This window comes from Pseudomonas sp. SJZ074, from assembly GCF_007828215.1.
Classification (GTDB): domain Bacteria; phylum Pseudomonadota; class Gammaproteobacteria; order Pseudomonadales; family Pseudomonadaceae; genus Aquipseudomonas.
In genome coordinates, this window is the sequence record NZ_VIUE01000002.1 from 172,152 (window position 1) to 229,822 (window position 57,671).

A 57,671-nucleotide genomic window follows, 5' to 3' on the forward strand; every position below is an offset into this window, starting at 1 on the left:
AGAGGTCCGGACGCCCGAGTTGCTGATAGAGCATTCTCGCCGCGCCCGGGAGCCCGTTGCGCGCCTGCGCCAGGGCCTCACTGTAGCCGCGCTTGACGGCCTCGGGGATTTGAGGGGTGCTGCTGTGCCGCCACAACGCAACCAGACCGATCATCAGGACGATCCCAAGGCTGAACAGAAGATAGCGGCGAGACGAAGGCATGCAGGTAATCCATAACCGGGAAACTTGAAGTGTCGCAAGCTTCGGTCAGGTGGGGGGCTGAGTCAAACCTTGTGACAGCTATGCAGGGCCTGGGAGGACAGGTTGCTCTCGCGGGGATCTAGCGAAGCCCTTGTGGGAGCGAGCCTGCTCCGGGCTAAGAAATAAAAAGCCCCGCGTCCAAGGCGGAGGCGGGGCAAGGATCTGGTTGATTGCGGTCAACCAAAGGGGCTCTGTGCAAAGGCCGGTCAGTTGCTGGCGACGGTTTCCGGCTGCCAGCCACCGCCCAGGGCCTTGTAGATCGCGACGATGCCGCGGTACAGATCGACTTCGGCCTGGGCCTGGGTGTCTTCGGCGGCGAGGCGTTCGCGCTGGGCGTCGAGCAGCACGAGGAAGTCCACGGTGCCTTCGCGGTAGCGAATTTCCGCCAGGTCGGCAGCGGCACGGCTGGATTCGCTCTGGCGGATCAACGAGATCAGGCGTTGCTGGCGTTTGCCATAATCGCTGAAGGCGTTTTCCGATTCTTCCAGGGCCAGTAGCACCTGTTGCTCATAAGTCGCCAGGGCGCCATCGGCCTCGGCATTGGCACCGCGCAGGCGAGCCCGCACGCTGCCCAGATCGAACGCTGCCCAGGTAATGCTCGGGCCCAGTGCCCAGGCGTTGGCTGCCGAGGAACCGATCTGCGAACCACGTCCTGCGGTAAACCCAAGGAAGCCACTGAGGCTGACCCGTGGAAACAGGTCGGCCTTGGCCACGCCAATGCGTGCTGTGGCCGCGGCCAATTGACGTTCGGCGCTGAGAATGTCCGGTCGACGTTGCAACAGTTGTCCCGGATCACCGATTGGCAAGGCCTTGGCAATGGCCGGCAGGTCCTTGGGACTCAGATCCACGCTCAATTTGTCCGGACGTTCACCCAGCAGGGTGGCGATGCGGTTGCGCTGACGCACCTGTTCGGCCTGCAACTGCGGCACGCTGGCTTCTACCGAGGCCAGGCGTGCATCGGCACGGACCACGTCCAGCTGATCGCCTACGCCGGCATCGCGCAGGCTTTCGGTGATCTTGCGTGACGCCTGCTGATTCTGGAGATTCGCCAGGGCGATTTTTTCCCGCAGTTGGGCGCCGCGCAGTTGACCGTAGGCATCCACCAGCTCGGCAATCATGGTCACCTGCAGTTGGTAGAGATCGGCTTCGGCCGCCTGCTGATCGGCGTCGGTGGCTTCCAGGTTGCGCTGGATGCGCCCGAACAGATCCACTTCCCAGGCCATGTCCAAGCCCAGATCGTAGCGCTCGGTATTGACCCGATCGGTGGTCTGCCCCGGAATCTGGCCTTTGCCCAGGTTGCTGCTGGCGCGACTGGTGATGGTCGGCATCGCATCATTGGTGGCGTCGTCACGAATGGCCCGGGCCGCCCGCAGACGGGCGAAGGCGACGCGCAACTCACGGTTGCCTTCCAGGGAGCGGGTCACCAACGCGTTGAGGGTCGGATCATCGAACTGCTGCCACCAGACACCTTCGAAACGGGCCCGGTCGAAGTTCTTCTGGCCGGCGGCGCCGTCGGTGGCGGTAGTGATATTCGCCGCCTCGGTTTGCGGAGCCTTGTAGTCCGGCCCCACGGCGCAGGCACTCAGCGCCAGGACCAGCAAGCTCGGCGCGAACAGTTTCAAGCTCATTGTTGCCAGGCTCATTGTTGCGTCTCCAGTTTCAAAGCCCGGGCCGCCTTGCGGGCCTCGCTGCGCTCGACGAAGTTACGGATCAGTACATAGAACACAGGGGTGAGCAGCAGGCCGAAGAAGGTCACGCCCAACATCCCCGAGAACACCGCGACACCCATGGCGTGGCGCATTTCGGCGCCGGCACCGCTGGAGAACACCAGGGGCACCACGCCCATGATGAAGGCCACGGAGGTCATCAGGATCGGCCGCAGACGCAGGCGGCAGGCTTCCAGGACCGCAGCCAGCGGGTTCATGCCCTCAAGCTGTTTATCCTTGGCGAACTCGACGATCAGAATCGCGTTCTTACAGGCGAGCCCCACCAGTACGATCAGGCCGATCTGGGTGAAGATGTTGTTGTCGCCACCGGACAGGATCACCCCGGTAATGGCGGACAGCAGGGTCATCGGTACGATCAGGATCACCGCCAGCGGCAGGCTCCAGCTTTCGTACTGCGCCGCGAGCACCAGGAACGCCAGCAGAACGCAGAGCGGGAACACGAACAGCGCGGTGTTGCCCGACAGGATCTGCTGGTACGTCAGGTCGGTCCACTCGTAGGTCATGCCGTTGGGCAATTCGTCCTTGAGCAGTTTCTCAATGGCTTTCTCGGCCTGGCCGGAGCTGTAGCCTGGCGCGGCGGCACCGTTGATTTCAGCGGTGATGAAGCCGTTGTAGTGCATCACGCGGTCCGGTCCCGAGGAGTCGCTGACCTTGATGAAGGTCGCCAGCGGAATCATCTCGCCACGGTTGTTGCGCACCTTGAGCTGGCCGATCTGGTCCGATTCGAGACGGAATTGCTGCTCGGCCTGGACGTTGACCTGGTAGGTACGGCCGAAGCGGTTGAAGTCGTTGGCATACAGCGAACCCAGGTAGATCTGCAGGGTGTCGAAGATGTCACTGACGGCCACGCCGTGGGTCTTGGCTTTTTCCCGGTCGATGGCGGCATCGACCTGGGGCACGTTCACGGTATAGCTGGTGAACAGCCCGGCCAGTTCCGGCACGCTGCGGCTCTTGGTGATGATGTTCATGGTTTCCTTGTACAGCTCGTCGTAGCCCAGGTTACCCCGGTCTTCGATTTGCAGGCGGAAACCACCGATCGTGCCCAGGCCCTGTACCGGCGGCGGCGGGAAGATCGCCATGTAGGCTTCCTGGATGCCCGCGAACTGGCCGTTCAAGGCACCGGCGATGGCGCCGGCCGACTGGCTCGGGTCCTTGCGTTCGTCAAACGGTTTGAGGGTCACGAACACGATGCCGGCGTTCGGGCTGTTGGTGAAACCGTTGATCGACAGGCCCGGGAACGCCACCGCGCTCTGAACGCCTGGTTGCTTGAGCGCCACGTCGGACATGCGCTTGATCACGTCTTCGGTGCGGTCCAGGCTTGCGGCATCCGGCAGTTGGGCGAAGGCCACCAGGTATTGCTTGTCCTGGCCGGGCACGAAGCCGGTCGGGGTGTTGGAGAAGCCGAAGAACGTCAACACCATCAGGCCCGCGTAGACGAACAGGGCGATGCCGCTGCTGCGGATCACGCGGCCTACGGCGCCCACGTAGCTATGGCTGGCGCGGTCGAAGAAGCGGTTGAACGGACGGAACAGCCAACTGCCCAGCAGTGCGTCGAGGAACTTGGAGAAACGGTCCTTGGGCGCGTCATGGCTCTTGAGCAACACCGCGGCCAGGGCCGGCGACAGGGTCAGGGAGTTGAATGCCGAGATCACGGTGGATATGGCAATGGTCAACGCGAACTGCTTATAGAACTGTCCGGTCAAGCCGCTGATGAAGGCTGCCGGAACGAAGACCGCGCACAGCACCAGGGCGGTCGCGATGATCGGGCCCGTCACTTCACCCATGGCACGCTTGGTCGCTTCCACCGGGGTGAGGCCGAGGCCGATGTTCCGTTCGACGTTTTCCACCACGACGATGGCGTCGTCCACCACGATACCGATGGCTAACACCAACCCGAAGAGCGAAAGCGCGTTCAGTGAGAAGCCGAACAGGTGCATCACCGCGAACGTACCGATCAACGATACCGGCACGGCCACCAGTGGGATGATCGAGGCACGCCAGGTCTGCAGGAACAGGATCACCACCAGCACCACGAGGATCAGCGCTTCGAACAGGGTGTGGACCACCGCCTCGATGGAACCGCGCACGAAGATCGTCGGGTCATAGACGATGCTGTAGTCCATGCCCGCCGGGAAGTTCTTCTTCAGTTCGTCCATCTTGGCATGGACGTCGTTGGAGATCTGGATGGCGTTGGAACCTGGGCGCTGGAAGATCGGGATCGCCACCGCCGGCTGGTTGTCGAGCAACGAGCGCAGCGCGTACTGGCTGGAGCCCAGCTCAACCCGGGCAATGTCCTTCAGGCGGGTGATTTCACCATTGGCGCCGGAACGGATGATGATGTTCTCGAACTCTTCCTCATTCACCAGGCGACCCTGGGTATTGATCGAGAGCTGGAAAGCCTGGGCATTCGGCGCCGGCGGCGCACCCAGGGCACCGGCCGCGACCTGACGGTTCTGCTCGCGGATGGCGGTGACCACGTCGGTGGCGGTCAGGTTGCGCGAAGCGGTCTTGTTCGGATCGAGCCAGACCCGCAGGGAGTAATCGCCCATGCCGAACAGTTGCACATCACCCACGCCACCCAGGCGCGCCAGCTCATCCTTGATGTTGAGCAGGGCGTAGTTGGACAGGTAGAGCATGTCGTAGCGTTTGTCCGGCGAGGTCAGGTGCACGACCATGGTCAGGTCGGGCGACGCCTTGTCCACCGTGATGCCGATCCGGGTCACTTCTTCCGGGAGCTTGGGCTCGGTCCGGGTGACGCGGTTCTGCACCTGTACCTGGGCGTTGTCCAGGTCGGTGCCCAGGGCAAAGGTGATGGTCAGGGTGATCTTGCCGTCAGCGGTGGACTGCGAGGACATGTACAGCATGTTCTCGATGCCGGTGATGGCCTGTTCCAGGGGCGCGGCCACGGTTTCACCGATGACCTTGGGGTTGGCGCCCGGGAAGTTGGCCCGCACGACTACCGTCGGCGGCACGACTTCGGGGTATTCGCTGATCGGCAACTGGAACAGCGAGATGGCGCCGGCGATCAGGATCAGCAGCGAGAGCACCGCTGCGAAGATCGGCCGGGAAATGAAGAACTGGGAAAATTTCATCTTGAGTTCAGTTCCTTAACCGCGTGGGGTCGCAGCGGCCAGTTTGCCCGCCGCCGTGGACGTCGCCTTGGACGGCGCGACCTGGGGCAGGTTGCTGGCTTCGAGCGCTTTGCGTTGTTGAGCCAGGGCCGCGAGGGTTTGTTCGCTGGCCATCGGCACGACTTCAGGCGTGACCGGTGCCCCTGGGCGAGCCCGTTGCAGCCCCTTGACGATGATGGTGTCGTCCTTGCTCAGGCCGCTACGCACGATGCGCAGGCCTTCGATCTTCGGCCCCAGCTCGACGGGGCGATATGCAGGCTTGTTGTCGGCGTCCATCACCAGCACGAACTTCTTGCCCAGGTCGGTGCCTACGGCTTCATCGTTGATCAGTACGGCGGAGTAGGTGCCGCTGCCCACCAGCTTCAGCCGGGCATACAGGCCGGGGGTGTAGGCGCCGTCCTTGTTGTCGAACACGGCGCGGCCGCGGATGGTGCCGGTCTGCGGGTTGACCTGGTTGTCGATGAAGTTCATCTGGCCCTGGTGCGGGTTGCCGTCCTCGTTGGACAGGCCCATGTAGACCGGCGTGGCCTGGCCGCGCTGGCCCTGGCGGGCGAGCTGGGTGTATTTGAGGAAAACACGCTCGTCGGCGTCGAAGTAGGCGTAGACCTTGTCGGTGGAAACCACGCTGGTGAGCGCGGTCACGTCGGCGGTCACGAGGTTGCCGGCGGTGATTTCCGCGCGGCTGACGCGACCATTGATAGGCGAAGTGACGCGGGTGAAGCTCAGGTTCAGTTTGGCCAGGTCCAGTTGCGCCTGGATCGCCGCCGCCGCGGCACGGGCCTCCTGGGCGGCGCTGGTACGCGAGTCTGCCAGTTCGGCGGAAATCGCATTGCTCTGGCGCAGGCGCTCGCCACGTTGGGCTTCGTTCTCGCTGCGGGTGGCCGTGGCGCGGGCCTGGGCCAACTGGGCTTCGAGACGACGCACTTCAGCCTGGAAGGGACGTGGGTCGATCTGGAACAGCAGGTCGCCTTTCTTGACCAGCGCACCTTCAGTGAAGGCCACTTCATCGATCTGCCCGGAAACCCGTGGACGAATCTCGACGGTTTCCGGCGCCTCGAGGCGTCCGGTGAATTCGTCCCATTCGTTGACTGGCTGTTCCAGTACCTTGGCCACGCTGACTTTGGCGGCCGGCATGGACGCTGCCGTGTCAGGTGTCTTGCCACAGGCGCTTATCACCAGCACCGCCAACAGTGCGAGGGGAAAACGTAGTTTTGAAAGTGAATGGTCCATGGATAGCATCCGCCAAGTGTATTGAGATGGGCGGATAATGCGTGGCGCAATGCAGGGGAACGAATCGAATGAAGCAAAGGTAACTATCATTCGGAATGATATAAGCGCAGCCCGCCTGCGGATCAAAGGCGGCGAGGGGGAGGCCCGGTGGGAGCCGGGCTTGCCCGCGAAGGCAGCGGTAGATTCAACATCGATGCAAGCTGAACCACCGCTTTCGCGAGCAAGCCCGCTCCCACACTGGATCGGGGTATATGCGCCTTCGCGTATACCACAGGCCTCGCGATGACGGCGGTGCATTCAATATTGATGCAAGCTGAACCAGCGCCATCGCGAGCAGCCCTTGGAGCAGGGTTTATTGCGGCAGGTAGCGGTCATGCACACGGTCGATGGTGCCGTCCTTGCGCAGCATTTCAACGGCCTCGCGCAAATCCTCCACCATTTTGGGAGAACATTGCTTCGAGCAAGCCAGGTAAAGGTCGGCATGGCTGTTGACCGGGCTCATGAGCAATTTGCGCTGGGACACTTTCGGCCAGATGTAGCGACTTTCCGGAACACCGTTGAACCAGGCATCGATGCGTCCCATCAGCAGCATCTGGGCAGGGTTGTCGCCAATGGTCAGACGATAGATCTGGTCATCCCTGAAACCCTCGGCCCGGAGGATATCTTCCTGGGCACTGCCCAGGCCAACGCCGATCTTGTGGTAGGTATCCCTGGCTTCGGCAAAATTGCGCACTTGCCGGTCGAGGCTGAAGAAAGCCCGCTCCATCGGCATGATGGAGGCGATCCAGGTGAAGTGATCCTCACGACTGGGGATGCGCGACAGGGGGGCGATAAGATGGTCTCGCTCCTCGCTGACATGTTTTTGCGCCCTGGTCCAGGGCAATACATGGATTTTCACCGCGTAACCCGCCTTGACCATGGCCTGCACGGCGATATCGCCGACGATGCCATTGCCCCTGGGGTCGTTGACGAAGGTCAACGGCGGGGCGTCCAGGATGTGCAGTTCAATTGGCCTGGGCTCGCCGTGCGCGCTCTGGACGAACAGCAGCGATAGCAATAGACAAAGCCGTGAAAGCACTTCGGAACGGACATTCAACACGCAGGTGATCCGGCTCATGATCGATACTTCAGGCATTGAAAAAAGTGCTGCATTCTACTGTGGCCGGCGGCGTGAAACAGCGCCTCGCAGGTTATACGAATCATTCGATGCGGCGTTCCCGAAAAGCAGACCCGCCATGATCGTTTCGCCGGAAGGTTCTGTTGCTGTTGCCTTGACCTTAAGGGTTTTCTTGAAGGTATAGATCATCTGAGCGCCGAAGGCCTTGCGTTTTGAATCCGGATTGGCGGACGGATGCCGTTGCCTTGGCGGATCAACTGCACGGTTGCAACTTCCCCTTCAGAACCACGCCCACCTGCCGATACAGCGCAGGCAGCTCAAACCGTGCGGGCGCTCAAGAGGTGTCTGCCGACGTTCCTCAAGGCGTTCATGCGCCAGCGTCTACTACGATTTTTGCAGGTCGGCCTCCAGATCGACCTCAGGTATGAACCATGTCAGCCCACCCCAGGACCGAGCTGGAAAGTGCTCTTGCCCTTTGCAAGGGTAGTTTTCTATCCGTTGGTTTTTTCAGTTTCTTCGTCAATTTGCTGATGTTGGTGCCGTCGTTCTACATGCTGCAGGTGTATGACCGCGCGGTAGGCAGCGCCAGCCTGTCGACGTTGTTGATGCTGACGCTGATCATGTTGCTGTTGATGACCACGATGGGCGGCCTGGAGTGGGTGCGTTCGCGGATAATGGTGCGAGTCAGTACGCGCCTGGACTCGTTGTTGGGGCGGCGTCTGTTCGATGCCAGTTTCAGGCAGGCACTCAATACCGGCGGCATGAACGCCTCGGGCCAGCCGTTGAGCGATCTGAGCGCCTTGCGTCAGTTCCTGACCGGCAATGGCCTGTTCGCCTTTTTCGATACGCCCTGGATTCCGATCTACCTGGGCATCATGTTCATGTTCCATCCCTGGTACGGTTGGATGGGAGTGTTGAGCGCGTTGTTGCTGGGGGCGTTGGCCTTCGTCAACGAAAAACTCACGCGCTCGCCGCTGCAGGCCGCCAACCGGCAACAGATGATGGCCACCGCTTTCGTAAGCAAGAGCCTGCGCAATGCCGAAGTGGTCGAGTCCATGGGCATGCTTGCAAGCCTGCGTGAGCATTGGAGCCGTCGGGTCCATGAGGTGCTGATCCTGCAAAGCCTGGCCAGCGACCGCGGTGCAACCATCGCGGCGCTATCCAGGACATTCCGCCAGATCGTCCAATCCCTGGTGTTGGGCCTGGGTGCCTATCTGACGATAACCCACCGGATTTCGCCCGGGCAGATGATCGCCGGCTCCATTTTGCTGGGGCGCGCGTTGGCGCCTATCGACCAGTTGATCGGCGTGTGGAAAGGTTTTCTCGGCGCGCGCGCTCAATATGCCCGGCTCCATGAGTTGCTGATCAAGGTTGCCGCGGAGCCTGAACGCATGCAGTTGCCGGCGCCAGAGGGGGCGATTCATGTCGAAGGGTTGTCGGTCGGCGCCCCCGATACGCACAAACCGATCATCCGTGGCCTGGACTTCCAGGTCTCCGCGGGGGAGGTGGTGGGCATCATCGGCCCCAGCGGGGCCGGGAAATCAACCCTGGCCCGGGCATTGCTGGGAATCTGGCCACGCCAGGCTGGTACCGTGCGCCTGGATGCTGCGGACATCAGCCAATGGCGCCGTGAAGCGCTGGGCCAGTACATCGGTTACCTGCCCCAGGACATCGAGTTGTTCGAGGGCACCATCAGCCAGAATATCTCGCGTTTCGGCCCTGCGGACGCGCCTGCGGTGGTTGCCGCCGCGCGCATGGCCGGCGTGCATGAGCTGGTGCTGCAATTACCCGAGGGCTACGACACCGTGATCGGTGCCAATGGCGCAGGCTTATCCGGCGGCCAGCGTCAACGTATTGGCCTGGCCCGTGCCTTGTACGGCGAACCGCGCCTGGTGGTCCTTGACGAACCCAACTCCAACCTGGATGACGCCGGAGAAAAAATGCTCGCCGAGGCCCTGCGCAAACTCAGGCAGAGTCGGGCCACGGTGTTTGTCATCACTCATCGCTCCGGGGTGCTGGCGCAGGTAGACAAACTGTTGGTGCTCAATCAAGGCGAGCTGAGCCTGTTCGGCCCGCGGGACAACGTCCTGGCGCGATTGCAGGGCGTTGCGCCTGCAGTCCAGCCGGCCACCGCGATTCAATCGTAAGTAGCGGATTACCTCTTTTCATGCAGAACAGTCAGCCTTCATTCGCCCTCATGCCCGCGCTGCCGATCGATGATGGACCGGCACGGCGTATCGGCTACCTCCTGCTGTTGGTGACTTTCGGCCTGTTCGGCGGCTGGGCCAGCCTGGCACCGCTCGACAGTGCCGCGCTGGCGCCGGGCGTGGTCACGGTCAAAACCTACCGCAAGACGGTACAACATCTTGAGGGGGGCATCGTCCGCGAGCTGCGCGTTCATGACGGCGACCGGGTGAGCGCCGGCGATCTATTGCTGGTGCTCGACAACACCCAGGCGCGCTCGGAAATGGAAGCCATGCGCAGCCAGTTGATCGCCGCGCTCGAGTTGCAGGCCCGACTGGAGGCTGAGCGGGACGCACTGCCCGCGCCGGCAGCCGTGCCGACCCTGGATCCTGCTGATCCGCGAGTACGCGAGGCCCGCGACAGCGAGGCCCGGATCTTTCAGGCTCGACGGAATTCGCTGCAAGGCGAAGTCGGCCTGCAGGAAAAGACCATCGGACAAATCGAAGAGCAGATTCGCGGGTTCAAGACCATCGTCGCCAGCAAGCAGATGCTGGCGGCCTCCTACGAGGCTGAAATTGTCGATTTACGAGCGCTGCTTGCCGAAGGTTACGTGGACAAGCAGCGTTTGCGTGAACAGGAGCGCAGCCTCTCCCGGCTGCAGACCGAAATAGCCGAAACCCGGTCCCAGATCGCCCAGGCGCGGATCAATGCCGACGAGGCGACACTGAAGATACTGCAGTTGAAAAAGACCTTCGCCAGCGAAGTCGCCGGCTTGTTGGGGGATGCCCGGACCAAGGTGTATGAACTGCGCGAGCGGCTGGCGACCCTGCAGGATCGTGACCAGCGCACTGACATCCTCGCACCCGAATCGGGCATGATCATGGGCATGACCGTCCATACCCTGGGCGCGGTTGTCAGCCCTGGCACGGCGCTGCTGGACATCGTCCCGGCCAACGAAGAGCTGATCGTGGAAGCCCAGGTTTCACCGATGGACATCGATCGCATCGCAGTGGGCAAGTTGGCGAACATTCGTTTCAGTGCGTTCAAGAACAGCACTACGCCGGTGGTCGAAGGGCAACTGGTGCAGGTATCCGCTGATCGCCTGATCAACAAGGATACGGGCGCGCCGTACTACCTGGCACGGCTGGCCTTGACCGACAAGGGACGCCAGGCGCTGGGGGGGCTGGTCCTTGTGCCGGGGATGCCGGTCGAAGTGCTGATCAATACCGGTGAGCGGACGCTGTTGCAATACTTGATACAGCCAGCGAGCAATGCGTTCGCCCGTTCGTTGATCGAGGACTGATATGAAGTCCCTGATCGCGCTCTATCTGCTCGTCGTGCCGCTTGGCGCCGTTGCCGAAGACACTTACATGGACCTGTGGCAGCTCCATCAGGAAGCCCAGGGTGCCGATCCGCGTATTCTGCGGGCGCAAGCCCGGATCCATAGCGGGGAGGGTAACGAGCGCGCGGCCCTTGGTCAGCTGCTGCCGCAGCTCAACGCCAGCGGCAGCGTCAATCGCGGTCGGCGTGACGACGACCTGAGCCGTATCCAATACAACGGCAAGCGCATGGCCGTGGCACTCAGTCAGGTGATCTACGACCCGCAGGTCTGGCGCAGTTACCAGAAGTACGTGGAACTGGCCCGGCAGACCGAATACGAATCCGACGACACCCAGGTGCAGTCCAGCATCGACCTGTCCGAGCGCTACTTCGCTGTGCTCGCGGCGGAGGACGAACTGTCCCTGGTGCGCAGCGAGCTGGACGCCACCGAGCGCAACCTCAAGCGCGTCAATGCGCTGTATGCGCGACAAATGGCGATGGTGACCGATACCCTTGACCTGGAGGCGCGAGTGGATGCGCTCAAGGCGGATGAGATCGAGGCCGGCAACAAGGTCCAGATCAGCCGGGAAGCCATTTCCGAATTGGTGGGGCGTGATGTCCAGGAGCCCTTCAAGCGTATTGGCGACAACCCGGCATTCAGTCTGCCGGCACAAGCTCCGGACTATTGGGTGCAGGCGGCCCTCGACAGCAACCCGGCACTGCATGCTCGCGAGCACGGTATCCGCGCCGCCGAGGCGGCTATCGGTGAAGCCAAGGCCGGTCATCTGCCCCGTGTGGGCTTGAACCTGACGGCGCAACGTAGCGATATCGGTTATGAAGGGGCGGTGACGCCGCGTTCGGACAACCTCGTCGCCTCACTTGATTTGCAGGTGCCTCTCTACAGTGGTGGATCCACCAGCGCCCGGGTATCGACATCCGAAAGCGACAAGGAAGTCGCCCTGCAAGAGCTTGAAGCCTTGCGGCGCCAGGTGGTCAAGGAAACCCGCACCGCCTATCTCGGGATGTCGGCCGAACTCAGTCGGATCAAGGCCACACGCCATGCACTGGAATCGGCTGAAAAATCGCGGATGGCTACGGAAAAGGCTTTCGGGTATGGCGTAAAGAATGCTGTGGATGTCCTGGACAGCATCAAGGAAGAGTTTCGAGCACGGCGTGATTTCTATCAAGCCCAGTACCGCTTCGTCACCAGTTTGCTTGTACTGCATCGCTGGAGCGGAAGGTTGGGGGACGGGGACATTCGCAAGGCCAACGAATGGCTGGTTGCGCCAAAAAAATAGCGTCAGAAATTGCAAATTTGGTGGCAAGGTGATATCAATGCTGCCATTTCCAGACACCATGCCCCCTTGCAGCGGCCGAACCCAGGAAGGGCCGTCGATTTGCACACAGGAAGCTTTGCATGCCTAGTCCATTTAGTTATTCATCTGTTTCATCGGCAACGCTGACGGGCAACGCGCAAATCGACAGCTTGATCTATGGCACTTACTGGACAGGTACCAGCAACGGTACGTCCCTGACATACAGTTTCATAACCAGCGACTCTGTGTTCGCTTCGTCCTATAGTTACGAAAGGGAGTACATCGGCAAGTATGTCCTGAGCTCGACGCAGAAAACCGCCATTGCCAGTGCACTCGATCAATGGAGCTCAGTCGCCAACATCAAGTTCACGGAGGTCAGCGAGACCTCCGCAAATGTCGGTGACTTGCGATTTGGCGGCTATTTCTGGATGGATTCCGACACCGCAGCCTGGGGGTACTTCCCCGGGCGAAGCCCCGTCGCCGGCGATGTCTGGATCGGGCGGGCGACCAATGATCCGACTCCCGATCAAGGGAGCTACGACTACCTGACTTTCATGCATGAGATCGGTCATGCACTGGGTTTGAAGCATCCGTTCTCCCAGGGGCTGACAAACAAGACGGTGCTTGCTGCCCAGTACGATGATGTTCGTTACACGATCATGAGTTACGACAACGCGTACTCCTACGAGCCGACCACGCCCATGTTGCTGGACATTGCCGCCATCCAGCGACTCTATGGTGCCAACACCCAGTGGCAAACCGGTAATAACACCTATAGTTGGGCGGCGGATCAAAAGGTCTTTGAAACTATCTGGGATGCAGGTGGCACCGACACAATCGATGCCAGCAATCAGGCGGCAGCGGTGCGCATCAACCTGAACGAAGGTCAGTTCAGCAAGATCGGCAAGACGTTCCTTGATTCCAACTTCCGCGACTTCAACGAAGGCTTGGCAATAGCCTACGGTGCAAAAATCGAAAACGCAGTCGGTTCAGCCTTTGACGATACGTTGATCGGTAATTCACTGGGCAACGTCCTGAGCGGACTTGCCGGCAAGGACACCATGGTTGGCGGGGCAGGTAACGACGTTTACGTGGTCGATAACCTCGGGGATATAGTCAGCGAAACCAGTACCCTGGCCAGCGAGATCGACACGGTGCGCTCTTCGGTGAGCTGGACCTTAGGCGCCAATCTGGAAAATCTTGTCCTGACCGGAACTGACCACCTCAATGGTACTGGCAATGTCCTGAACAATGTGTTGACCGGCAATGACGGTAACAACGTTCTGAACGGTGGAGTCGGGCTGGATACGCTGGTCGGTGGTGAGGGGAATGATACCTATGTCGTCGACAACCTTGGCGATAAGGTCACCGAGCTTGCCGACGCAGGTCGAGACCTGGTTCGTACTTCAGTAAGTTATACCTTGTCCGCCAATGTCGAGGACGGTCAGTTGCTTGGCACTGCAGCGCTCATCCTTGTTGGCAATGCCCTGGACAACAGCTTGACTGGCAACGCCGCCGCCAACGTGCTCAACGGCCAGGGCGGTGCGGATACCATGATGGGCGGGGCCGGCAACGATACCTATGTGGTCGACAACGTCGGGGACACGATCACCGAGGCAGGTGCGTCGCTCACGGAAATCGACAGCGTCCTGTCGTCCATCAGCTACACCCTGGGCAGCAATCTCGAAATCCTCACGCTCAGCGGAACAGGCAGTATCGACGGTACCGGCAATGCCCTGAACAATCGCCTCACCGGTAACGCCGGCGCCAACGTCCTGGACGGCGGCCTCGGTATCGACACCCTCAGCGGCGGAACCGGTAACGATACCTACGTGGTCGACAACCTCAAGGATGTGGTCAGCGAAACCAGCACCCTGGCAAGTGAAATCGATACCGTGCGCTCCTCGGTCAGTTGGACCCTGGGTGCCAACCTGGAAAACCTCACGCTGACAGGTGTTGCCGCAATCAACGGCACCGGCAACGCCCTGGCTAACGTGCTCACCGGTAACGCCGGCAACAACGTGCTGAATGGTGGCGCCGGGCGGGACACGCTGATCGGTGGGGCGGGGGATGACACCTACCTGATCGACAACCTCGGTGACACGATCACCGAGCTCGCCGACGAAGGCCGCGATCTGGTCCGCACGTCGGTCAGTCATACCCTGTCGACCAACGTCGAGGATGGTCAGTTGCTCGGCATCGCTGCCATCAACCTGGTCGGTAACGCCGCGGACAACACACTGTTCGGCAACAGCGCCGCCAACGTGTTGAATGGCCTGGACGGTGCGGACATCCTGGACGGTGGTGCGGGTGCCGATACCTTGATCGGTGGTACCGGCAACGACACATATATCGTCGATAACCTGAAGGACGTCGTCAGCGAAACCAGTACCCTGGACAGCGAAATCGACACCGTGCGTTCTTCGGTGAGTTGGGCCCTGGGCGCCAACCTGGAGAACCTCACGCTGACCGGTGTTGCCGCGATCAACGGTACCGGCAACGCCCTGGACAACGTGCTGATCGGCAATGCCGCCGCCAACATCCTCAACGGCCTGGGCGGTGCGGATAGCATGATGGGCGGGGCCGGCAACGATACCTATGTGGTCGACAACGTCGGGGACACGATCACCGAGGCAGGTACGTCGCTCACGGAAATCGACAGCGTCCTGTCGTCCATCAGCTACATCTTGGGCAGCAATCTCGAAATTCTCACGCTCAGCGGAACAGGCAGTATCGACGGTACCGGCAATGCCCTGAACAATCGCCTCACCGGTAACGCCGGCGCCAACGTCCTGGACGGCGGCCTCGGTATCGACACCCTGATCGGCGGGGCCGGCAACGATACCTACCTGGTCGATAACCTCAAGGATGTGGTCAGCGAAACCAGCACCCTGGCAAGTGAAATCGATACCGTGCGCTCCTCGGTCAGTTGGACCCTGGGTGCCAACCTGGAAAACCTCACGCTGACCGGTGTTGCCGCAATCAACGGCACCGGCAACGCCCTGGCTAACGTGCTCTCCGGTAACGCCGGCAACAACGTGCTGAATGGCGGCGCCGGGCGGGACACGCTGATCGGTGGGGCGGGGGATGACACCTACCTGATCGACAACCTCGGTGACACGATCACCGAACTCGCCGACGAAGGCCGTGATCTGGTCCGCACGTCGGTCAGTCATACCCTGTCGACCAACGTCGAGGATGGTCAGCTGCTCGGCGTTGCCGCCATCAACCTGGTCGGTAACGCCGCGGACAACACGCTGTTCGGCAACAGCGCCGCCAACGTGTTGAATGGCCTGGACGGTGCGGACATCCTGGACGGTGGTGCGGGTGCCGATACCTTGATCGGTGGTACCGGCAACGACACATATATCGTCGATAACCTGAAGGACATCATCAGCGAAACCAGTACCCTGGACAGCGAAATCGATACCGTGCGTTCGTCGGTGAGCTGGACGCTGGGCGCCAATCTGGAAAACCTCACCTTGACTGGCACCGCCCTCATCAACGGTACCGGTAACACCCTGGACAACGTGCTGACCGGCAATGCCGCCAACAATACGCTGAACGGTGGAGCAGGCAACGATCAACTTGACGGCGGCGCGGGCAATGACCTGCTGATCGGTGGCATTGGTATCGACACCCTGACCGGTGGTGCCGGAGCCGACCGATTTGTGTTCAGCGCGCTGAATGAGCTGGGTATCGGCGGCGCTCGCGATGTCATTCTGGACTTCAGCAGACTCCAGGGCGATAAGCTCGATCTGTCGAAGCTGGATGCCAATATCCTCGTGGCGGGGATCAACAAATTCACTTTCATCGATTCGGCTGATTTCAGCGGTGTGGGGCAATTGCGCTTCGTCGATCATGTGCTTTCCGGCAATATCGACGGCAATACGGCAGCGGACTTCGAAATCCAACTGGTGGGTGTCAACACCTTCAGTGCCAGCGATCTGGTCGCCTGACCGATCGGCCTATGAGTCATTGTGGCGAGGGGAGAGATCCCTTCTCCACAAAAATAATTCCAGCCAGCCTGTCGATTTCTCCCATTGTCATTCGATTATCCATGGAACCGCTGCAATGGCGGCTTAACTCAGTATCAGGAGATAAGACCATGCGATTTTTGGTGATCGTCAAAGCCAGCCCGGAATCCGAAGCCGGGGAAATGCCCAGTGAAGCGTTGCTGGCGGCCATGGGCGCCTACAATGAAGAATTGGCCAAGGCCGGGGTGATGCTCGCGGCTGAAGGTTTGCACCCCAGTTCCAAGGGCGTGCGCGTACAGTTTTCCGGCAAGAACCGCACCGTCGTCGACGGCCCCTTCGCTGAAACCAAGGAGTTGATCGCCGGCTTCTGGATCTTCCAGGTCCAGTCGCTGCAAGAGGCCATCGACTGGGTCAAGCGTTGTCCGAACCCGATGATCAGCGACAGCGAGATCGAAATCCGCCAGATCTTCGAAATGGAGGATTTCGGCGAAACCTTTACCTGCGATCTACGCGAGCAGGAAGACCGTATCCGGGCGCAAATGCCCAATCAATCGTGAAACCTGACGACAGGAGATCCGACCATGAGAATCATTCCCTACCTGACCTTCAACGGTAACTGCAAGGAAGCCTTCGCGCTGTACAAGGACGTGCTGGGCGGCGAGCAGTTTTCCATGACCTTTGCCGAAGCGCCTGAAGAAACGGGCATGCCCAAGGACAACAACCTGATCCTGCATACCTGTCTGACCTGTGGGCGATTTCAGCCTGATGGCCTCCGATTGCCCGCCGGGCCAGCCATACCGTAAGCCGCAAGGTGTATCGGTGTCCCTCAATGTCGACAGCGTGGCCGAGGCCGAGCGGCTGTTCAATGGGTTGAGCGCCGGTGGCAGCGTGCACATGCCATTGGCAAAGACTTTCTGGGCGGAACGCTTCGCCATGTTCGAAGACCGTTTCGGGATTGCCTGGATGGTCAACTGCGAAGGTGCGAAGTAGGGCGGGGCGAACGGGGTGTCGATCTATATCGACGCCCTGATCACCAGCGGGCAATCCACTGGCTGGGTGCCCGTGACCTCCAGCGTTTCGATCAGGTGCCGGGCGGCCTGACGACCAATCTCGTAGTACGGTAGCTGCACCGTGGTCAGGGGGGGGATGAACAGCTCGGCGATACCGATCATGTTGTCATAGCCGAGCACGGCTACATCGTCGGGAATCTTCAGGCCACGGCCCAACAGCAACTGATAGGCACAAAAGGCAATGCGGTCGTTGCCACAGATCAGGATGTCGAATTCGGGGCGACCGTCGAGGATATGCCGGTCAAGGATGGCGGCCGTTTCATCATAGGCATCGTGATCGGACAGATCGTATTGCAACAGTGCTTGCGGGGGCAGCCCGAATGCCTGGCAGGCACGCTGCAGGCCGGCCTGTCGCAGGCCCCAGGCAACGCTGCGCTTTGGCAGGTTGATGCACAGGGGGCGCCGATAGCCCTGGCTCAAGGCGTGATGCATGGCGCGGTGCTGGCCGCTCTCGTCATCCGGTACATAACTGACCAGGCGACTGTCATCCTCCAGGCAGTTGGCGAGCACCAACGGTTTGCTTTTCAGGCGCTCGGGAATGCTCACCTGGCGCAACCCCATGGCACTGAAGATCAACCCGTCGGGCCGGTGCGAGAGCATCAGGTCGATGTCCTGGTCGGTGGGCGGGTTGTTCAACAGGTTGAGGATGAAGACGTTCCAGCCTGCTTGCTGCGCGGTCTGTTCGATGGACAGCAGCAGCTCCACTGCGAACGGAGTGGTCGCAGTGTCCAGGGCGAACACGCCGATGGTCCTTGCCTGTAGATTGTCGCCGCGCATTCTGCGCGCCGACAGGCTCGGTACGAATTGCAGCTCATCAATGGCGCGACGCACCCGCTGGAGAGTTTCCGCGCTCAGTTTTTCCGGATTGTTGAGCGCTCTGGAAACCGTCATCAGGGACACGCCGGCCAGCTGTGCAACGTCTTTCACTGAAGTCATGCGAGGTGGGGCCCGTCAGGTTGACGGGCAATCATGACACAGGGGCCGGGCTTCCCGCGACTTCGACGATGGCGTTCATAGCCAACCTGAGCCCAGGGACCATGCCCTGGAAATAGAGACGTGCCCGCCGGCCCCGCTGGCCAGTAACTTCAGCCCCAGGCTGTCGGGGCGGGGATAGAGGCGGCTGCTGAGGCTGAAGCGTCCGTTCAGGTCAAACACTTCAATGGACGAGCGATCAAGAAACACGCGCAACTCCAATTGCTCCAGCGCAGGGTCTATCGGCACGCTGCGCTGACCGTCGACCGGCATCCCCGAACGGCTGCGATCCAGCACCAGGCGCTGCAATGCCCCGTCGTAGTAGAGCAGGGTCTGTTCAGTGCTTTCGTCATCATTGCTGCAGCGCAAGGCGACGCCCAGGTGCCCGTCCGTGCAGCCAGACAGGTCCAGGTGCAGTTGGAGTTCGAGCCGGTCGCCGCTGATGTGCGGCACCCCTTGCATGCCGGACCCGGCCCACGGTGGCGTGCCTGGCAGCGGCAACTGGCGCAAGGCAGTCAGCTCTCGCGCCGGGAACACACGCAGGCGGTCGGCATGCAACTCAAGCTCGCGGGGCAGGCCGAGCATGCCACACCAGTGATGCGCCTGGCTCGGCATCGGGCTCTCCCACATGTCGAGCCACGCCCACACCAGGCGTCGTCCGTCGGCGGCCTCCAGCGTCTGCGCGGCGTAGAAGTCATGACCATTATCCAGTTCGATAAAGGGCCCGCCGGTGAAGTGCCAGTCGCTGTCGAGCCGGCCTACCCGGTAACCGGTCTGATACTTGTTGAGCCGTTCGTAACCCTGCGGATGCATGCCTTGGGGGGAATACAGCAGCACATCGCGCCCGCCCAGTCGAAATAGATCCGGGCACTCCCACATATAGCCATCGCCTTCCTCGCCCCCGTCGACATAATCGAGGAACTCCCAGGTGTGCAGATCAGCTGAACGGTACAGCGGCAGCAGCGGCCGGTCGCCCTGGCGTGCGCCGGCAATCAGGTACCAATGGTCATCCTGCTTCCAGACCTTGGGATCGCGAAAGTGCATGATCGTGGCCTCGGGTGGGCGTTCGATCACCGCGCCGTGCTTGACGAAGTGAATGCCGTCGGTGCTGGTGGCCAGGCACTGGACCTGTCGGATCAAGCGTTCGTCCCCCACAGCTCCCAGCCAGGTATGCCCGGTGTACACCAGCGCCAGGGTATCCCCGCACACCACCGCACTGCCGGAAAAGCACCCGTCGCGGTCGAAGTCGTCGCCCGGTGCCAGGGCAATGGGCAAGTGCTGCCAATGGACCAGGTCAGCGCTCTTGGCATGGCCCCAATGCATGGGACCCCATTTTGCTTCGAAGGGGTGGTGTTGATAGAACACATGGTATTCGCCCCGGAAGTACACCACGCCGTTAGGGTCATTCATCCAGCCCGCCACAGGGGCAAGATGATAGGCGGGTCGATAATCCTGGATGACGCGGGACATGCCATCGCTCAGCGCCTGCTGTGCATGTTCGAGGGCCGGGGACAGGGTTGCAGGGGGCATAGGTGCGTTCATGGTATTCAAAGGCAAGGTCATAGGGCGCCTGCGGAGACCGGGCGCCGTGGCACGCCATCGGGCAGGGTTTCAAAGGCGTGGCGCTTCAAGGCCACCCCGTCGGTATCGAACAGGTGCAGATTGTCGGTTTCCAGGCGCAGTTTGACCCGGTCGCCGACCTGCCAGCCTGCGTTCACCTCGCAACGACAGATCAGCGGCTCGTCCTGGCCGGTATCGACGTGCACATAGGTTTCGCTACCGAGGTATTCGACCCCGGTCACGACCACGCCAGCGGATCCTGGCGCGGCTTCCAGCGTCACGTGTTCCGGGCGGATCCCCAGGCTCAGTTGGGTGTCGGCCGCGAGGCCTGCGCTGTCGAAGGGCAGGGATGCCTTGCCCAACACGAAGCTTTCCACCAGGCTGGTTTCCCCTGGCTCATGCAGAAACGCCGCAAGAAAATTCATCCTGGGCGAGCCCAGGAAACCGGCGACAAAGCGGCTGGCCGGGCGCTCGTAGAGTTCACGGGGCGAACCGACCTGTTCGATACGCCCAGCGTTGAGCACGACAATCTTGTCGGCCAGGGTCATCGCTTCGACCTGATCGTGGGTGACGTAGATTACGGTCGAACCCAGCCGGGCGTGCAATCGGGCGATTTCGTTGCGCATCTGTACCCGCAGGGAGGCATCCAGGTTGGACAGCGGTTCATCGAACAACAGGATGTCCGGTTCCCTCGCCATGGCCCTGCCCATGGCCACCCGCTGACGCTGCCCGCCCGACAACTCCTTTGGCTTGCGTTGCAGGAGCTTGTCCAATTGCAGGATCTGCGCGGTTTTCAACACTCGCTCACGCAGGCTGGTCTTGTCGGTCTTGGCCAGTTTGAGCCCGAAACTGATGTTGTCGTAGACGGTCATGTGCGGGTACAGCGCATACGATTGGAACACCATGCCGACGCCACGCTCCCGTGGCTCCAGGTCGTTGACCCGACGGCCGTCGATCAGCAGATCGCCGTCACAGATCGAGTCCAACCCGGCGATCAGGCGCAGCAAGGTCGATTTTCCGCAGCCGGAAGGGCCGACGAACACCACGAACTCACCTGCCGCGATGTCCAGGCTGACGTCGCGCAGAATGCGCGCGCCGCCCAATTGTTTGTTCACGTTATGCAGTTTCAATTTGCTCACGATGGGGTTCCTTGTCTTTATGGGGCTTCAGCCCTTCAACGCGCCGGCAGTGAGGCCGGAAACGATCCGGCGTTGGAAGATCAGCACCAGGATGACCAACGGGACAGTGACCAGCACCGACGCCGCCATCAACAACCCCCAGGGCAGTTCATGGGAGCTGCCGCCGGAAATCAGCGCGATGGCGACCGGGACCGTGCGTTGGGTGTCGGTCAGGGTGAACGTCAGGGCGAACAGGAATTCGTTCCAGGCCGCAATGAAGGCCAGCAGGCCGGTGGTGACCAGCGCCGGCCAGAGCAGCGGCAGCAGCACGCGGGTCAGTGTGACCCACGGCGAAGCGCCGTCCATGATTGCCGCTTCTTCCAATTCGTGGGGTAGCTGTCCCATGAACGTCGTCAGTATCCAGACGGTGAAGGGCAAGGTGAAAATCGTGTAGCTCAGGATCAGCGCCCAGGAGGTGTTGTAGAGGCCTAGGGCCCGTATCACCTCGAACAGCCCGGACAATACGGCGACCTGAGGAAACATCGACACGCCGAGGACCAGCATCAGCACCGTGCCGCGACCACGAAACTTCACCCTGCCCAATGCGTAGGCAGCTGTCAGGCTGAGGAACAGCGCCAGCGCGACCACGCACAGCGAAACCACCAGCGAGTTCCCGATCGCCCGCAGAAATGAGGCTTGCTGGAGCACGGCGGCATAGTTGGAGAAGTCGGGGTTGTCGATCCAGTAGCTCACCTGGAACAAGGCCGTAGACGACTTCAGCGACGTGACGATGGCGTAGTAGAAAGGGAAGACCGCATACAGCAGCAGGATTGCGATCAGGCACCAGAACCCCAGGCGCAACAGGGCTTTCTTCAGCAGTCGCCGGTTCATGAGCGAACCTCCATCTGGCGACGTCCGAGGTACAGATAGACGATAGCGATCACCGCGACCACCAGGAACAGCAGGCTTGAGGCGGCACTGCCGTAACCGACGTCCTGGAATTCCACCAGGTGCTGACGGGCGTAGACCGACATGCTCATGGTGCTCGAAGAATTCGAGGTCAGCACATAGATGACATCGAATACCCGCAAGGCGTCGAGAATGCGGAAGATCGCTGCCACCAGCAGCGCCGGCAGCAGCAATGGCAGGGTGACCCGCCAGAACACTTTCAGGGGGTGGATGCCGTCGACTCGGGCGGCTTCGTAGCAATCGCCCGGCAACATCTGCAAGGCCGCCAGCATCAATAGCGTGACGAAAGGGACTGTCTTCCAGACGTCGACGATGATCACCGCCCACATCGACAGCTGCGCGTCTGCGGTCCAGGCCAGAGGCGCATCGATCAACCCAAGACCCAGCATCAGGTGATTGATGATGCCGAACTGGTCGTTGAGCATCCATGACCAGATCTTCGCCGAGACAATGGTCGGAATCGCCCAGGGAATCAGAATCAACGCCCGCACCAGGGCACGCCCAGTGAAGTTGATGTTCAGCAACAGCGCCACCAGCAGCCCCAGGACCATTTCCAACCCCACCGACACCACGGTGAAGTGCAGGGTGTTGCGCACCGCGTTCCACCATTGCGGATCCACCAGCACGCCGGACCAGCCGGAGCCGCTGTAGAACAGATAGTTGCTCAAGCCGACAAAGGTGCCACCGCTGGTGTCCGCGAGGCTGGCATCGGTCAGGCTGAACCAGAATGTACGCAACAGCGGCCAGGCGGCCACCAGGGTCAGGCACAGCAGCATCGGCGCCAGGAACAGCCAGGCGGCGCGCACTCGACGACGTTGTACCGGCGTTTCCCGGGCGGGCAAGTGCTCGACGCAGGGCGCGTGGGCAGAAGAGACAGACATGGTGTTTTCCTTCCTTGTGGCTTACCAGTTCCGGCGTTTGATACGCGTAAGTTCGCTTTCCAGGTCGGCCAGCGCCTGATCGACCGGCAACTCTCCAGCCAATACTCCGTGGACCTGGTCGAAGAATGCATTGGAGACTCGTGGATAGCGGGCGGCAGTGATGGCGGCGGGACGCATGACCCCATCGTTCAGGATGCTGTGCAACTGGTTGTAATAGGGCATGGCCGCGAGCAGTTCAGGGTCTTGGTAGAGCGACTCGATAACCGGGTTGTAGGCGCCCACCAGCGCACGATGCTTCTGTTGCTGGGCGCTGGTCAGGTAGCTCACCAGCTCCGCGGCCAGCTTGGGCCTGGCACTGTAGCGCGATACCGCCAGGCCCCAGCCGCCGAGGGTGGAGGCGTGGCTGCCGGTCGCGCCGCCACGGGGCAGGGGGGCGACCCCGACCTTGTCCTTCACCGCACTGTCCGGACTTTGCACCAGGGCCCAGGCATACGGCCAGTTGCGCATGAACAGCGCATTACCCGATTGGAATACTCCACGACCTTCCTCTTCGGTGTAATTGAGCACGCCACGGGGGGATATATCGCCCACCCAGCTTTTCGCCAGGGTCAATGCAGCCCTTGCAGCCTGGTTGTTGACCACGATATCGCCTTGCGGGTTGACCAGGCCGCCGTCCGGTTGACTGCTGATCCATTCCAGCGCGTTGCAGGTCAGGCCCTCATAGGCGCGGCCCTGGAAGACATAACCCCATGCGTTGGCGTTCCCGGCGTGGCGCTCTGCCTGCTGCACATCCCTGGCGATAACCGTCATTTCCTCCCAGGTCTGAGGGACCGGCTTGTTGTACTTATCGAGCAAGTCCTTGCGGTAATACAACAGTCCCGAATCGGTGAACCACGGCATCGTGACCAACCGCCCATTTACCGTGGCGTTATCCACCTGGGCCTGGAAGTAGCCTTGGGTCGCATCGGCGGGGAGTACCTCGCGCAGGTCCAGCAGATGATTGGCCAGCATCCCAGGCCAGACCATATCGATCTGGATGATGTCGATGTCGCCGGACTGCGCACTGAGGATCTGCTGGTAGAACGACAACCGCTCGGTTGCCGAGTTAGGCGTGGACACCACGTCGACGCTGTGACCGGTCTGTTTCGACCAGGCCTCGACGGCCTCCTTGCACAGTTGTAATTCCGCGCCCACCGCGCCGCAGGAGATCGTCAGATCGGCCGCGCTGGAAAGGCAGGGAAGCCCGGCAAAAGCGCTGAACAGCGCTGCTGGAAGGAGCGATTTGAGTCGTTTCATAAAGCCCTCTTTATTTTTGTTTTTATAAAAGTTAACGTTAACATCGCCAAATGTAGCAGCGTATTTGCGATGAGGCATCCTTTTTTTCGTGGAATGTGACAATTGGTTTCTCCATGAAAAAGAGTCGGTCGCGAGACAGAACAATAAAAACAAAACAGGGAAATCCACATGCAGAAAGCATCAAGCTGGCTCATTGCAGGCGTGCTCGGTACTTCGGCGGCCACGGTCCAGGCCGCGACGCTGGAAGAGCGCATGGCTGCCTTCGAAGCCCGCACCAGCGCAGCGGAAAAGCGCGCAGCCGCCGCCGAACAACAGGCCCAGACACTCGCCAGGGAACTGCAGCAACTCAAGCTCACTCACCCTGGCTTGCAACCGACGGCCGCCGTTGCGAGCACTCCCGTGGCGCCCACCCTGGACGCGCGGTTGGCAAAACTCGAAGCCAGTCAGCAAAACCTGGAAAAGGCCGGTAGCGGCGGGCACCTCTCTGACGGGTTCAGCTTCAAGGGCTACGCCCGTTCCGGATTGCTGATCAACGATGGGCTGGGGGGAGGGCGCGGCGGCCCTTATACGACTCCGGCCGGCTCCGTGGGGGGCGCGGTGGGGCGACTCGGCAACGAGGACGACACCTACATGCGCATCGACCTGTCGAAAGAGCTATATGCGCAGAATGGCACCCGTTCCAAATTCACCGTGTCCATTGCCGATGGCGTGGAAAGCTCCAATGACTGGACCGCCGAAGAAAGCAACCTGAACGTGCGCCAGGTGTTTACCGAGCTCGACCATCTTGCCGCGTTCAAGGGCAACCCGATGTTCGAAAACGCCACCCTGTGGGCTGGCAAGCGCTTCGACCGGGACAACTTCGATATCCACTGGCTCGATTCGGACGTCGTCTACCTGGCCGGTACCGGCGGTGGCATCTACGACGTGCAGATGAATAAGGACTGGCGCTCGAACTACTCGCTGATCGGGCGCAACTACGGGGACTTCAGTGAAGGTGGGGTCAATGCCGACGTGGAGAGCTATGTCCTGACCTCCAACCAGTTTTTTGCCAACGGACAATGGCAATGGATGTTCAACGGCATCGGCTCGAAGAAAAACGATTTCAGTACCCGCACCAATCAAGCCGGCCTGGCTCCGGCGGATTCCGGTTTGCACAGCATGATCGCTAATCATCAGCGCTCCTTTTTTGGCCGTGAAGGCTTCTTCAAGACGGCGCTGCTCTATGGGCAAGGCCTGGGGGCTGAGGTCAAGAATATTGGTGCGGACGGCGAACTGATCGACGAAGCCCGGGCCATGCGCCTGGCGCTCTACGGTGAAACCCCGATTGCGCCCGGCTGGCGCATCGGCCCGAGCCTGTTGGCCGAACAGAGCAAGGACCGTTACGTCAAGGGCGACGACTATCGGTGGATGACTCTGAACGTGCGACTGGCCAACGAGATCAACAGCAATTTCGAGATGGCCTATGAGATGAGCTGGCAGACCATGGACCTTGATCCCAAGGGCTACATGCAACGTAACGCGGTGGACGGCAACTTCTGGAAATTCACCGTTGCGCCGACCTTCAAGCCGGATTTGGGCGACCTGCTCACCCGTCCTGAATTGCGGGTGTTCGCGAGCGTCATGAACTGGTCTTCGGATCTCGACCGCTACAGCACTTCGGATTCGTTCGGCAAGACGGATTTCAATGCCGGTGGTGTCTGGCAGTACGGGATTCAGATGGAAACGTGGTTCTAGGGTTTTGTACGAAAAGTCGCCGAGCGGCGATCTCGTGGCGAGGGAGCTTGCTCCCGCTGGCCTGCGCAGCAAGCCCGAAACCCGGCGGTTCGTTGTGCCAGTCTGAGCGAACCATGGGGTATGGGGCCGCTATGCGGCCCAGCGGGAGCAAGCTCCCTCGCCACAGGGAATGGTGTGTTGCCTTGGGGGCTGCGCCATTCCTATACCATCGCCTCGGCAACCCCCTGATCCTCACCCAGGAACCCCCCGCTCTGATGCTGCCACAGCCGCGCATAGGTACCGTTTTTCGCCAGCAGTTCGGCGTGGGTGCCTTGTTCGATGATGCGCCCGTCATCCATGACAATCAGCCGATCCATCGCGGCGATCGTGGACAGGCGATGGGCAATGGCGATGACTGTCTTGCCCTGCATCATTTCATCGAGGCTTTCCTGGATGGCGATTTCGACTTCCGAATCCAGGGCGCTGGTGGCCTCGTCCAGCAACAGGATCGGCGCGTTCTTGAGCATCACCCGGGCGATGGCGATGCGTTGGCGCTGGCCGCCGGATAGCTTGATGCCGCGCTCACCCACCAGGGTGTCATAGCCGGTGTGGCCCTGGCGGTCGCTCAATTGGCTGATGAACCCGTCGGCCTGGGCATTGGCTGCGGCCCTGCGGATCTGTGCTTCGGCCGCATCCGGACGACCATAGGCGATGTTGTCGCGAATGGAGCGGTGGAGCAGGGACGTATCCTGGGTGACCATACCGATGGCGCTGCGCAGGCTGTCCTGGGTAACGCGGGCGATGTTTTGCCCGTCGATGCGGATTTCACCGCTGTCCACGTCGTAAAAACGCAGCAGCAGGTTGATCAGCGTGGATTTACCGGCACCGGAACGGCCCACCAGGCCGATCTTTTCGCCCGGGCGAATATTCAGGCTCAGTCCATCGAGTACCTGGCGTTCGCCGCTGTAGTTGAAGCTCACGTTGTCGAACGTCACCGCGCCACCGGAGGGCACCAGCACGCCGGCGTCCGGCGCGTCCTGCACCTTGGGGCCTCGGGTCAAGGTGCCCATGCCATCCTGCACGGTGCCGATGCTTTCGAACAACGAGGTCATCTGCCACATGATCCAATGGGACATGCCGTTGATACGCAACGCCATGGCCGTGATCGCCGCCACCGCCCCCGTGCCGACTTCGCCCTGGTGCCAAAGCCACAAGGCATAGCCGCCGGAGCCAAGGATCAGCGCCACCACCAGCGCCTGATTGACGATCTCGAACTGGCTGACCAGGCGCATCTGGCGAAAGCCGGTCTGCTTGAAGTCCTCCATCGCCGCGCGGGCGAAGTGTGCTTCGCGCTTGGAGTGCGAGAACAGCTTCACGGTGGTGATATTGGTGTAGGCATCGGAAATGCGTCCGGTCATCGACGACCGGGCATGGGCCTGTTCCTGGCCGACTTGCCCCAGGCGCGGCACGAAATACAGCATGGCCAGCCCGAACAGCACGATCCAGGCAATAAAAGGCAGCATCAGTTTCAAGGCGAAGCCGCCAGCCAGCGCGATGATCGCGATGAAGTACACGCCGATTCCGGGTGCGATTTCGATCACGGTGAACAAGACTTCGCGCACGGCCAACGCCGTCTGCATGACCTTGGTCGTGACCCGGCCGGAGAACTCATCGGAAAAGAAAGAGAGGCTTTGCCGCAGCATCAGCCGATGGAAATCCCAGCGTAGCCGCAACGGCAAATTGATCGCCAGGACCTGATGCTGGACCATGGTTCGCAGCGCCACCAGCCCGATGCTGGTCACCAGGACGATGCCGATACCCCACAGCACCCGGCTTTCCTGGCCCTGTGCATCACCGCCGGCCTGCCAGGTCGAGAGCAAGTCCACCACCTGCCCAAGAAAAGAAAACAGCCAGGCCTCGTAGATCGACACACTGGCACTGAGCAGCGCAAACAGCAGGATATAGCCCCGGGCGCCCCGCGTGCAGGCCCACAGGAACCGCGTCAGGCCAACCGGCGGCGGTGGTGCTTCATCGGGCGGGAAGGGGTCGAGTCTTCGTTCAAACACACGAAGCATTGTGCTCTCCGAAAGGGATGAATTGAGAAGATTCTACCTTGAGACCTTAGTTCAAAGCTTTTCATCAGGATGCGCAGGAGTCAGAGCGAAGGCTGTTCTATCCATTCAGAACCAGCGCCATGTCCGGGTATCTGTCGCACATGAAATCGACAAAGGCGCGAACCTTGGGCGCAGCCAGGCGCCGGGAGGTGTGCAAAACCCACAGCGCCGGCTCCGCCCCCGATACCGTGCCCCACTGAACCAACTCGCCACGCGCCAGTTGATTCCAGGCAATGGATTGTGGGATCAGTGCAGCGCCGCCACCGGCAATAGCAGCATCGCGGACCATCAGGAACGAAGAGAAACGCAGCGTCGGGATCGGTTCCAGGATCAACTGCCCTTCGTCGAGACTCCACCGGGTGGGCTGGAAAGTCGTCGTGACGATGCCAGGGACGGATCTGACCGCGCCGGGCGCCGGCTTGGGGATTCCAGGTGCGGCCACGACCACCAGTCGGTCCCTGGCGAAACATCGCCCGACCAGATTGCTGTCCGGGCTCGGGTTGATCCGGATCGCGACGTCGAATTGTTCTTCCACGAGATCCACCGCGCGATCCTCCGCCGTGACTTCAAGCTGGACTTCCGGGTAGGCCGCACAGAACTCGGCACCAATGCGGCCCATCGCGAGTTGGGAAAACAACACCGGGGCCGCCACCCGCAAGTACCCGCGGGGTGTCGAAACGCCCTCGCGTGCCGCCGTCATCGCTTCGCAGACTTCACTCAGCAGGCCTTCCGTTCGCGACATCAGCCCCTCGCCGGCTTCGGTCAGCTTCAGGCCGCGGGCACTGCGCTCGATCAGCCTGACGCCCAGTTGTTCTTCAAGCTCGCTGATACGCCGCGACAAGGTGGCCTTGGAAACGCCGCTCGCGCGGCTTGCCTTCCCCAGTCCCCCATGGGTTGCGACAAGGATGAAGTCGGACAGTGAGTTCAGGTTCATGGTGTTCCATATATGAAACGAGGTGTCTGGATTCTGTGATCTTTGTTTCCCGAGTGCAACGGAATACTTTCTCCTCGTCGTCATCTCAATGACCCATCCAGATACCTACTGCAGGAGATTCAAACATGAGCATTCTCGTTATTGGTGCCACCGGCACGGTTGGTTCACTCGTTACCCAAGGCCTTGCCGGCGCGGGCGCCGAAGTCAAGGCGCTGGTGCGCCAGGCAGGCAAGCGCGATTTCCCCGTCGGTGTCACTGAAGTCGTCGCCGACCTCTCCGACGTCGCGTCGATGCGTGTCGCGCTGTCCTCGGTGCGTACGCTGTTTCTGCTCAATGCGGTGACACCCGATGAGGTGACCCAAGCCCTCATCACGCTGAACCTCGCTCGGGAGGCGGGCATCGAACGCATCGTCTACCTGTCGGTGATTCACGCCGACAGGTTCACCAACGTTCCGCACTTCACCGGCAAGCATACGGTTGAACGAATGATCGAAAGCCTCGACATCCCCGCGACCATCCTGCGTCCGGCTTACTTCATGCAAAACGAACACATGGTCCTGCAGACGCTCCAGAACTACTCGGTCTACCCGATGCCGATCGGCTCGGCGGGCGTTTCGATGATCGACGCCCGTGACATCGCCGACGTGGCCGTTGCGGAGTTGCTGCGACGCGACAAGGCACCTTCTCCCCTGGATCGGGTAACGCTGGAGTTGGTCGGGCCTCAGGCACTCACCGGTGCCTCCGTGGCGAAGATCTGGAGCTCGGCCCTGGGGCGCGAGATCGCCTACGGCGGTGATGATGTAGCAGCCTTCGAAGGGCAACTGGCTGCATACGGCCCCAGCTGGTTGGCGTATGACATGCGCCTGATGATGGAGGGTATCCAGATGTTTGGCATGCAGGCGGCTGAAGGAAGCGTGGAGCGGCTCCAGACCCTCATCGGGCATCCGCTGCGTACTTATGAAGACTTCGTGCGCGAGGCGCTTGCCGGGGCATAGGGAGTCACAACGGGGGCAGGTGTTGCCCCCTTCGTGGCGTCAGGCTCTTGAAAAGTGATCTGCCACTGGAACCTCCCTCTTCAATTGGCCGTCGGGGCCACTACAGCCCTCTGCTCAGCGATTCAAATAGAGGTCTGTCTCTTTATGCCGTCCAGCGCAGAGGCTTCGTTAGAGCCGCTCAACCGAATTGACTTGCCGATTCAACTGCGCTTTCAGGCTTCCTCCTACGTGTTAACTGATAGGCAATTGCCAGCCATATGAACCACCCTGGCATGACCAACAGGGCAACGCGGGTGTCAGGTCTTAATGCCAGCAGGCAGAGAACGAAGCCCAGAAAAGCCATTGAGAACCATGCCATTGGGACGCCGCCTGGCATCTTGTAGGCAGATTTGGCATGAAGCTCAGGACGCTTTTTGCGGTAGGCAATGTAAGACGCGAGAATGGTCGACCAAGTGAAGATCACCAGAATCGCAGACACGGTGGACACAATGGTGAATGCCGTCATGACTTCCGGAACGATGAACAGCAAGAGCACACCCAGCAGCATCAATAGTGTAGTGAAGGCCAGGCTCAGCAGAGGCACGCTGTTGCCCGATAGACGCCGAAAAATACCCGGAGCGTTGTCCTGATTCGCCAACCCGAACAGCATGCGGCTCGATGAAAATACACCGCTGTTGGCCGATGAGGCCGCCGAGGTCAGGACCACGAAGTTGACGATACCGGCCGCTGCGGGGAACCCGGCGACGAGGAACAGTTCGACAAAAGGGCTTTTGACGGGGGAAACCTGTTGCCACGATGTCACGGCAATAATGCAGGTCAGCGCGAGGACGTAGAACAGGATGATCCGCAGCGGAATGGAGTTGATGGCTTTGGGCAGGGTCTTCTCCGGCGAGCGGGTTTCGGCGGCGGCGGTGCCGATCAGCTCGGTGCCGGCGAAGGAAAAGATCGCCATTTGAAATCCGGCGAAGAAGCCAAGCAAGCCGTTAGGGAAAGCCGCCTGTTTGTCCATCAGGTGACTCAGGGACGCGGTGACGCCACTGGGGGAAACGAAGGAGCTGGCAATCAGCACGGTGCTGACGCCGATCAGGGTCACGACGGCAATGATCTTGATGATCGCGAACCAGAACTCCACCTCACCGAACAGCCTGACCGTGAGCACGTTCAAGGCGAACAGTGTCGCCAGCATGCCGACGGCGGGTATCCACGCCGGCACATCGGGGAACCAGTACTGGAAGAATCCGCCGACCACGACAGCGTCGCCGATCACCGCGACGCTCCAGCTCAGCCAGTACGACCAACCGAGAAAGAACGCCGCGCGCGGGCCGAGGTAGGCGCCGGCGAAGTCGGCAAAGGTTTTGAAGTTGAGGTTGGACAGGAGCATTTCGCCCATGGCACGCATGACGAAAAACACGAACAGACCAATGATCATGTAGATGAGGATGATCGACGTCCCGGAGAGGGCGATAATCTTCCCGGAGCCCATGAACAGGCCGGTCCCGATGGCTCCGCCCATGGCCATTAACTGGATGTGACGATTGCTCAGCGTGCGCTGCAGCGCGGGCTGTTCGAGCAGCCCGGAAGGGATCGATTTCATTACAAAACCTCTTGATTTTATGTTTTTGAGTTTTGGCAGAAAGCAGGTGTCGAGCGTTCTTGTTAGAGAGGCAACGGCTAATCAAAACGATGCCTGGAGGGTGAATGGCCCCTCGCCAAGCGGCGAGGGCGGCCATTACGGATCAACTGACGGTGCGTAGACGCGAGGCTTTGGCCGGTGGCGGATCGAGCAGTTGGAAGAGGTTTTTGATGTTGGCCGGCGTCGGGACCAGATGGACGCGCTGGCCGATTTGCTGTGCCTGAGCCAGGTCGTTGAGATAGCGCAATGAAGAAAAGTCTTCCAAGGCAAAGCCCACCGAATCAAACACCGTCACCTGCACATCGTTTTCGCGTCCGGCCACTTCGCCCTGCACAATCCGGAAAAACTCGATCACCGGAGAATCGGCTTCCAGTTGCTGAATGTCGCCTTCAATGCGGGTCTGCGGCTCGAACTCGACGATGACTCGGGCGTTGCGCAGGATGTCGGCGTGCAGTTCGGTTTTACCCGGGCAATCACCACCGACCGCATTGATGTGCATGCCGGGCTCGATCATCTCGGGCGTCAGAATGGTTGCGTAGGCTTTGTCGGCGGTGACTGTGGTGACGATGTCCGCGCCCTTGACCGCGTCCTTCACCGAGCTGGCCAGAATCACTTCGATGTCCGGGAACGCCGCGAGGTTGTGTTTCAGTTTGAGGGACGCCTCTTGATCGATATCGAAAATGCGGATTTCGTTGATGCCCAACATTTCATGAAAGGCCAGCGCCTGGAATTCGCTTTGGGCACCGTTGCCGATCAGGGCCATCGAGGTCGCACCGGGGCGAACCAGCGATTGCGCGACCAACGCGGAGGTGGCTGCGGTGCGCACGGCGGTGGTCAGGGTGAGTTCGCTGAGCAGGGTGGGATAGCCACTCTGCACATCCGCCAGAAGCCCGAAGGCCATGACCGTCAGTAAATTCTGCTGGCCGTTGTTGGGGTGGCCGTTGACGTATTTGAACGAGTACTGCTGGCCATCGTCGGTCGGCATCAACTCGATCACGCCGTCCGTTGAGTGGTTGGCCGTGCGCGGTGATTTATCAAACTGCGCCCAGCGTGCGTAGTCGGCTTCGATGTAGCCCGCCATTTCGCAGATGGCGCGGCGGATACCGACTTGGGTGAACAGGCGTGCAGCATCATCGACATCTATAAAAAGCGTCATGTTCTTATTCTCCGATCCAGACATTGAAAGGCTGTAGAGCGTGGGGTGGCTCAGCTGCGTTTGCTCTCGAAACCGTGCAGTACGTTGACGGCATTGATGCCGATTTCATCGACCATGTAGCCGCCCTCCATCACGAACAGCGTCGGGCAGCCTACGCTCGCGATCAGCTCACCGATGCCAATGAAGTCGTCACTTTCCAGCAGGAAGTGACTGATGGGATCGTCCTTGAACGTGTCGACTCCCAAGGAAATCACCAGCACTTGCGGCGAGAACTGCTGGAGTTTTTTGCAGGCGTGGAGCAGGGCGTTGCGGTAGCCCTCCCAGGTGGTGTTTTTCGGCAGGGGATAGTTGAGGTTGTAACCCTCGCCGACACCCGCGCCGATTTCGTGGCTGTAACCCGAGAAATACGGGTAGGACACCGCCGGTTCACCGTGCAGCGACACGAACATGACGTCGCTGCGCTGATAAAAAATGTTCTGCGTGCCGTTGCCGTGATGGAAGTCGACGTCCAGCACCGCGACACGTTTGGCGCCCTGGGTGATGGCCTGTTGCGCGGCAATGGCGGCGTTGTTGAGGTAACAATAACCGCCCATGTATTCGCGCGCGGCATGATGGCCAGGCGGGCGGCACAGGGCGAAGGTACTGTCGTGGCCTTCATCGAGCAGGGCCAGGCCGGTGAGGGCGATATCGGCGCTGGTTTTCACGGCTTGCCAGGTCGTCGCGGTAATGGGTGAGCCGGCGTCCATGGCATAGAAGCCCAGCTTGCCGTCGATGAACGTTGGCACCTCTTCGCCGGCCAGATCGCGCACCGGCCATACCAGCGGCAAGGCGTCGTGAGTGCGACCGGTTGCGCACCATTCGCTCCAGGCATTTTCCAGAAAACTGACGTAGCGCTCGCTGTGCGCGTTGACGTAACACGAGCGGTCAAAAGCGCGCGGTTCGATGATCTGACCAAGGCCAACCTGTTTGACGCGGTTGTGCACCGTGTCGGCCCGACTCGGCTGTTCGAAAGACGGTTTGAGCACACCGTCTTTCAATTCGGTGCCGTGGTGCAACCGGTGGGAATCACTGAAAACTGTAAACATTCTGCGCATCCGTTAATGTGAGCCAGTGCAAATATTCTGTTCCGGCCGGGCTGCACTTTCTTTGCTTTGTTTTCGTGATTTGGTGGATTATTCGGGTGTTTTTACTCAGGAGTGATGTCATGCAGAAAAAAATATCCAAACGCATCAGTCTCGATGAAACCGATCTGGCCATTCTCGAGTTGTTGCAGGAGGACGCGAACATTTCCAATGCCGAACTCAGTGAGCGGCTGTCGTTGAGCCTTACTCCGTGCTGGCGGCGGCGCAAGCGAATGGAGGAGGCGGGTGTCATCAAGGGCTATCAAGCCAACCTTGATCGGCGAATGCTCGGGCTGGATATCATGGCATTCGTTCACATTCGCTTTTCCACCCATGCCGATCACGCTCCGGACGCCTTCGAGGCAGTGATTGCGCAATTGCCAGAGGTATTGGCCTGCCACAAGATCACCGGAGATGCCGACTACGTACTTCAAGTGTTGGCCGAGGATCTTGATAGCTATAGCGACTTTATCGAGCAAGTGCTGAGGCGCCAGGTCGGTATCGCGTCTATTCAGTCGAGTCTGGCTCTGCGCGAAGTCAAAGCGGGTAGCCGTATGGCCATACCCAAATTGAGCAAGGATTGAAGATCGGACGTTCTGGGCTGAACAAGGCGCTAAAACCTTCCCGCCACGTCTGTCGTCATAAGCATCTGCTGGAAGCGTTCCAGAAAGACCGACTCGGCGCGGGTCATCCTTTGTTCCCGATTCCAGAGCAAATAGACGTTCACATCGCTGACGCCCTCCCAGGGCGGCAGGCGCCAGATTTCATCGGTTTGCACATCAGCGGCGACAATATGCTCGGGCAGGCGGCCAATGCCATATCCGGCAGCGACCAAACGCAAGATTTCATCCAGGCTGGGTGAGGATGGTCTATGAAAAGGCAAAAATGATCAGATAAACAGCCTATCCGGCGACGTCTAAAGACTCTCAGGGTCGCCGAAAAACATCTGAATCCGAGACCGCAACCAGCGTTCCCCCGGGTCATTGTCCTGGGACCCACGCCAGGCCATGTGCAATTCAAAGCTGCGCACCGGGATCGGCGGATCTTCCGCGCGCACGCCGCCGGCGGCGGTCAGTGCATCGGCGGTGTAGTCGGGGACGGTGGCGACGATGTCGGTGCCGGCCAGCAGGGTGCTCAGGCCATTGAACTGCGGCACCGCCAGTACCACATGGCGCTTGCGACCGAGTTTTTCCAGCTCTTCATCGATGAAACCGCTCAGGTCGCCGGCGAAGGACACCAGGGCGTGGGGGCGAGCGCAGAATTCGTCCAGGGTCAGTTGCCCCGGTGCGGTGTCGGCCCGTAGCACCTTGGGCATGCTGCGGCGCAGGACCTTGCGCTTGGCGTTGGCCGGCAGGTCGTCGGTGTAGCTGACACCGATGGAGATTTCGCCGGACGCCAGCAGGCTCGGCATCAGGATGTAATTGACCCGGCGAACCACCAGCACGATGCCGGGGGCTTCGGCACGCAGGCGCTTGAGCAGCATCGGCAGCAGGGCGAATTCGGCGTCGTCCGACAGGCCGATGCGAAACACCGAGGTGCTGGTGGCCGGGTCGAATTCCGCCGCGCGGCTGACTGCCGTGGAAATCGAATCCAGGGCCGGGGAGAGCAGGGCGAAGATTTCGATCGCCCGGGCCGAGGGTTCCATGCTGCGACCGGTGCGCACGAACAGCGGGTCATCGAACAGGCTGCGCAGGCGCGACAATGCGGCGCTGATGGCCGGCTGGCCGAGGAACAGCTTCTCGGCGGCGCGGGTCACGCTGCGTTCATGCATCAGTGTTTCGAATACGATCAACAGGTTCAGGTCGACACGACGCAGGTCATTGCGATTCATCTGGGGTCCTGGCAGATTCGGCGAGCTTGACGTGAGCGGCCATATGCGAACAATGACCGGCATGAATCTTACGGGGAAAGGCTGGTACTCTGCACTGGCTAAATGAATTTTTGTAGGATTTGCCCTACTGGGCTGATTGATTTTCTTGCTGCGGAATCAATGACAGGCATGTCGACTATTAATAGCCACTGATGGTCTTGGCTACAAAGCCCGGATAGAGTTCATGGCATTAGAGGTTACTTTGACGAGGTTTGCGATGTCCCGCACGATCCGTTTTCACAAGTTTGGTGGTGCCGAGGTGCTCAAATGCGAAGAGCAGCCGGCGGCTCTTCCTGCGCCAGGAGAAGTGCAGGTCCGTGTCGAAGCGATCGGCATCAGTTGGCATGACACCCTGTGGCGCCAGAACCTGGCGCCGTCCCAGGCCCGTCTGCCTTCCGGCCTGGGCCATGAAATGGCCGGTGTGGTGACGGCGGTCGGCGACGGTGTCGACGATCTGGTCGTGGGCGACAAGGTCGCCAGCTTCCCCGCGCAAAGCGCGAACGATTATCCGGTGTACGGTGAGATCATTGTGCTGCCGCGCACCGCGCTGACCCGTTACCCGGATGTCTTGAGCCCTATCGAAGCCGCGGTTCACTACACGCCGCTGCTGGTCGCTTATTTCGCCTACGTTGACCTGGCACGGGTCAAGCCCGGGCAGTTCGCCCTGGTTACCGATGCCAGCCATTGCGCCGGCCCTTCCTTCGTACAGCTCGGCAAGGCGCTGGGTGTACGGGTGATCGCGGCCACCAAGACCGCTGACGAGCGCGAGTACCTGTTGTCCCTCGGGGCCGAGAAAGTCATCGTCACGGAAGAGCAGGACTTGCTGATGCAAATCAACAAGCTCACCGACAATCGTGGCGTCGACATGGTGTTCGACGGCCTGGGCGGGCCACAGATGTCGCTGCTCGGCGATGTCCTGGCTCCACGAGGCAGCCTGGTACTGTATGGCCTGCAAGGGGGGAACCAGACACCGTTCCCGGCCTGTGCGGCGTTCCAGAAGAACATTCAGTTCTTCGTGCATTGCATCGGCAATTTCACCGGTAAGCCGGAGTTGGGCATCATCCAGGACCAGGTGGCGCTGCAGCGGGCGCTGCGTGATATCAACCAACTGACTGCCGACCGCGTCTTGCTGCCACTCAAGACCCGGGTCTTTCCGTTCAATGAGTTTGTCGAGGCTCACCGTTACATGGACGAATGTCCTTGCCGTGAGCGCGTTGCCCTTCAGGTTGTCGATCCCGCCTGACGCCTGTCTTGCGCAAGAGTCATTGTCCTTGGCTCTTGCGCTGCCCTCGGTCTGACCGGGCCTTTCTTTCCCCCTGCTTCAGCATATGTGCGTGTCCGGCAGTCCGTTCACGACGACTCCGTTTACCCTGTCGGCAACTGAACTGGTTTTTGCCCTCAATCTGTATCTTCTAATCATTATTGAAGTCCTGATAATTGAATGCTGGTTTTCAGCTCAAGGAAGAAGTCATGACTCAATACATGTTTCCAGAAAAGCTTGATCCGTCAATGTCTGTTCCAGACGCTTCAGGCGTTAATGGAGGCAGGATCTTCTATCGGTTATCGGAAAGGCTGTATGAGACAAGCGGTCAATTAAAGTTCGGCAAGTTCTTTATTTTGCGTACTCATTGTCTGTGGGACGCTGTCGGAATTCTCCTAGGACGCATCGTGGAATGCGTAGAGCCCAATGATTTTGCGGCTTCCAGGCATCGACGAAAGGGGTGTGGGTCGATTCCCTGTGCATGTGTCAAATAATTACAACGAGCAAAGCTCGAGCGTATTGCTAATACTCTTCGCAGTAGTGAAATAAGAATTCCAGCCGAACACGTCGCGCGATCACGTGGGTGAGCGCGACACTGATATTTGAACTTTCAGGTAAATGGTTATGAGCGCAATTCATGAGCAGGCAATGATTCACGTGTATCAACAGATACTGCAACGGCTGTTGGGTTTTTATTCCCGCGCGGAGCGTACGGCGTTGCAGCTTTTGATCCAGCGTTTGATCGTCGCCGCTGGTGGCATTGAGCGGATCGGTGATTACCGCGTACTGACGGTCATGAACGGGAGTCGGGACAGTTTCTACGTGCTGACGGCCCTGAGGGCCGCGCAACTGAGCATCGCCGGCAGGAATCCCGTGACATTCGACCTGCGCGTCGCCACGCCGCGACTGAGTGAGACAACCCAGGCGACCCTGGAAAACATCCATCGTTGCTACAGCGCGCTGTTCGTCTACGACGACCCCCGGGTGGAGCTGCTGATGGCGGATGACCGCGAAGTGGTGCCGTTCAACCACCGGCAGCCATTGTCAGCGGCCGGGCATGAGTCCAACCGCATGGACATGCTGGTGCTGGGCCATCTTCGCTCGGTCGACAGCCCTTTGGAGGTCGGCGATGACGGCTACCTGGCCATGGCGGAGTTCTATCGTCACATGGCGCGTTGGGAGTCGGGAGTGGATTCCCTGGTCAGCAGTGATACGCCGCGCCAGCAGAGGCAGTTCATGGCGGGCCTGCGGCGTGCGACCCGCAAGATCGGCCTGGGTATCGAAACGACCACCACCTTCGACAATCTCTTTGCGCAGCTCGATACCCTGGGTGACGATCTCTATCGGCACTTCTATGGGCCGCAACGCCTCGGCACATGGAAGCCCGAGGGGCATTTCCAGGCATGCCGGCGAGTAGGGCACATCGGCATCGATGACCTGATCGTCGATCGCTGCGAAGAAATGAACTGGTTGCTGTTCAGTGAGTTCCTGCGCGTACGGACCGACGACCTTATTGCCTCGGCGCCGGAGAACGAATACCTCAGTCCGCTGCTGTCGGCTCATTTGCATGGCCTGCAGGCGGCTTGCCTGCAAGGGCGCAGCTACGAGGCGGGCTACGGGGACTATGTGCAGCGTGCCATCATGATCATGCACCGCAAACAACTGCCGGAACACGTTTGCGAGCGGGCCCGTGAGCTGTTCGGCCCGCCTTCGGCCATCGCGGAGCGCCGTGCCCAGGCCGCCGCCGAGGCGCAAACGAGCCTGGGGCTCAACGAGGCGCAACTGGTGTGCATGCTGTTTGCGCCCTTTGTCGAGAGGGGCGCGGGGCTGGAGCATTTCCTGCGTTGTTGCCACCCCGGCATGCTGGTGGCGATGCCGGACCTGCACAAGGCCATGCAGGGTGCGGCTGTCGCCGATCAGGTGGCACAATGGATGGTCGACGTCAGCGGCCTGTCGATCGATATGCTCGGTAGGCTCTATGGGGCGAGCGTTGCGCAGCCGGAATACGAAAATACCCCGGGAGTCGACTTGCAGCAGGCCGTCGACAGCACCGACGCAGAAGCGTCCGGGCACGGTAGCAATAACCTGCGCGAAGGCTCGAGCCGATATTGAGGGGGGCGGTTTGACGGTTTCACCCACCCTGTATCCGGCCGTTCCGCTGCGGCCGGTCGCGGCCTGTGCAACGGGGCTGAAGCCATGAAGGGCCCACGGGAAACGGATTTCGCCTATCAGGCTGTCTATCGCTACCTGACGGCCCTGATCAGCGAGTTGGGTAGCGAGGCCCGGGTTCGACTACCGTCGTTACGGCAACTGGCCGACCGGTTGAACGTGTCGATTTCTACTATTCAGTACGCCTATTCGCTGCTGGAAAAGGAAGGGCGGGTCTACTCGATTGCCAAGTCCGGCTATTACGCGCTGCCAGTACCCAGCGTGGTTGCCCTGGGCGGTGGTGACGACCTGCTCGAGACGCTCTACGTCAATGCCCGGCGTCCGGGAATGCTGGTGCTCAGCGCGGATGAGCCGGCGTCGATGCAGCCTCTGGACAGCCCGCTGTTGCTGCTCGAACGCGAGCTGCTGCGCCAGTATCCACGGGTTTCCCAGATGCCTTCGCAGCCCTGGGGCGAGCTGGAACTGCGCGCGGCCCTGGCGGCCCGTTACACCTCCTCACCGGCGCGCTGCTGGAAGGCCGATGACGTGTACATCGGTGCCGATCTGCGTGGCGTGCTGGAGATCCTGATCGCCGTGCTGGCGCTCAGGGGAGCCACGATATTGATCGAATCGCCTTGCGACTGGACGATCCTGCGCTTGCTGCAAGCGGCCGATGTCAAGGTGGTCGAGCTACCGTTGCTGGCGGACGGCGGCATCAGCCTCGAGCAACTGGAGCAACTTCTGCAACACGAATCCGTGCGCCTGGTGGTGCTGTCGTCGGTGTTGAGCATGCCGAGAGGGACGCTCATTCCCGAGGGCAACCGCCGCGCCGTGGCGGATCTGCTGGGGGCGCACGGCACCTGGGTGCTGGAGAACGACAGCTACACGGACCTGGTATTCGAAGCTGGAGTCGTGCCTTTTCGCGACCTGCTCGACCCGGACCGCCTGATCGTCTATTCCACTTTCGAGAAAACCATCGGCCCGGAAGCGCCCTATGGTTATGTGCTATCGCGTCAGTTGACCCTGCAGCTGCAGCGGCATTTCCTGCTACGGGCGTTTCGCCTGTCGCCCATTCGACAGAAGGCCATTGCCCGCTTGTACAGCAACGGTCGGATCGACCAGCATCTGCTGGTGTTGCGGCGGTTGCTGCGGGAAAGCGCGACTTCGACGACGCAATTGCTGCGGGAGCGGCTCGGGGAAAGCCTGCAATGGGTGGAAGCCCAGGGCGGCGCGACGATCTGGATTCGATCGTCACGCCGGGTGGACCTGCGACAGGTCTTCCAGCGCTTGCTGGCCCAGCGCATCGTCATCGCGCCTGGCGAACTGTTCAGTATCCAGGGGCTGTATACCCAGCATCTGCGCCTGACGCATGCCTTGAGCGGTGCATCCGACCTGGACATGGCGCTCTGGGCGCTGGCTGATGCGTTGAGGCTTGAGCAATCGTAAGAGGGCAATGGATCGAACCCATCGCGCCACGGTCGAACTGTCAGTAAACTGCATCCCATTTCCCAAGCCACTCCACCCAGAGGTTTTGCATGACAGTCAGTCCATTTGCGGGCAAGCCGGCACCGGCAGAGTTGTTGATCGATATCCCGCGACTGGTGACGGCCTATTACACCGGCCGGCCCGATGCCTCGGTTGCGACTCAGCGTGTGGCTTTCGGCACCTCCGGCCACCGTGGCAGCTCCTTCGATCTTGGGTTCAACGAATGGCACGTACTGGCTATCAGTCAGGCTATCTGCCTGTACCGTGAAGCCCACGGAATCGATGGACCTTTGTTCGTGGGTATCGACACCCATGCGCTCTCCACCCCGGCAGGGGCCAGTGCGTTGGAAGTGCTGGCCGCCAATGGCGTGACCGTGATGATCGCCGAAGGTGACGAGTACACCCCGACGCCGGCGGTTTCCCACGCGATCATCTGCTATAACCGCGGACGCACCACGGGCCTGGCGGATGGTATCGTCATCACGCCGTCCCATAACCCGCCGCAAAGTGGCGGCTATAAGTACAACCCTACCAACGGTGGTCCGGCCGACACCCATATCACCAAGTGGATCGAAGCCAAGGCCAACGAGCTGTTGGCCAACCAGCTGGCCGGCGTCAAGCGCATCAGCTACGAGCAGGCCCTGAAGGCCGAGACCACTCACCGTCACGACTACCTCAACACCTACGTGGCGGACCTGGTCAATGTCATCGATTTCGATGCCATCCGCGCCGCCGGGTTGCGTCTGGGCGTCGATCCGCTGGGCGGTGCAGGGGTGCGTTACTGGCCGGCCATCGCCGAACATTACCGCCTCGACCTGGACGTGGTGAATACCCAGGTGGATTCGACGTTCCGCTTCATGACGGTCGACTGGGACGGGCAGATCCGCATGGACCCTTCCTCCAGCCATGCCATGCAGGGGCTGATCGGCCTGAAGGAACGTTTCGACGTGGCTTTCGCCTGCGACCCGGATCATGACCGCCACGGCATCGTGACACCGTCTGGCGGCTTGCTGGCACCGAACAACTACCTGGCGGTGTCCATCGATTATCTGTTCCAGAACCGTCCGCAATGGCGCGCCGATGCCGGTGTCGGCAAGACGGTGGTGAGCAGCGGGCTGATCGACCGCGTGGCCAAGCGCCTGGGGCGTCGTCTTTATGAAGTGCCGGTCGGCTTCAAGTGGTTCGCCGATGGGTTGTTCGACGGTTCCCTGGGTTTTGGCGGTGAGGAAAGCGCCGGTGCTTCGTTCCTGCGCAAGGACGGCGGCGTATGGAGTACCGACAAGGACGGCCTGATCCCGGCGTTGCTGGCGGCTGAAATGACCGCCCGCAACGGTCGCGACCCAAGCCAGGCCTACCGCGCCTTGACGGAGGAATTGGGTGAGCCGTTCTCGATACGCGTCGATGCGAAGGCGACTCCGCAGCAGAAGGCGCTGCTGAGCAAGCTCTCACCGGATCAGGTCGCGTCTACCCAGTTGGCCGGTGAGGCGATCCAAAGCATCCTCAGCCACGCGCCAGGGAATGACCAGGCCATCGGCGGCCTGAAGGTAATGACCGAGAACGGCTGGTTCGCGGCGCGTCCATCGGGTACCGAGGACATCTACAAGATCTACGCCGAAAGCTTCATTGGCGACGAGCACCTCAAGCAATTGGTGAGCGAGGCGCAGACTCTGGTGGATGGTGCTATCAGCGGCAACTGATGCGTGTGTGGGAGTGAGCGTGCTGGGTCAGTTACCTCGATGGTGGATGTGCTGACGTCATTGCGAGCAGGCTCGCTCCCACAAGTTCTGCGGCATACATATAGAGGTCGGCCTGCCCCAATCCCATGTGGGAGCGAGCCTGCTCGCGATAGCGGCGGTTCGGACCAGTCATATCGATGCGACACCACTTTCACTTCATCGCCTAACCCTATGACTTACAAGCTTTTGGGTGGCGCTCTCCGGTAAATACAGACACCATAGGCCATGGTTCTGAACAGCGGAGTCCCAAAGCGTGCCGCAACACTCTCCCGATCTGCCTCCCGAATTGCTGCCCCTGGCGCAGATGCCGCTGCTCAAGCGCCTGGCTGCCCGTTTCTTTGGCCATGGCCTGACACGTCTGCGCGCCCAGCATCGGGCTTCCTGGCTGCATGGCCAGGCCGATGGTTTTCGCAGTGGCCATACCGCCGGTTTCGACTACGGGTTTAGAGAGGGTAAGGCCGAGGGCTTGGAAGAGGGGCGTCAGGTCTTGTTGATCCGCGACTTCCGCAGTACGGAACACCCGGCGCCCAAAGTGGATGACTTGTTGTTCGACGACTGGCGCCTGCCCCTGACCCCAGAACTCAAGAAGCGCGTAAAGGCCGATGTCGGCCGATTGCTGCCAGCCCATGCGCAGCCCAGTGCCGCGCAGTGGAAGATGATTTTCAGCGATACACCGTCTACCTCGGTGGTGGCGGGAGCGGGGGCAGGCAAGTCCACCACCCTGGTGTTGCGCATTGTGCTGTTGTCCCATTACCTGGGCTTCGAGCTGGACTCGATGACTGTGGTGACGTTCACCCGGGAGTCACGCAAGGACTTCATCCAGAAGCTGGTCGAGGTGTTTGCCTTGTGGAGCCGAGCGGTCAGCCTCAAGGAAGCGCGCGATCTGGTGCGAACCTTCCATTCGCGCATCTTGCCCATGGTGCGCAGCCTGCCGGGATTCGAAAGGCTCCAGGCTTTCGAAACCCTGAGCCATCGCACCGGGGCGGGTGATGATGATGCCGAAGGCAACCCCTTCGACTTGGGCATCAACGACGCTCAGCGCCAGCAGCTCAATGCCTGTTATCACCGTCTCTATCAACGCGACGAGCGCTTCCGGGAACTGATCAAGCCGTTGTCCCGACACGCTTTTCAGCTCAAGGAGCTGGAGCGTGACCACCCTGATGTGCAAAAGCGCGTGGCTGTGACCGAATTGGCCGCCCAGCGCGACGAAGAATTGTGCGATGCCATCGAGGATTTGTGGTTTCGCGCCGGCGCGTGGCCCATCAAGGGTGTCGAGCCCAAGCGTCAGACATTCGAGATCAACGGTTCGAAATTCCATTGTCATGGTTACATTCCATCCCTGGACGCCTGGGTGATGCTGGGGTTCGATTCCAGGGAAGATGCCCGGCTCAGTCGCCCAGGCGCGCGGTTGAGTCTGCGCGCAGAATGGGCGGTCAAGCGCACCCTGTTTCAAGCTTTCTGTCGCAAACCTTTGATATGGCTTGAAAACTATGAGTCTTCGAAGCGTCTTCTTGGCTCACTGGCTGGAGACGCCAGTGCGGGGCCCGGCTTTGATTACAAGGTCAAGGGAGAGCTGGGGTCGGCGCCATTGCTGGATTGTTTCGTCGCCGCTGCCGGTTTTATCGAGAACCTGGGCCTGGATGTCCCGGATGCCGTGGGGCGGATGTGCTTCGCGCAGGATGATCCCGATCGGTATTTCTTCGAGGCGTTGAGCCGCTATTGGCGGGCGTTTGAAGACCATCTGCTCGATCAGTCGCCTCCTGTCATGACCTACAACCGCATGTTTGCGCTGTTCAGCGAGCACTCTGCGGAAAACTTCAAGTTATTGGGCGATTCGCTGCTCAGGCCTATGTCACACCTGATGATCGACGAGTTCCAGGACGTTTCTCCGCAGATCGTCTCCTGGCTTCGCGCAAGCCTTCGAGAAGTTCGCCGCCGAGGTCCCGCCATGCATGTGGGGCGCGCAGCCCAACATTCTTCCTTGTTGTGTGTGGGCGACGATTGGCAATCGATCTATGGCTGGCGTGGCAGTTCGCCGAGCTATTTCATGGCGTTCAACCAGCAATTTCCGTCGCCGACAACGACTCGGGTGATGCTCACGGACAACTACCGCAGTCATCAGTACATCATCGATGCGGCCGAGCATATTGTCCGTTCGGCGGCTGCCATACCCGGTAAAAAAGCCAAGGCCAGCGGCAAATCCTCGTCGCTGAGTCCGGTCAACGTGCTGGATCGGGACGATGAGGGCCTGGCCCGACGGCTGGATGAGCATTACCGCAAGGGGGATTCGATATTGATGCTTTATCGAAGAATCAGTGATAAATCATTGATGGAAAAGCATATTAGTCCAATAGTTAATGTGGATTCTAGATTGCCTTATGAAGCGAGACGGCTGAGGCAGATGACCTATCACAGCGCCAAGGGGCTTCAGGCTGATGCGGTGTTCTTGTTGGGCGACTGCCAGCATCTGACCCGTTCCCCCTACAAAAATCAGGTCTATCAAATGGCCGGATTGGGCCAGGACGGCGACGCCGAGCCATACGACACGGCGCAAAGGGATGAGAGCCTGCGCCTCGCCTACGTAGGCATCACCCGTGCGGCGCAGTATTGCTACTGGTATGTCGATGAGCCGGATGGCCAGGCGGCCAATGGGCCCAGGGCCTCGGACCGTATCGATAAGGGCAAGCCGTTCTTCGTTGACCATCGCCGCGCCCGCGGTTGAGTGGGTTGGTCTGGTAGTTGCCTGGAAGATCGCCATCGCGAGCAGGCTCGCTCCCACAGGGTCCGGGGTAGCTTTTGTTCACCCACTCCCCTGTGAGAGCGAGCCTGCTCGCGATGGCGGCGGGACCGCTAGCCACATATTTCGAAACAGCACCCACAAAAAAGCCCACGACCGTGGGCTTTTTTACTCAGGAGGCGAATCGCCTCAAACCAACCGGTGGTACGAAGGCCTCCAGCTCGGCTTCCACCGCTTCGATTATTCGTTCAACGTCAGGAGCGTTCATCACGGTCGCGCAGGGGATGCCTGCAATCGCGATCATGGTTTCACCGCTGGCACGGTCGAACAGCCGGGCGACCATGCTGCCCGGTGCATCCATACTGGCCTCGAAGCCCATTGGATGGAAATGCCAGCGCATCAGCTGGCAAGCGTTGGGAAACGTAACCTTGCTGAACGATCCTTTATTCATCTGTTGCCCACCTTCTTCATCAAGCGCTTCCGTTTGCTTTTATCAGGAAGGAAGAGCCCTCATGGCCCTACCAGTGAAAACTAAAAATAGCACCTGATAATGAAAGTCATGTGGCTTTTTTCAGTCTGTTTTGCGATTGGTTCACTTTTTTTGATCTGGATCACGACTTAAAGGCCAAGGCTCAGAATGCCGTCACCCTTTTTCCGACGAAGGCTGCTGCTCCTCCAACGGCTCTGGGGCGCGGTATTGCAGGGCGATGAACAGGGCTACGACTACCATCGACAAAGCGGCGGCGAAGGTGAAATGCAGGCCGTTTGTGACCTCCCCAGGGCTGGCTGCGGAGACGCCGCTCGTCGGTAATGCCGACGCGAATATCGCACCGAGCACCGATGCACCGGTAAAGAACCCCAAGTTGCGCGAAAGATTGAGCAATCCGGCAATGACGCCGCGCTTTTGTGCAGCGATATCCGCCATCACGGCGGTGTTGTTGGCGGTCTGGAACAGTGCGTAGCCCAGCGTAGTGACCACGATGGCCATGATATAACCACCCATGCCCAACGCCGGTGACACCAGCGCCAGCGCTGAGCAGCCCAGTACCATGGTCGCCAACCCGGCAAGCCGCATGGGGCGCACGCCGAACCGGTCCACAAGGCGCCCGGCAGGCACACCGGCCAGTGCGGCAACGCAGGGGCCGACGGCCAGTACCAACCCCACCAGTGTGGTCGGCAGGCCAAGGCTTATGGACAAGTAGAAAGGCGCTACCAGCAGCGTCGCCATCATGACAGTGGCGACCAATGCACTTGTCGCCAATCCCGAAACCAGCAGCCGGTCGCGGAACAACGCCAGAGGGATCAGCGGCGACGTCACCCGGCGCTGGCTCAGGACAAACAGCGCGCCGCCAAGGATCGCCATCAGCAACAGGGCGATATTGATTCCGCCAAAATTGCCGCGGCCTAGGGTCATGGCCAGTGCATAGGCGCCCAGTGCCGTCGCCAGCAGTACCGTGCCGGTGATATCGAAGCTGGATGTTTCGGCATTTGTCTGCGGACGACGGATGGGCAGGGAGTGCCAGGCCAACAGCCACGTCAGCAGTCCGAGGGGGACGTTGACCAGGAAGATGGCATGCCAGCCGAAGACGCTGACCAGCGTACCGCCGAGCGAGGGCCCAAGGGCGGTGCCCACCGCTGATAGCGTGGCCAGCAAGCCCATGGCGCGACCGGTTCGGTCCTTGTCGACCGTTTCACCGACCAGGGCCAGTGTCAGGGCCATCATGACGGCCGCTCCCAAACCTTGAAGCGTCCGGCCTGCGATCAATAGCCCAAGAGAAGGGGCGAACCCACAGAGGACGGACGCCAGGGTGAACAGCAGAATCCCGGTCAGCAGCAGTTGCCGGCGTCCAACCAGATCCCCCAGGCGTCCGACGCTGACAATCAGCGTGGAGATCGCCAGCAGATAAGCCAGCACCACCCACTGGACCGCCTGGAAGGAGGCGTCGAACGCCTCGGCCAGGGCAGGCAGGCCGACGGTGGCAACGCTGGTGCCCAGCGAGGCGAGCAGGGTTGCCAGGGCAAGGCTGGTCAGCGCCCAGTGCGACGAGGGGGCCTGGGGAGCGCCGGTAATATCCGGCGGTGTATGGGCTGGTTTCATGCTGATCTCCGGAGCGGTTCACAAAAACGGACTGTCAGAACAGTACGCTCGGGCATAACATGGCGGAAGACGCAGCATTTGCACTTTATAGCTGCATATAACGCCACCTATTAGCCGAGTTCTGTCCATGTCCACTCCCGACCTCAATCTGTTGACCACCCTTGACGTGTTGCTGGCGGAAGGCAGTGTCGCTCGGGCGGCTCAGCGGCTACGCCTCAGTCCTTCGGCCATGAGCCGGGCGTTGGCGCGGTTGCGGGAAACCACCGGTGACCCGCTGTTGGTGCGGGCCGGCCGGGGGCTGGTAGCCACTCCCCGGGCCCTGGAACTACGCGAACAGGTCAGTCAACTGGTGCAGGACGCCCAGACGGTGCTGCGTCCGGTCCAGGCCCCGGACCTACGGCGCTTGAGCCGGACCTTCACGCTGCGTACCCGGGATGGGTTCGTTGAGAACTTCGGGATCGACCTGATTGCCCGCATCGGCGAAGAGGCCCCCGGTATCCGAATGCGCTTCGTGGACAAGGCTGACAAGAGCAGTACGGCACTGCGCGAGGGGACAGTGGACCTGGAAACCGCCGTCGTGGACAAGGACACTCGTCCAGAGCTGCGCACCCAGGCATTGTTCGTCGACCGTTTCATTGGGGTGGTACGCCAGGGGCACCCTCTGGCCCAGGCCGGCATGACTGCCGCTGCCTATGCGGCGGGCGGGCACATCGACGTCGCCTTGCGCGACCTCGACCACGGTCCCATCGACCGGGTATTGAGGTCATTGGGCCTGACACGCGAGATCCTCATCACCGTCCCGGGTTTTTCCACGGCACTGGGGCTGGCGCGGTCCAGTGACCTGATCGCCAGCGTGCCCGAACGTTATACCACTCGCTTGCGGGCCGGCTTGCACAGCTTTGCGCTGCCGTTCCCGGTGCCGGAGTTCACGATTGCCATGCTCTGGCATCCAAGAATGGACGCCGATCCGGTACACCGCTGGTTGCGTGGTTGTCTACGGGAGGTCTGCGGGCGTAAAACCGGGCAGAGCATATAGGCTACTAGTTCATATTAATTAATAGCATTTCACTGGCACTTAGTTGCTGAAAGTATCCTGATCGAGATAGAGCGATATTTAATATTTAAATAGAGTTTTGTCCGACAATTCTTGGTTGCTGGGCTGTGCTGCCTGTATTAACGGGACGAGCGCCTAGTGCTTCGCGTGTCGTCAGAGTTGTTGTTCATATGCGTCGAAAAAATTGCTAGACGTATGATTTCGAATTGTGTCAGTTTTCTTGCGTCCTCAATTGGGCGAGTGATAGGACGATCTCGCCAGAGATTGTCTGTCTGACAAAAACTGTTCCATTGCAAACAAGGAAGTGTGTTTATGTCGAAAGTCAAAACCAGCACTATCGATTCAGCCGAACAACTCCTCTGGGCAGCGCAATCATTGGCCGCGCCCAGTAATGCATTCAACCAGATCAATAGTTTCAGTCACCAATACGACCGTGGCGGCAATCTCACCGTCAATGGTAAACCCTCGTACTCGGTGGACGAGGCGGCTACTCAATTGCTGCGCGACGGCGCGGCGTATCAGGACAGGGACGGTAGCGGCAAGATCGAGCTGACCTATACCTTTCTCACCTCCGCGTCCTCCAGCACCATGAACAAGCACGGAATCAGCGGTTTCAGCCAGTTCAGTGCCCAGCAGAAGGGCCAGGCTGCGTTGGCCATGCAATCCTGGGCGGACGTGGCCAATGTCACCTTCACCGAGAAGAGCAGCGGTGGCGACGGGCACATGACCTTCGGCAACTACAGCGGCGGCCAGGACGGCGCAGCGGCGTTCGCCTACCTGCCGGGCACTGGCGCCGGCTATGACGGGACGTCCTGGTACCTTATCAACAGCAGCTACACCCAGAACAAGAACCCGGACCTGAATAACTATGGCCGGCAGACCCTGACCCACGAAATCGGCCACACCCTGGGCCTGGCGCACCCTGGCGACTACAACGCCGGCGAAGGCAGCCCGACCTACGATGACGCCACGTACGGCCAGGACACCCGTGGCTACAGCGTCATGAGCTACTGGAGCGAAAGCAATACCGACCAGAACTTCAGCAAGGGCGGGGTGGAAGCCTATTCCTCAGGTCCCTTGATGGATGACATCGCCGCGATCCAGAAGCTATACGGTGCCAACATGAGCACCCGTACCGGAGACACCACCTACGGTTTCAATTCCAACACCGGTCGCGACTTCCTCAGTGCGTCTTCCTCGTCGGACAAGGTGGTGTTCTCGGTGTGGGACGCGGGCGGTCGCGATACCCTGGACTTCTCCGGCTTCACCCAGAACCAGAAGATAAACCTCAATGACGCCTCGTTCTCAGACGTTGGCGGCATGGTGGGCAACGTGTCCATCGCCCAGGGCGCTACCATCGAAAATGCCATCGGCGGGTCAGGCAGCGATTTGCTGATCGGCAACGAAGTGGCCAACGAGCTCAAGGGCGGCGCCGGCAATGACATTCTCTGGGGCGGCGGCGGTGCGGACAAACTGTCGGGCGGTTCCGGGGCCGACACGTTCGTGTTCGCTGCGAGCTCCGACTCGCGGCCGGGTGCCACGGACCAGATCCTCGATTTCGTCAGTGGCCTGGACAAGATCGACCTGACCGGTATCACCAACGGCGCAGGCCTGCACTTCGTGAATGCGTTCACCGGTGCGGCGGGCGATGCGGTGTTGTCGACATCGGGTGGCAACAGCCTGTTGTCGGTGGACTTCTCCGGGCATGGCGTGGCCGATTTCCTGGTCAGTACCGTCGGCCAGGCTGCGGTTTCGGACATCGTGGCTTGATGTCCGCATGACGCAGGGTGGTGAGGGCAGGCTTGCCCCAGTAATGGGGCTGCGTTGCAGCCCAGCGGGAGCAAGCTCCCTCGCCACGATGCATTTCCAACTTTCATGAGCGAGTAGAAACCCATGCCCCGCAGTCTTCCGGCAGCCGCTTGGTTACTCGTTATGCTGATGTCGTTTTCTGGAGAAGTCGCCATGGCGCGCAGCCTGTTGTTAGCAGAACCCTCGCAGTTGGCCGGTCAGTGGCGTGCCGTTCTGGCAGGCCCCCAGGACGATGCACAAACCCAGGCCCTGCAAGACAAGCCGTCGAATACCTGCGTCATCGAGCTCAAGGCGGACCAGACGGTGGGAGGGCAAACCGAGTGCCTGGGTCACTGGCTTGGGGATGAGCCGCTGCACTGGTTTCCGGAGCCCGATGGTCTTTCGCTGCTTGGCAAGCAAGATGCCAGAGTTCATCTGGGGTTGCGCCAGGGCCAGCATTATCAAGTCAATTTGAAGTCAGGGTTGAGCGTTACGCTCGAGCGCGATATCCGAGAGAACGCGCGTTAACGTATTCGTACCGCCTGGACCTGTTTATCCGAATCCAAGCGCGCTTGTTCAATCAAGCGCGCACTTTGGTGTGTTCGGGTTCAACTTAATAATAGATTGGCAAGTTAGAGAGTTTGCCAACTCTGTGGCGAAGCCAAGAGCAGGGAAGAATAATGAAGAGGGCAAAGACGGTCGCCACTGTACCGCTGTTCAAGGCACTGGGCGATTATAAAAATATCCTGCTCAGTGTCGGTTGTTTTACCGCGCTGATTAATGTCCTGATGCTGGCGCCTTCCATCTACATGCTCCAGGTATATGACCGGGGCTTGTCATCGCAGAACGAAACCACCCTGGTGATGCTGTCGTTGATGGTGGTGGGATTCTTTGTCTTCATCGGGCTGTTGGAAATGGTGCGCAGCTTCATCGTCATCCGCATCGGCAGCCAATTGGAAAGGCGTTTCAACCTTCAGGTCTACAAGGCCGCGTTAGAGCGCAACCTGCTCCAGGGCGAAGGTAACGCCGGGCAGTCCCTGGGCGACTTGACCCATCTGCGCCAGTTCGTCACCGGCCCGGCGTTGTTCGCCTTCTTCGATGCCCCCTGGTTCCCGATCTATCTGCTGGTGATCTATCTGTTCAATGTCTGGCTGGGCGTGTTCGCCAGCGTCGGCACGCTGCTGCTTATCGGCCTGGCATGCCTGAACGAGGCCATGACCCGCAAACCGTTGGCACAGGCCAGCGGCTACTCGCAACAGTCCAGTCAGTTGGCCACCAGCCACCTGCACAACGCCGAATCGATCCAGGCCATGGGCATGCTCGATGCGTTGCGCAACCGTTGGTTTACCGTGCACTCGCGTTTTCTCGGCCTGCAGAACCAGGCCAGTGACACCGGCGCGGTCATCAGCGCCTTCAGCAAGGCCCTGCGCCTGTGCCTGCAATCGCTCGTGCTGGGTCTGGGGGCGCTGCTGGTGATCAAGGGCGACATGACCGCCGGGATGATGATTGCCGGCTCGATCCTGATGGGCCGGGTATTGAGTCCCATCGACCAATTGATTGCCGTGTGGAAGCAGTGGAGCGGCGCGAAGCTGGCCTACCGCCGTCTCGATGCCTTGTTGCAGGCCTATCCACCCCAGGACGATGCGATGCCGTTGCCACCGCCCAAGGGCCAGGTGAGCTTCGAGCAGGTCAGCGCCGGACCGCCGGGGCAGCGCCAGGCGACATTGCATCAAGTAAGTTTCATTCTCGCTGCCGGCGAGGTGCTTGGCGTCCTGGGGGCCTCGGGCTCCGGCAAGTCCACCCTGGCCCGTGTGCTGGTAGGTGTGTGGCCGATCCTCGGAGGTGCGGTACGGCTGGACGGGGCCGATATCCATCGTTGGAACCGTGATCTACTCGGCCCGTTTATCGGCTACCTGCCCCAGGACATCGAGCTGTTCAGCGGCAGCATCGCCGAGAACATCGCCCGCTTTCGCGAGGCCGACCCGCAGAAGGTCGTCGCTGCCGCGCAGCAGGCCGGGGTGCATGAGCTGATCCTGCGCATGCCTCAAGGCTACGACACGGTACTGGGGGAGGACGGTTGCGGCTTGTCCGGCGGGCAGAAACAACGGGTCGCCCTGGCCCGGGCCCTGTATGACCGGCCGAGCCTGGTGGTGCTCGATGAGCCCAACTCCAACCTGGACACCGTCGGCGAGGCGGCGCTGGCCAGCGCCATCGCGCAGATGAAAGCCCAGGGCACCAGCGTCGTGCTGGTGACACACCGCTCCTCGGCACTGGCCCAGGCCGACAAGTTGCTGGTGCTCAACGAAGGTCGGCTGCAAGCGTTCGGACCGAGCCAGCAAGTGCTGCGTGCGCTATCCGGCCAGTCGGAAACCCCGCGGGACAAACCCCAGCCGACGCCCAGCGGTTTGAGCATGAGCCGTCAGTACCAGGCCGCCGGCAAGCCCGGCAACGCATGAGCAAGGATCGCGACATGAACCAGGAACACACTCGACTCCCCGAGCGTCCCGAACGTGACGCCGGTTTCTTCATGCGCCTGGGCTGGGCCCTGGCGATCCTTGGCGCCGGCAGTTTCTTCACCTGGGCCAGCCTGGCCCCGTTGGACCAGGGCATTCCCGTGCAGGGCACGGTGGTGGTTTCCGGCAAGCGCAAGGCGGTGCAATCGATGAGCAGCGGCATGGTCAGTCGGATCCTGGTGCGCGAAGGTGAAGCGGTCAAGCAAGGCCAACCGTTGTTTCGCTTGGATCAGACCCAGGCCGCGGCGGATGTGCAATCGCTGCAAGCCCAGTATCGGATGGCCTGGGCCAGCCTGGCGCGCTGGCAAAGCGAGCGGGACAACCTGGCACAAGTGAGTTTTCCGAGCGTGTTGAGCCAGGACCCGGACCCTCGCCTGGCATTGGTGCTCGAAGGCCAGCGACAACTGTTCAGCAGCCGCCGCGAAGCCTTCGCCCGGGAACAGGCCGCATTGCGCGCCAGCATCGACGGCGCCACCGCGCAACTGGCGGGGATGCGCCGGGCCCGTGGCGACCTGACCGCCCAGGCCGAGTCCCTGCGCCTGCAACTGGGCAATCTGCAGCCCTTGGCGGATAACGGCTATATCCCGCGCAACCGCCTGCTGGATTATCAACGGCAACTGTCCCAGGTGCAGCAGGAACTGGCGCAGAACAGTGGCGAAAGCGGCCGGGTGGAGCAGGGGATCATCGAATCCCGGCTGAAGCTGCAGCAACACAGCGAGGAATATCAGAAGGAAGTCCGCAGCCAATTGGCCGAGGCCCAGCTCAAGAGCGAAACCCTGCAACAGCAGCTCACGTCGGCCGGCTTCGAGTTGCAACACAGCGAGATCCTCGCCACCGCCGATGGCATCGCCGTCAACCTCGGGGTGCACACCGAAGGTGCGGTGGTGCGCCAGGGCGACACCTTGCTGGAGATCGTGCCCCAAGGCACCCGGCTGGAGGTGGAAGGGCACCTGCCGGTGAACCTGATCGACAAGGTCGGTATCCATCTGCCCGTGGACATCCTGTTTACCGCCTTCAACCAGAGCCGCACGCCGAGGGTGGCGGGTGAGGTCAGCCTGGTGTCCGCCGACCAGATGATCGATGAAAAAACCGGCACGCCGTACTACGTGCTGCGCAGCAGCGTGGGCGAGGCAGCGCTGGAAAAACTCAATGGCCTGGTGATCAAGCCCGGGATGCCAGCGGAAATGTTCGTGCGCACCGGCGAGCGTTCACTGCTCAACTACCTGTTCAAACCGCTGCTCGACCGGGCCGGCTCTGCGTTGACCGAGGAATAAGGATGTCCGGTGTATGAAGTGTTTCTACGGGTTGGCACTGCTGGCCGCTTCTATTTGCAACAGTGCCTGGGCCATGGGGCCGTTCGAATTCTACGAACAGGCCCTGCGCAACGACCCGGTCTATCTCGGGGCAATCAAGGAGCGCGACGCGGGCCTGGAAAACCGCGCCATCGGCCGCGCCGGGTTGCTGCCGCACCTGGGGTACAGCTACAACAAGGGCCGCAACCAGTCCAAGGTCACCTACCTCAATGACCGTGGTGCCAGCCAGCACGACGACCGCAACTACAGCAGCTACGGCTCCAGCCTGACCCTGCAACAGCCGCTGCTGGATTACGAGGCATACGCGGCCTATCGCAAAGGCGTGGCGCAGGCGCTGTTCGCCGATGAAAACTTCCGCGGCAAGAGCCAGGAGTTGCTGGTGCGGGTACTGAGCCACTACACCCAGGCGCTGTTCGCCCAGGATCAGATAAACATTGCCCAGGCGAAGAAGAAGGCCTTCGAACAGCAGTTCCACCAGAACGAGCACCTGTTCCGCCAGGGCGAAGGTACCCGAACCGATATCCTCGAGGCCGAGTCACGCTACGAACTGGCCACCGCCGAAGAGATCGAAGCGCACAACGAACAGGACGCTTCCCTGCGGGAACTGGGTTCGCTGATCGGCGTGCCCACCCTGGCCATCGGCGACCTGGCCCCGTTGAACGAAGGCTTCCAGACCTTCGCCTTGCAGCCCGCCGGTTTCGATACCTGGCATGAACTGGCCGTGAGCAACAACCCCAACCTGGCCTCCCAGCGTCAGGCCGTGGACGTTGCGCGCTACGAGGTGGAGCGCAACCGCGCCGGGCACCTGCCCAAGGTCAGCGCCTACGCGACGATGCGCCAGAACGAGTCGGAAAGCGGCAACACCTACAACCAGCGCTACGACACCAACACCATTGGCCTTGAAGTCAGCGTGCCCTTGTATGCCGGTGGTGGCGTCTCGGCCTCGACCCGCCAGGCCAGCCGCACCATGGAACAGGCCGAATACGAGCTGGACGCCAAGACCCGGGAAACCCTGATCGAACTGCGCCGGCAGTTCAGCGCCTGCGTGTCGGGGGTGAACAAGCTGCGGGCCTACCAGAAAGCCCTGGTCTCCGCCGAAGCGCTAGTGGTGTCGACCCGGCAAAGCATTCTGGGTGGTGAGCGGGTCAACCTCGACGCACTCAACGCCGAGCAACAGCTCTACACCACCCGCCGCGACCTCGCCCAGGCCCGCTACGACTACCTCATGGCCTGGGTCAAATTGCATTACTACGCCGGCACGTTGGGGGAGCAGGACCTGGCGAAGGTAGATGAGGCCTTTGTAACCCGCTGATCCCCTCGCCACAGGAGGCCAGTGCAAGCCCCAAGGGACGGGAAAGCTACAGGACTTTTGCAACAACTAAGGATGGTTCATGAAAATCGATAACAACAAGCAACCCGGAAAAACGCGCAGCCTGTTTCTCCTAAAGACCTTGAATCACGCCGTGCTCTGCGCAGTGGCAACCCTGGGCACGGCCCAGGCGGCGCCTTATGTCGAGGGCGGCAGGGCTGGGGACCCGAATAGCTGGCGCAGCGCCGAATTCAACGCCGAATGGGGACTGGGCGCGATCAATGCACAGCAGGCTTACGCCGCCGGTTACACCGGCAAGGGCGTCAAACTGGGGATCTTCGACCAACCGGTCTATGCCGCGCATCCGGAGTTTTCCGGCACCAATAAAGTCGTGACCCTGGTCACCAGCGGCATCCGCGAATACACCGACCCATACATTCCGGTGAAGGCCGGTGACCCGTTTCGTTACGACGGCTCACCCACGGTGGGCTCCGACGGCAAGCTGGGCTCCCATGGCACCCACGTCGGCGGGATTGCCGCCGGCAGCCGTGACGGTAGTCCGATGCACGGCGTGGCGTTCGACGCGCAGATCATCAGCGCCGACAACGGCGACCCCGGCCCGGAGGACGGCATCATCCTCGGTAACGATGGCGCGGTGTACAAGGCCGGTTGGGACGCACTGATCGCCAGCGGCGCGCGGATCATCAACAACAGTTGGGGCATCGGCATCACCGACCGCTTCGATCAGGGCGGCCGGGATCCGGCCTTCCCGCACTTCACCGTGCAGGATGCGCAGTTGCAGTTCGACCAGATCCAGCCGTTGCTGGGCACCCGGCCGGGCGGCGCCTACGAAGGCGCCATCGCCGCCGCCCGCAGTGGAATCGTGACCATATTCGCCGCCGGCAACGACTACAACCTCAACAACCCCGATGCCATCGCAGGCCTGGCGTACTTCGTGCCGGACATCGCGCCGAACTGGCTCACGGTCGCCGCCTTGCAGGTGAACCCCGACACCAGTAGCCCCGATCCCTACACCATCAGCACGTTCTCGTCGCGCTGTGGCTATACCGCCAGTTTCTGCGTATCGGCGCCGGGCACCCGGGTTTACAGCGCCGTGATCGGCGGTACCGGCGCCGATGACCTGACGGTGGGTTATGGCAACAAGAGTGGTACCTCCATGGCGGCGCCCCATGTCGCCGGCAGTGTGGCGGTGTTGATGGAGCGCTTCCCCTACATGACCGGCGCCCAGGTCGCCAGCGTGCTGCGCACCACGGCCACCGACATGGGCACCCCTGGCGTCGATTCGCTGTACGGCTGGGGCATGATCAACCTGGGCAAGGCCATCGACGGTCCGTCGATGCTGGTGACCGAGCAGGACATTCCCGTGGAATTGCGCGTCGACGGCGCCTACGGTTCCGGGCAGTTCGTGGCGGACCTGCCGGGCGTCGGTGCGATCGTCGATGCCGGTAAACCCACGCAACGGGTGTGCAGCGGACTCCAGTGCGGGCTGGATGTGTGGCGCAACGACATAGCCGGTCACGGTGGTCTGACCAAGGAAGGCATCGGCACCTTGGTACTCACCGGTGACAATACCTACAGCGGGCCGACCCTGGTCAACGAGGGGCGCCTGGCAATCAACGGTTCACTGGCGTCGGCCGTGACCGTCAATGACGGCGGGGTAGTGGGCGGGAACGGACGCATCGCCAGCCTGATCGCCAACCAGGGCGGCAACGTGGCGCCGGGCAACTCCATCGGTACGTTGCAGGTGGCCGGGGACGTGACCTTTCAACCGGGTTCGGCCTACGCGGTGGAAGTATCGCCGACCGCCAGCGACCTGATCATTGCCGGCGGCAAGGCCACGGTCGACGGCGCGACAGTGGCCTTATCCCTGGAAAACAGCCCGACGCTGCTGGCCGCCAGCGGGGTGAACAACCTGCTGGGGCGCCAGCTCGACATCCTGCAGGCCGCCGGCGGTATCGAAGGGCGTTTTAGCGAGGTGCTGCCCAACTATGCGTTCCTCGGCGGTAACCTGGCGTACTCCGCCAGCGGCGTTCAACTCACGGTGGCGCGCAACGCGGCATCGTTCAGCAGCCTCGGCCTGACCCCCAACCAGCGTTCCGTAGCGTCCGCGGCCGAGCAATTAGGCGCCGGCAACGCCCTCTACGAAACCTTATTGCTGTCGTCCAGCACCGCCGTGGCGCAACAGGCATTCCAGCAATTGTCCGGCGAGATCCATCCAGCCGTCGGCACCTTGTTGATCAACCACAGCCGTTACCTGCGAGATGCCGTGGGTGACCGCCTGCGCCAGGACGCGCTGTACGATGCCAATACGCCAACCGACGCTGACAGCAACCTCTGGGTCAAGGCGCTCGGCGCCTGGGGCAAAAGCGACGGTGGGCATGACAATGCCAACTCCAACAGCTCCATCGGCGGGCTGCTGATCGGTGGCGACGGCTTGATCAGCGAAGGGACACGGCTGGGCTTCGTCACTGGATACAGCGACAGTTCATTGAGCATGGGCGATGGCACGCATTCGTCGGCCGAGGTCGACAGTTATCACCTGGGGGCCTACCTGGGGCATGAG

The 57,671-nt window shown here is 60.9% G+C and carries 39 protein-coding genes and 2 pseudogenes (2 of these 41 cut by a window edge); 21 read left to right on the top strand and 20 right to left on the bottom strand.

The window, feature by feature from the left end:
* The 5 genes from FBX99_RS03145 to FBX99_RS03170 all read right to left on the bottom strand — a co-directional run.
* Positions 1 to 202: the start of a lipopolysaccharide assembly protein LapB gene (locus FBX99_RS03145; protein WP_144921964.1), read on the bottom strand. The gene continues 854 nt to the left of window position 1, outside the view; the window shows 202 of its 1,056 coding nt (coding positions 1-202); the start codon lies at positions 200 to 202; the stop codon falls past the left edge of the window.
* A gap of 245 nt (positions 203 to 447) precedes the next feature.
* Positions 448 to 1,869 (bottom strand): efflux transporter outer membrane subunit, encoded by a 1,422-nt coding sequence (locus FBX99_RS03150; RefSeq protein ID WP_145130768.1) that lies wholly within the window; start codon positions 1,867 to 1,869, stop codon positions 448 to 450.
* An 11-nt stretch (positions 1,870 to 1,880) separates the two neighbouring features.
* Complete coding sequence (locus tag FBX99_RS03155) at positions 1,881 to 5,060, bottom strand: efflux RND transporter permease subunit (RefSeq protein WP_144921967.1); 3,180 nt, start codon at positions 5,058 to 5,060, stop codon at positions 1,881 to 1,883.
* 15 nt (positions 5,061 to 5,075) lie between these two features.
* A complete protein-coding gene (gene mexE, locus FBX99_RS03160; protein WP_047703215.1) occupies positions 5,076 to 6,329 on the bottom strand; it encodes a multidrug efflux RND transporter periplasmic adaptor subunit MexE in 1,254 nt (417 codons plus the stop codon).
* Between the two features lie 352 nt (positions 6,330 to 6,681).
* Positions 6,682 to 7,446 carry an ABC transporter substrate-binding protein gene (locus tag FBX99_RS03170; protein WP_256664008.1) on the bottom strand — a complete coding sequence of 255 codons (765 nt, stop codon included), beginning with the start codon at positions 7,444 to 7,446 and terminating at the stop codon, positions 6,682 to 6,684.
* 431 nt (positions 7,447 to 7,877) lie between these two features.
* Here FBX99_RS03170 and FBX99_RS03175 point away from each other — a divergent pair, with 431 nt between their 5' ends.
* The 6 genes and pseudogenes from FBX99_RS03175 (at position 7,878) to FBX99_RS03200 (ending at position 17,233) form a co-directional block, all read left to right on the top strand.
* The gene (locus tag FBX99_RS03175) at positions 7,878 to 9,593 is read left to right on the top strand and encodes a type I secretion system permease/ATPase (RefSeq protein ID WP_145130586.1); all 1,716 of its coding nucleotides are present in this window, start codon (positions 7,878 to 7,880) and stop codon (positions 9,591 to 9,593) included.
* Between the two features lie 20 nt (positions 9,594 to 9,613).
* On the top strand, positions 9,614 to 10,933 hold the full coding sequence (locus FBX99_RS03180) for an HlyD family type I secretion periplasmic adaptor subunit (RefSeq protein WP_145130588.1): 1,320 nt from the start codon (positions 9,614 to 9,616) through the stop codon (positions 10,931 to 10,933).
* Position 10,934: 1 nt separating this feature from the next.
* Positions 10,935 to 12,248 (top strand): TolC family protein, encoded by a 1,314-nt coding sequence (locus tag FBX99_RS03185; protein WP_145130590.1) that lies wholly within the window; start codon positions 10,935 to 10,937, stop codon positions 12,246 to 12,248.
* Between the two features lie 119 nt (positions 12,249 to 12,367).
* A complete protein-coding gene (locus FBX99_RS03190) occupies positions 12,368 to 16,225 on the top strand; it encodes a M10 family metallopeptidase (RefSeq protein WP_145130592.1) in 3,858 nt (1,285 codons plus the stop codon).
* Between the two features lie 149 nt (positions 16,226 to 16,374).
* The gene (locus FBX99_RS03195) at positions 16,375 to 16,800 is read left to right on the top strand and encodes a YciI family protein (protein WP_145130594.1); all 426 of its coding nucleotides are present in this window, start codon (positions 16,375 to 16,377) and stop codon (positions 16,798 to 16,800) included.
* A gap of 24 nt (positions 16,801 to 16,824) precedes the next feature.
* A pseudogene (locus tag FBX99_RS03200) lies at positions 16,825 to 17,233 on the top strand (VOC family protein).
* A gap of 23 nt (positions 17,234 to 17,256) precedes the next feature.
* On the opposite strand, the gene FBX99_RS03205 reads toward FBX99_RS03200, so the two are convergent.
* The 6 genes from FBX99_RS03205 to FBX99_RS03230 form a co-directional block, all read right to left on the bottom strand.
* A complete protein-coding gene (locus FBX99_RS03205) occupies positions 17,257 to 18,249 on the bottom strand; it encodes a LacI family DNA-binding transcriptional regulator (protein WP_144922005.1) in 993 nt (330 codons plus the stop codon).
* A 75-nt stretch (positions 18,250 to 18,324) separates the two neighbouring features.
* Positions 18,325 to 19,848 (bottom strand): glycoside hydrolase family 32 protein, encoded by a 1,524-nt coding sequence (locus FBX99_RS03210; RefSeq protein WP_145130596.1) that lies wholly within the window; start codon positions 19,846 to 19,848, stop codon positions 18,325 to 18,327.
* A complete protein-coding gene (locus tag FBX99_RS03215; RefSeq protein WP_144922018.1) occupies positions 19,845 to 20,984 on the bottom strand; it encodes an ABC transporter ATP-binding protein in 1,140 nt (379 codons plus the stop codon). Before FBX99_RS03215 ends, FBX99_RS03210 begins: the two co-directional genes overlap by 4 nt.
* 27 nt (positions 20,985 to 21,011) lie before the next feature.
* Positions 21,012 to 21,854 carry a carbohydrate ABC transporter permease gene (locus tag FBX99_RS03220; RefSeq protein WP_144922025.1) on the bottom strand — a complete coding sequence of 281 codons (843 nt, stop codon included), beginning with the start codon at positions 21,852 to 21,854 and terminating at the stop codon, positions 21,012 to 21,014.
* Positions 21,851 to 22,813, bottom strand: a complete 963-nt coding sequence (locus FBX99_RS03225) for a carbohydrate ABC transporter permease (RefSeq protein WP_144922031.1) — start codon at positions 22,811 to 22,813, stop codon at positions 21,851 to 21,853. Before FBX99_RS03225 ends, FBX99_RS03220 begins: the two co-directional genes overlap by 4 nt.
* 21 nt (positions 22,814 to 22,834) lie before the next feature.
* Positions 22,835 to 24,109: an ABC transporter substrate-binding protein gene (locus FBX99_RS03230; RefSeq protein WP_144922036.1), complete on the bottom strand. Its 1,275-nt coding sequence runs from the start codon at positions 24,107 to 24,109 to the stop codon at positions 22,835 to 22,837.
* Between the two features lie 168 nt (positions 24,110 to 24,277).
* Between FBX99_RS03230 and FBX99_RS03235 the strand changes: the two genes are divergently transcribed.
* On the top strand, positions 24,278 to 25,843 hold the full coding sequence (locus tag FBX99_RS03235) for a carbohydrate porin (protein ID WP_145130597.1): 1,566 nt from the start codon (positions 24,278 to 24,280) through the stop codon (positions 25,841 to 25,843).
* Positions 25,844 to 26,043: 200 nt separating this feature from the next.
* Here the strand turns inward: FBX99_RS03235 and FBX99_RS03245 are convergent, their stop codons facing one another.
* Together FBX99_RS03245 and FBX99_RS03250 are read right to left on the bottom strand one after the other, a co-directional pair.
* The gene (locus FBX99_RS03245) at positions 26,044 to 27,897 is read right to left on the bottom strand and encodes an ABC transporter ATP-binding protein (RefSeq protein ID WP_145130599.1); all 1,854 of its coding nucleotides are present in this window, start codon (positions 27,895 to 27,897) and stop codon (positions 26,044 to 26,046) included.
* Between the two features lie 97 nt (positions 27,898 to 27,994).
* Positions 27,995 to 28,870, bottom strand: coding sequence for a LysR family transcriptional regulator (locus FBX99_RS03250; protein WP_144922048.1), 876 nt, complete (start codon positions 28,868 to 28,870; stop codon positions 27,995 to 27,997).
* 125 nt (positions 28,871 to 28,995) lie between these two features.
* Between FBX99_RS03250 and FBX99_RS03255 the strand changes: the two genes are divergently transcribed.
* The gene (locus tag FBX99_RS03255) at positions 28,996 to 29,865 is read left to right on the top strand and encodes an NmrA family NAD(P)-binding protein (RefSeq protein WP_144922051.1); all 870 of its coding nucleotides are present in this window, start codon (positions 28,996 to 28,998) and stop codon (positions 29,863 to 29,865) included.
* Positions 29,866 to 30,043: 178 nt separating this feature from the next.
* On the opposite strand, the gene FBX99_RS03260 is transcribed toward FBX99_RS03255, so the two are convergent.
* From FBX99_RS03260 to FBX99_RS03270, 3 genes are all read right to left on the bottom strand, one after another.
* On the bottom strand, positions 30,044 to 31,459 hold the full coding sequence (locus FBX99_RS03260) for an amino acid permease (RefSeq protein WP_144922056.1): 1,416 nt from the start codon (positions 31,457 to 31,459) through the stop codon (positions 30,044 to 30,046).
* Between the two features lie 142 nt (positions 31,460 to 31,601).
* Positions 31,602 to 32,654, bottom strand: coding sequence for an ornithine cyclodeaminase (locus FBX99_RS03265; RefSeq protein ID WP_145130601.1), 1,053 nt, complete (start codon positions 32,652 to 32,654; stop codon positions 31,602 to 31,604).
* 50 nt (positions 32,655 to 32,704) lie between these two features.
* Positions 32,705 to 33,739, bottom strand: coding sequence for a histone deacetylase family protein (locus FBX99_RS03270; protein WP_144922061.1), 1,035 nt, complete (start codon positions 33,737 to 33,739; stop codon positions 32,705 to 32,707).
* A gap of 119 nt (positions 33,740 to 33,858) precedes the next feature.
* On the opposite strand from FBX99_RS03270, the gene FBX99_RS03275 reads away from it, so the two are divergent.
* Positions 33,859 to 34,359: an Lrp/AsnC family transcriptional regulator gene (locus tag FBX99_RS03275; protein ID WP_144922066.1), complete on the top strand. Its 501-nt coding sequence runs from the start codon at positions 33,859 to 33,861 to the stop codon at positions 34,357 to 34,359.
* A gap of 29 nt (positions 34,360 to 34,388) precedes the next feature.
* Here FBX99_RS03275 and FBX99_RS03280 read toward each other — a convergent pair.
* Positions 34,389 to 34,640, bottom strand: a pseudogene (locus FBX99_RS03280) (LysR substrate-binding domain-containing protein); the annotation flags it as partial.
* Positions 34,641 to 34,691: 51 nt separating this feature from the next.
* Positions 34,692 to 35,606, bottom strand: a complete 915-nt coding sequence (locus tag FBX99_RS03285; RefSeq protein WP_144922071.1) for a LysR family transcriptional regulator — start codon at positions 35,604 to 35,606, stop codon at positions 34,692 to 34,694.
* A gap of 256 nt (positions 35,607 to 35,862) precedes the next feature.
* Between FBX99_RS03285 and FBX99_RS03290 the strand changes: the two genes are divergently transcribed.
* The 5 genes from FBX99_RS03290 to FBX99_RS03310 all read left to right on the top strand — a co-directional run bounded on the left by FBX99_RS03290 (position 35,863) and on the right by FBX99_RS03310 (position 44,997).
* Positions 35,863 to 36,888 (top strand): zinc-dependent alcohol dehydrogenase family protein, encoded by a 1,026-nt coding sequence (locus FBX99_RS03290; protein WP_144922077.1) that lies wholly within the window; start codon positions 35,863 to 35,865, stop codon positions 36,886 to 36,888.
* A gap of 642 nt (positions 36,889 to 37,530) precedes the next feature.
* Positions 37,531 to 39,018, top strand: a complete 1,488-nt coding sequence (locus FBX99_RS03295) for a hypothetical protein (RefSeq protein WP_144922082.1) — start codon at positions 37,531 to 37,533, stop codon at positions 39,016 to 39,018.
* Positions 39,019 to 39,102: 84 nt separating this feature from the next.
* Positions 39,103 to 40,500, top strand: coding sequence for a PLP-dependent aminotransferase family protein (locus tag FBX99_RS03300; RefSeq protein WP_144922086.1), 1,398 nt, complete (start codon positions 39,103 to 39,105; stop codon positions 40,498 to 40,500).
* Positions 40,501 to 40,589: 89 nt separating this feature from the next.
* Positions 40,590 to 42,236 (top strand): phosphoglucomutase (alpha-D-glucose-1,6-bisphosphate-dependent), encoded by a 1,647-nt coding sequence (gene pgm, locus FBX99_RS03305; protein WP_144922089.1) that lies wholly within the window; start codon positions 40,590 to 40,592, stop codon positions 42,234 to 42,236.
* A gap of 292 nt (positions 42,237 to 42,528) precedes the next feature.
* Positions 42,529 to 44,997 (top strand): UvrD-helicase domain-containing protein, encoded by a 2,469-nt coding sequence (locus FBX99_RS03310; protein WP_145130603.1) that lies wholly within the window; start codon positions 42,529 to 42,531, stop codon positions 44,995 to 44,997.
* A gap of 187 nt (positions 44,998 to 45,184) precedes the next feature.
* Here the strand turns inward: FBX99_RS03310 and FBX99_RS03315 are convergent, their stop codons facing one another.
* Positions 45,185 to 45,463, bottom strand: a complete 279-nt coding sequence (locus FBX99_RS03315; RefSeq protein WP_003201764.1) for a DUF1652 domain-containing protein — start codon at positions 45,461 to 45,463, stop codon at positions 45,185 to 45,187.
* 192 nt (positions 45,464 to 45,655) lie between these two features.
* Positions 45,656 to 47,110: an MFS transporter gene (locus FBX99_RS03320; RefSeq protein ID WP_145130605.1), complete on the bottom strand. Its 1,455-nt coding sequence runs from the start codon at positions 47,108 to 47,110 to the stop codon at positions 45,656 to 45,658.
* Between the two features lie 127 nt (positions 47,111 to 47,237).
* On the opposite strand from FBX99_RS03320, the gene FBX99_RS03325 reads away from it, so the two are divergent.
* From FBX99_RS03325 to FBX99_RS03355, 7 genes are all read left to right on the top strand, one after another.
* Positions 47,238 to 48,146, top strand: coding sequence for a LysR family transcriptional regulator (locus tag FBX99_RS03325; protein WP_144922102.1), 909 nt, complete (start codon positions 47,238 to 47,240; stop codon positions 48,144 to 48,146).
* Positions 48,147 to 48,476: 330 nt separating this feature from the next.
* Positions 48,477 to 49,934, top strand: a complete 1,458-nt coding sequence (locus FBX99_RS03330) for a serralysin family metalloprotease (RefSeq protein WP_144922107.1) — start codon at positions 48,477 to 48,479, stop codon at positions 49,932 to 49,934.
* 123 nt (positions 49,935 to 50,057) lie between these two features.
* Complete coding sequence (locus FBX99_RS03335; RefSeq protein ID WP_145130607.1) at positions 50,058 to 50,480, top strand: AprI/Inh family metalloprotease inhibitor; 423 nt, start codon at positions 50,058 to 50,060, stop codon at positions 50,478 to 50,480.
* Positions 50,481 to 50,632: 152 nt separating this feature from the next.
* Positions 50,633 to 52,408 (top strand): type I secretion system permease/ATPase, encoded by a 1,776-nt coding sequence (locus tag FBX99_RS03340; protein WP_145130609.1) that lies wholly within the window; start codon positions 50,633 to 50,635, stop codon positions 52,406 to 52,408.
* Positions 52,405 to 53,739: an HlyD family type I secretion periplasmic adaptor subunit gene (locus tag FBX99_RS03345; RefSeq protein WP_145130611.1), complete on the top strand. Its 1,335-nt coding sequence runs from the start codon at positions 52,405 to 52,407 to the stop codon at positions 53,737 to 53,739. Before FBX99_RS03340 ends, FBX99_RS03345 begins: the two co-directional genes overlap by 4 nt.
* A 13-nt stretch (positions 53,740 to 53,752) precedes the next feature.
* Positions 53,753 to 55,090 carry a TolC family outer membrane protein gene (locus FBX99_RS03350; protein WP_145130613.1) on the top strand — a complete coding sequence of 446 codons (1,338 nt, stop codon included), beginning with the start codon at positions 53,753 to 53,755 and terminating at the stop codon, positions 55,088 to 55,090.
* Between the two features lie 79 nt (positions 55,091 to 55,169).
* Positions 55,170 to 57,671, top strand: the 5' portion of a protein-coding gene (locus tag FBX99_RS03355; protein WP_144922122.1) for an autotransporter serine protease. The gene runs 591 nt beyond the window's last position; 2,502 of the gene's 3,093 nt are visible here — the first part of the coding sequence; the start codon lies at positions 55,170 to 55,172; its stop codon lies off the right edge, out of view.

What these genes read in the sequence shown, in the direction of transcription:
- FBX99_RS03150 (WP_145130768.1), bottom strand. Translation starts at nt 1,869, where the DNA reads ATGAGCTTGAAACTGTTCGCGCCGAGCTTGCTGGTCCTGGCGCTGAGT.
- FBX99_RS03155 (WP_144921967.1), bottom strand. Translation starts at nt 5,060, where the DNA reads ATGAAATTTTCCCAGTTCTTCATTTCCCGGCCGATCTTCGCAGCGGTG.
- mexE (WP_047703215.1), bottom strand. Translation starts at nt 6,329, where the DNA reads ATGGACCATTCACTTTCAAAACTACGTTTTCCCCTCGCACTGTTGGCG.
- FBX99_RS03170 (WP_256664008.1), bottom strand. Translation starts at nt 7,446, where the DNA reads ATGAGCCGGATCACCTGCGTGTTGAATGTCCGTTCCGAAGTGCTTTCA.
- FBX99_RS03175 (WP_145130586.1), top strand. Translation starts at nt 7,878, where the DNA reads ATGTCAGCCCACCCCAGGACCGAGCTGGAAAGTGCTCTTGCCCTTTGC.
- FBX99_RS03180 (WP_145130588.1), top strand. Translation starts at nt 9,614, where the DNA reads ATGCAGAACAGTCAGCCTTCATTCGCCCTCATGCCCGCGCTGCCGATC.
- FBX99_RS03185 (WP_145130590.1), top strand. Translation starts at nt 10,935, where the DNA reads ATGAAGTCCCTGATCGCGCTCTATCTGCTCGTCGTGCCGCTTGGCGCC.
- FBX99_RS03190 (WP_145130592.1), top strand. Translation starts at nt 12,368, where the DNA reads ATGCCTAGTCCATTTAGTTATTCATCTGTTTCATCGGCAACGCTGACG.
- FBX99_RS03195 (WP_145130594.1), top strand. Translation starts at nt 16,375, where the DNA reads ATGCGATTTTTGGTGATCGTCAAAGCCAGCCCGGAATCCGAAGCCGGG.
- FBX99_RS03205 (WP_144922005.1), bottom strand. Translation starts at nt 18,249, where the DNA reads ATGACTTCAGTGAAAGACGTTGCACAGCTGGCCGGCGTGTCCCTGATG.
- FBX99_RS03210 (WP_145130596.1), bottom strand. Translation starts at nt 19,848, where the DNA reads ATGACCTTGCCTTTGAATACCATGAACGCACCTATGCCCCCTGCAACC.
- FBX99_RS03220 (WP_144922025.1), bottom strand. Translation starts at nt 21,854, where the DNA reads ATGAACCGGCGACTGCTGAAGAAAGCCCTGTTGCGCCTGGGGTTCTGG.
- FBX99_RS03225 (WP_144922031.1), bottom strand. Translation starts at nt 22,813, where the DNA reads ATGTCTGTCTCTTCTGCCCACGCGCCCTGCGTCGAGCACTTGCCCGCC.
- FBX99_RS03230 (WP_144922036.1), bottom strand. Translation starts at nt 24,109, where the DNA reads ATGAAACGACTCAAATCGCTCCTTCCAGCAGCGCTGTTCAGCGCTTTT.
- FBX99_RS03235 (WP_145130597.1), top strand. Translation starts at nt 24,278, where the DNA reads ATGCAGAAAGCATCAAGCTGGCTCATTGCAGGCGTGCTCGGTACTTCG.
- FBX99_RS03245 (WP_145130599.1), bottom strand. Translation starts at nt 27,897, where the DNA reads ATGCTTCGTGTGTTTGAACGAAGACTCGACCCCTTCCCGCCCGATGAA.
- FBX99_RS03250 (WP_144922048.1), bottom strand. Translation starts at nt 28,870, where the DNA reads ATGAACCTGAACTCACTGTCCGACTTCATCCTTGTCGCAACCCATGGG.
- FBX99_RS03255 (WP_144922051.1), top strand. Translation starts at nt 28,996, where the DNA reads ATGAGCATTCTCGTTATTGGTGCCACCGGCACGGTTGGTTCACTCGTT.
- FBX99_RS03260 (WP_144922056.1), bottom strand. Translation starts at nt 31,459, where the DNA reads ATGAAATCGATCCCTTCCGGGCTGCTCGAACAGCCCGCGCTGCAGCGC.
- FBX99_RS03265 (WP_145130601.1), bottom strand. Translation starts at nt 32,654, where the DNA reads ATGACGCTTTTTATAGATGTCGATGATGCTGCACGCCTGTTCACCCAA.
- FBX99_RS03270 (WP_144922061.1), bottom strand. Translation starts at nt 33,739, where the DNA reads ATGTTTACAGTTTTCAGTGATTCCCACCGGTTGCACCACGGCACCGAA.
- FBX99_RS03275 (WP_144922066.1), top strand. Translation starts at nt 33,859, where the DNA reads ATGCAGAAAAAAATATCCAAACGCATCAGTCTCGATGAAACCGATCTG.
- FBX99_RS03285 (WP_144922071.1), bottom strand. Translation starts at nt 35,606, where the DNA reads ATGAATCGCAATGACCTGCGTCGTGTCGACCTGAACCTGTTGATCGTA.
- FBX99_RS03290 (WP_144922077.1), top strand. Translation starts at nt 35,863, where the DNA reads ATGTCCCGCACGATCCGTTTTCACAAGTTTGGTGGTGCCGAGGTGCTC.
- FBX99_RS03295 (WP_144922082.1), top strand. Translation starts at nt 37,531, where the DNA reads ATGAGCGCAATTCATGAGCAGGCAATGATTCACGTGTATCAACAGATA.
- FBX99_RS03300 (WP_144922086.1), top strand. Translation starts at nt 39,103, where the DNA reads ATGAAGGGCCCACGGGAAACGGATTTCGCCTATCAGGCTGTCTATCGC.
- pgm (WP_144922089.1), top strand. Translation starts at nt 40,590, where the DNA reads ATGACAGTCAGTCCATTTGCGGGCAAGCCGGCACCGGCAGAGTTGTTG.
- FBX99_RS03315 (WP_003201764.1), bottom strand. Translation starts at nt 45,463, where the DNA reads ATGAATAAAGGATCGTTCAGCAAGGTTACGTTTCCCAACGCTTGCCAG.
- FBX99_RS03320 (WP_145130605.1), bottom strand. Translation starts at nt 47,110, where the DNA reads ATGAAACCAGCCCATACACCGCCGGATATTACCGGCGCTCCCCAGGCC.
- FBX99_RS03325 (WP_144922102.1), top strand. Translation starts at nt 47,238, where the DNA reads ATGTCCACTCCCGACCTCAATCTGTTGACCACCCTTGACGTGTTGCTG.
- FBX99_RS03330 (WP_144922107.1), top strand. Translation starts at nt 48,477, where the DNA reads ATGTCGAAAGTCAAAACCAGCACTATCGATTCAGCCGAACAACTCCTC.
- FBX99_RS03335 (WP_145130607.1), top strand. Translation starts at nt 50,058, where the DNA reads ATGCCCCGCAGTCTTCCGGCAGCCGCTTGGTTACTCGTTATGCTGATG.
- FBX99_RS03340 (WP_145130609.1), top strand. Translation starts at nt 50,633, where the DNA reads ATGAAGAGGGCAAAGACGGTCGCCACTGTACCGCTGTTCAAGGCACTG.
- FBX99_RS03345 (WP_145130611.1), top strand. Translation starts at nt 52,405, where the DNA reads ATGAGCAAGGATCGCGACATGAACCAGGAACACACTCGACTCCCCGAG.
- FBX99_RS03350 (WP_145130613.1), top strand. Translation starts at nt 53,753, where the DNA reads ATGAAGTGTTTCTACGGGTTGGCACTGCTGGCCGCTTCTATTTGCAAC.